We start from the raw sequence: 56,663 nt of genomic DNA, 5'->3' as shown, positions 1-56,663 counted from the left end.
GGCCTATTCTGGCGTTCTTCGCCGCTTACCTCATGCTCAAGGACCGGATTTTCACCATCGCGGGGACCGAATATGACGGTTTCATCGTGGTCACTGCGGGGTTCATCCCGGTGTTCCTTGTGGCGATGGGACTGCTGTGGCGGCTGACCGGGCACCTGTCGAAGATGCAGGTGGTTACCGCTGTTCTGATCGTGGTGTTCGGCGGGCTGAGCGTGTGGTTCAACGATCCGCGCTTTTTCAAGATGAAACCGACGATCATCTACCTCATGTTCGCAGGGGTGCTTGGCGCCGGGCTTTTGAGGGGACGTTCCTGGCTGCAATATGTCATGGATGGCGTGATGCCGCTTTCGGACAAGGGTTGGATGATCCTGACCCGGCGGCTGGCGCTGTTCTTCTTCGGGCTGGCGATCCTGAACGAGTTGGTCTGGCGGACGATGAGCGAGGAAAGCTGGGTCTATTTCAAGACGTTCGGCCTGACGGCGGCGATCTTCCTGTTCTTCATGGCGCAAGGGCGGCTGTTTCGCGATTACGGCCAGCAGGACGAGGAAGGCTGAGCGCGGCACCGTCGCATCGCCAACGGTTTCTCGGAAAGTGCAAATCGCTGCCCGGTTTTCGACAGATTCCATGCCTATCCCAAAGGGATGATAAGCAATCTTTCCACCCGCCTCTGGTTCGCCACGACATCAATTCCCGCGATCCGGGCCGAGAACATCCTGCCTGTCCTGACGATGCTGATCCTGTGGATCGGCCTTCGGCACATGGGGGTGCAGGAAGAGCGCGCCTTTGTCATGGCGGTGGTCGTGGCCGAGGCCTATGCGATCTGGCGCAATCTGCCGGATGCGGCCTTCAGTCTGCGCAAGGTGCGCAGCGGCAAGCCCGGCATGCTGATGTGGCCGGTGCTGGGTTTGGTGACGCTGGCGGCGGTTCAGCTTTGGCTGAACGATCCGCTGTTCACGCAGCGTGTGCTGAGCGGCATGTGCGTCTTTTTCCTGGTCATCATGATCCTGGGAATCCGGCGTGAAAAGGACATGCTGGAACGGGTGGTGCCGCAGCAGAGCGCCGATGGCAAGCCGGTCGAGCGTGTCAGCCTGTTGCGCGTCAACGCGTTGGCGGCAGCGATGGTGATCGCGGTGAACGAATTGCTGATCGCGGGCGAGACGCTGGCGGTCTGGATCACGGTGATGCCGGTCTTCGTGCTGTTCCTGCACGGGTTCTACTGGTTCATGGTGCTGATGGTGTTGCCGCCCCAGGAAAAAGTCGCCTGATCCGTCAGGTCGCGCTGCGCCGCCAGCCGGGCAGGGCGATCTCGGGGCAGGGCGGGCGCAGGATGCGCGACCAGCGCGGCTCGGGCTCGGCGGGCAGGGCTGCGCGCAATTGTGGCAGCGGCAGTGCTTCGGGTGCGCGCAGCAAGGCGCGGTAGAACGGGAACACGCCGGGGCGCAGGTAGGACGACCAGTGACAGATCCGCGCCTTGGGGGGCTCGATTTCGAAGCCCGCGCGCGCCAGCGCCGTCAGGGTGTCGGGATGATCCAGTTGCAGCGTCAGCGTTTTCGGCATTGCAGGCAGGCCGTGGCCAAGGCTGCGGTCGCCGTGCACCGGCGGCGCGACCAGCCGCTCCAGCAGAAAATCGAACAGGTCGTTCTCGCGGCTGGTAACGTTGATGATCTCGGCGCTGCGCCCTGCGCCGCGGCTGAGCGCCTCGGCGGCGCGGCTGCCGAATTCCGCGCCTGAGAGAAGGATCGCGCGGGCGACGCGCCCCTCGGGCAGGCGTTTGAGCGCCCCCAGAACGACACGCGCGCCCAGAGAATGCGCCAGCAGGTGCAGCGGCCTGTCGGGCGCGATCCGGGCAATCATCCCGATCAGACGCGCCAGCGTGGCGCCGGCGATCTCGGCCTGTCGGTAGGCCTGCCAGATGGTCCCCCGGCCCGGCCAGCCGAAGGCGATGGCCGTGCCTTCGTCGTGCTGCCCCGCGCCGAAGCCAAGGCCGCGCGGCCAGCTCATGGCTTTCCAGCTGCGGCAGGCGGGATCGAGCGAGAGGATGTGCTGGTGCGGGCAGTCGAGCCCGTGACCGGGCGCGAATTTGTAACCGTGGGTCATGATCACGACCGGACCGTGCCCGTGGCGCAGCGCCTGCGCCAGCGCGGGGCCGAGGGGGGTGGCCGGCCCGGCGTGAAGGACGGGGCCATCGGGGCCTGAATTGATATGCAGTAAGGGCATGATGCTCGAGTCGCCACTACATCTGGTAGCTTCGAGGTAGAGGACGACTACGACGGTTTCTTGAATGAAATGTAAAAGACACGAGACGGTGTTGACGCGCCACGCGGCCAGGGGTAAATCGGCGGCGTGGCGATTTGTTACCGGATTGCGGGCCACGTAAAACAACTCCGCTAAAGAGGTCAGGATGAAAGCCCCCTTTCGCTTGACCGCGACGGGGGTTTTTTCATTTGGGCCGGGCGCCCAGGAGGATGACGATGGACGAGGATTGGAAGACGCGCACGAAGCTGGTGCATGGCGGCACGCGCCGCAGTCAGTGGGGCGAGGTCAGCGAAGCCATCTTCATGACCCAGGGCTTTGTTTACGAGAGTGCCGAACAGGCAGAGGCGCGGTTTCTTGAGGCCGGCCCGGATGAGTTCATCTATGCGCGATACGGGAATCCGACGGTTGCCATGTTCGAGGAGCGCATCGCGGCGCTGGAGGGTGCCGAGGACGCCTTTGCCACCGCCAGCGGTATGGCGGCGGTCAGCGGGGCGCTGACCTCGATGCTCAGGGCGGGAGATCACGTGGTGGCGGCGCGGGCGCTGTTCGGTTCCTGTCTTTACGTGCTTGACGAGGTGCTGACCCGGTTCGGGGTCGAGGTGACATTCGTCGACGGGCCGGACCTGGAGCAGTGGCGCGCGGCGATCCGCGAGGACACGCGCGCGGTGTTTTTTGAATCGGTCGCCAACCCGACGCTGGAGCTGGTGGATCTCGGGGCGGTCGCGGCGCTGGCGCACGGGGTCGGCGCGACGGTGATCGTGGACAATGTTTTCGCGACACCGGTCTTTTCGCGCGCTATCGCGCAGGGCGCCGATGTGGTGGTCTATTCGGCAACCAAGCATATCGACGGGCAGGGGCGTGCGCTTGGCGGCGTGATCCTGGGCACGCGCGACTTCATCCGCGGCACGGTCGAGCCCTACATGAAGCATACCGGCGGCTCGATGTCGCCCTTCAACGCCTGGATCATGCTCAAGGGGCTTGAAACAATCTCGCTCAGGGTCGAGGCGCAGGCCGCGACGGCGCTCAAGTTGAGCGAGGCGCTTGAGGGCCAAAAGGGCCTCGTGCGCACGATCTATCCGGGCCACCCCAGCCATGCGCAGCACGAACTGATGCTGCGCCAGATGGGCAAGGGCGGCACGGTGGTGGCACTAGAGATCGAAGGCGGGCAGGCGGGGGCGTTCCGCTTTCTGAACGCTCTCAGGATCGTTCTGATCTCGAACAATCTGGGCGATGCCAAGTCGATTGCCACGCATCCGGCGACCACCACGCACCAGCGCCTGCCCGAGGACCAGAAGGCCGCTCTGGGGATCACACCGGGGCTGGTGCGCCTGTCGGTGGGGATAGAGGACAGCGAGGATCTGATCGCCGATATCGTACAGGCGCTGGAGGCCGCGCGGGAAAAGGAATGATCCATCCGGTCGTTTCCGGCGTATTTCCTTTCGAAATTGGAAATATTTCCGCCGCGTGATTAGATATCACGGGCACCGGGACATAAGGGGCCAGAAATGAACATCCATACGCGGGAAATGTCGGACATGCCGGATCGCGAGGAAGCCAAGGCGGCGCTGGAACGTCTGCGGGCCTGGGCCGGGCAGGCCACGCCCGAGGAGGTTGCGGATCTCGATCCCGCGATCGCGCGCCTGTTGCCCGGGCGTGACCGGCGCAATTATCCCGACTTGTCGCGCACCTATCCCGAGAATTTCGAGGTCGACACGGCTTATCGCAATTCGATGCCCGACCTGCAGAACGGCCCCAGCTCCCTGATCCGTGGCGCCAAGCAGCATTTGCAGCATGTAGGGATTTCGAATTTCCGGCTGCCGATCCGCTTTCACACCCGTGACAATGGCGATCTGACATTGCAGACCTCTGTGACCGGCACGGTGAGCCTTGAGGCGGGCAAGAAGGGTATCAACATGTCGCGCATCATGCGCAGCTTCTACCGCCATGCGGAAAAGACCTTCAGCTACGAGGTGATGGAAGCGGCGCTGGACGATTACATCTCGGATCTGGACACGATCGACGCGCGGTTGCAGATGCGGTTCTCCTATCCGGTCAAGCTGGCCTCGCTTCGGTCGGGGCTGGAAGGGTACCAGTATTACGATATCGCGATGGAACTGGCCGAATTCGACGGGGTGCGGCGCAAGTTCATGCATTTCGACTATGTCTATTCCTCGACCTGCCCCTGCTCGCTTGAGTTGAGCGAACATGCCCGCGAGACCCGCGGACAACTGGCGACGCCGCATTCGCAACGCTCGGTGGCGCGGATTTCGGTCGAGATCACCGGCGCGGAAATGCTGTGGTTCGAGGACCTGATCGAGATTGCCCGCAAAGCGGTGCCGACCGAAACGCAGGTGATGGTCAAGCGCGAGGACGAGCAGGCCTTTGCCGAGCTCAATGCCGCCAACCCGATCTTTGTCGAGGACGCGGCGCGGCTGTTTTGCGAGCAATTGCTGAAGGACGAGCGGATCGGCGATTTCCGCGTCGTCGCCAGCCATCAGGAAAGCCTGCACAGCCATGACGCGGTAAGCGTGCTGACCGAGGGCGACACCTTTGCAAGCGACAGCATCGACCCGCGCCTGTTCAGCACTTTGTTTCACGTCGGCTGAAGCCTTGGTTGCGCGCAGCAGGGTTTGTGCGACTGCCTCATTCTTATGCAGTATCCGCGATGATGCGCGTTTTGCGGTCATGGCGGGGCGGCGCGCGCGCCTGCGGGGATTCGTGACGCGGGGCGTGGGGTGGGGTGTTTTATCCTCATGTTACAGACGCGGCTTAGCGTCAGCACTATATTCAAGACCCCGAGGAGAGACTGATGACATTTGTTACAACGCCCCTCATGCTTTCGGCTGCGGGCATGCGCCTGTGTGGCTACTTCATCGAAACTAATCTGCGCGTCGCCCAGGAATTCGGGCGCGCGGCTTTTCAGAACAATCCGTTTGTAGTGGGGGTGCGTGTCAAACCCTCGGTTTCAGCGACGCCGCCCGCTGCGGCGGCCCCGCGTGTCAAGGCGCAACCCAATACGCCGGCAAGAGCGCGCTCCAAGGTCAGCCCGCCCGCACAACGCAAGGCGCCGCGTCCGGCACCGGCTGCCGGTGCGCCCGCCAAGGTGAAAGCCGAAGCCAAGGCCGAAACCAGACCGGCCCCAGCGCCCGCTGTCGACGCAGATCAATCCAAACGACCGCGGGCACCATCAAAGCCTCCGGCCATGCCGGCCTCCAAAAGCGCCGCGATGACGGATGCACCGGGGTCGGACCAGACCTGACGCGCGCAAGTGCCTTGCGCTGAGCGCATCACGGGCATGAGGAATCGTCGGTGGTAAAGTCAGTGTTGCTGACCTAGCTTTGGAGTGGGGAGGAAACCTGAAAGCAACGACAGCTCGTGAGGTTTCCAAAATGACGACACTGACCACCAATATTTCGCATGCACCCGAAAGGCTGCTCGAAAAGCTGAAAAGCATGTTCGCAGCCCTTGCAGTCGGGTTCGAAGCGCATGCGCATCACGCATCGCGCCGCGATCAGATCGAGGCGCTCGAGGCCAAGACCGACGAGGAACTGGCCGGTATAGGTGTGCGGCGCGAAGATATCGTGCATCACGTTTATCGCGATCTGTTCTACGTCTGATCGCCTGAGCGGACGCCGCCCGGCCGGTTCGCCCGGTCGGGCGCGGTATCCTGCTTGACAGCGGCACGGGGTGAGGCCAACTCTGCGCGTCATGTTTGATATGCGCCCCGTGGGATATGTTGTCGGCCTGCTGGTCATGGCGCTTGGCGTTGCGATGCTGTTGCCGATGCTGGTCGATATCGCCCAAGGCCTCGGCCATTGGGCAGTGTTCGCCGAAAGCGCGATCCTGACCATCCTGATCGGCAGTCTTGTGGCGCTGGCCTGCCGCAACGGCGTGCGCGCCGGGCTGACCATTCAGCAGACCTTTCTTCTGACCACCGGCGTCTGGTTCATCCTGCCGTTATTCGGGGCGCTGCCCTTCATTCTGGGCGCGACCGAAGCGCGGCTGGTGGACGGGGTGTTCGAGGCGATGTCGGGCCTGACCACCACCGGGTCGACGGTCCTGTCGGGGCTGGAAGAACTGCCCAAGGGGCTGCTGTTGTGGCGCGGTATCATGCAATGGTTGGGCGGGATCGGGATCATCGTCGTGGCCATGGTGTTCCTGCCCGAACTGCGGGTCGGCGGGATGCAGGTGTTCCGCTCGGAAGCCTTTGACACGATGGGAAAGATCCTGCCGCGCGCTACGCAGATCGCATCCAGCATATCGACCATCTATGTGGCGATCACCCTGCTTTGCGTCGCCGCCTACATGCTGACCGGGATGAACCCGTTCGACGCCACGGTTCATGCGCTGACCACCGTTTCGACAGGTGGGTTCGCGAATTACGACGCCTCTTTCGGGCAGTTTACCGGCCCTGCGGAATGGGTCGCGACCGTGTTCATGATCCTGGCGGCGCTGCCTTTCGTGCGCTATGTGCAGATGATCGCGGGCAACCGCTCGCTTTTCCGTGACAGCCAGGTGCAGGCCTTCCTGCTGACTATCGCGATCCTGGTGGTGGTGGCGGCCTCGGTCCTGATGTCGATCTTTCCGCATCACCCCGAACAGGCACTGCGCGAGGCGGCCTTCAACATCACCTCGATCATCAGCGGCACAGGCTATGCCAGCGTGGATTACATGGGCTGGGGATCGTTCCTTGTGTCGCTCTTCTTTTTCGTCGGGCTGATCGGGGGCTGTGCGGGATCGACCACCTGTTCGGTCAAGATATTCCGCTACCAGATCCTGTTCGCTTCGGTCAAAGCGCAGCTTGGCCGGATCCATTCGCCCCACGCGGTTCTTACCCCACGCTTCCAGGGCCGAAGGATCGAGGATGACGTTCGAAATTCGGTGATGACCTTTTTCGTCTTTTTCATCGTCTCGCTTGGCGTGTTCGCGGTGGCGCTCGGGCTGACGGGGCTGGATTTCGTCACATCGCTTTCTGGCGCCGCGACAGCGCTTGCCAATGTCGGCCCCGGCCTTGGCGACATCATTGGACCTGCGGGCAATTTCGCTCCGCTCAACGACGCCGCGAAATGGATCCTGATCTTTGCCATGCTTATCGGGCGGTTGGAGATCATGGCCGTCTTCGTGCTTTTCACACTCAGCTTTTGGAGAAACTGATGACTTCCCGTCCCCTTGGTGCACAGATCAGCCACATGCTCAAATCCCGTGGCGTCGATACGATCTTCGGCATTCCCGGCGTTCACAACCAGGAAATGTATCGTGGCATCGAAGAGGCGGGGATCAGCCATGTGCTGGCCCGCCACGAGCAGGGCGCGGGTTTCATGGCCGATGGCTATGCGCGTGCCAGCGGCAAGCCGGGGGTGGCCTATGTGATCACCGGGCCGGGGCTGTGCAATATCATGACGCCGATCGGGCAGGCCTATTCGGACAGCGTGCCGATGTTGGTGATTTCCTCCTGCCTTGACGAGACAGCGGCGCGGCGCGGGCAGTTGCACCAGATGAAGGATCAGGCGGGCGCGGCGCGCACCGTGGCCGACTGGTCCGAGACCGCCGGGTCGGCGCAGGCTGCCTACGACCTCATTGACCGGGCGATGGCCGAGTTCGCGCTGGCGCGCCCGCGCCCCAAGGCGCTGTCGGTGCCGATCCACCTGCTTGAGGGTAACGCCCCGCCCGCGCCGCCGCGCCAGTCGCAGGTCGTGGCAGGCAACGCGCTGCCCGACATGAGCGCGGCGATCGAGGCGCTGCGCGGGGCGCGCCGCCCGCTGATTGTGGCCGGGGGCGGCGCGCGCGGCGCGGCGGCGGGTCTCAACCGGCTGCGCGCGGCGCTTGGGGCAGCCTGTTTCACCTCCTATGCCGGGCGGGGTATCTTTGCGCCGGGCACGCCACTGTTTTACGGCAGTTTCCTCGCGCGGCCCGGATCGGCCGCCGAGATCGCCAAGGCGGATGTGGTTCTGGCGGTGGGCAGCGAATTGGCCGAGGTCGATCACTGGCGTGACCAGCTTGGCCATGAGGGCACGCTGATCCGAATTGATATCGACCCCGAGGTCCTTTCGGACATGCAGCGCGCCGATATCGCCATCGCGGCGCGGGCCGAGCCCGCGATCGCGGCGCTGTGCGATGCCATCGCGCCTGGCGGCGAAAGCGCCTGGAAGCAGGGCGAGATCGACGCGGCGCGCGGGCGCTGGCAAAGCGAGGTAGAGGCGCAGCTTCCCGGTATCGGAGCTATCTGCGCAACGCTGCGCGAGAGCATGCCCGAAGACACGATGATCTTTTCGGACATGACGCAGATCGCCTATGCCTCCAACGAGATATGGGAGCTGGACGCGCCGGGGCTCTGGCATCATCCCAACGGTTTCGGAACGCTTGGCTATGCTATGCCGGCGGCGATCGGCGGGGCGGTGGCGCGGCGTGGCCTTCCGACCATGGCCATCGCGGGCGATTACGGTTTTCAGTATACGCTGCCCGAACTTGGCGTCGCGGTGGAACTGGAACTGCCTTTGCCGATCCTGCTATGGGATAATGGCAAGCTCAAGGAGATCGAGGATCACATGATCCGCTCGCAGATCGCGCCCAAGGCAGTCGAAGCCCACAATCCTGATTTCTGCGCCCTGGCGCAGGCCTATGGAGCCAAGGCCGAGGCGCCTCAAACCCTTGATGCACTGGCGCGCGCGGTGACACAGGCGTTCAGCGCCAAGGGGCCGACGCTGATCCGTGTCAGATCGGATATTGTCTGAGGTTTATTCCCAGCAGCTGACCAGAACAGTCATGCCCGCGGCGCGGTCGGTCAGCGCCTCGGGCGGCATCTGGCCCGTATCGGATGTCTTGGCGGGCGTGATTCCGGCCTCTTCCAGCAGGCGCCTGAGTACCGCGTTGTCGGCGGCAAAGCTGACGCCCTGCGGCAGTTTGCGCTCATCGCGCCGGTTGGGCAGCAACATGCCCAGGACCGCGCCTCCGGCATCCACGACCGGGCCGCCTGCGTCGCCGTCAAGCGCGTTGAGCGCGAGGCGTTTCACGTTTTCCTCGCCGTCGAGTCCGTGCAGGTCGGCCAGCTGCCCGAAGGTCAGGGTCGGCGCACCCAGCACGCCGCCATAGGAATAGCCGGCCACGGCGATGTCCGACTGCAGGCGCGGCACCGCCTGTTGGAACGCGGCCACGGCGATCGGGGCCAATGTCTCGAGCGGGCGCAACACGGCGATGCCCAGCCCGTCGTCGCGGGTGGCGACTTCGGCCTCGTGATCGTCGTCGATGGTGATGCGCGTGCAGCCCTCGACCACGTCGGCGGTGGTGACGACCGTGCCGCCCTGATCCACATAAAAGCCCGAGCGGTTCAGCCGCGGTTTGCGGATCTCGAGGCCCGACACGAGGTCGAGATTCTGCGAGGCGGAGCCCGCGGCCGGGTCCAGCACGCCGTCAAGCCGCGTAAAGCTGTCCTGCATCCGGCCCAGCAGGCGGGTGCGGCGCTCTTCGTCGCCGGCGGGCCAGATCAGCGTAAAGCCCTTGATCTCGCCATCCTCCAGCCAGGCTTGCGCATGGGTGATCCGCAGCGCGCCTTCACCGATCAGCGTGAAGCTGTCGCCATCAAGCGAGCGCGGGCCGGTCTCGGGGACGACCCTGAGCGTCTGCATGATGTCGTAAAGCCCCGCCAGCGTATCTTGCGTGCCTTGCTGGCTGATCAGAAGAACGCGCGCATTCACATCGCCGGTGGCGACGTAATGGGCGAAGGGCGGTTCGTATTTCTCGAAGGCGACGAATTCGGTGGGCATCTCGATGGCGATGCCGGCATCCGCGTCGCGCACCAGTTCAAGGCCCAGCCCTTCGAGCACCGCGTTATACTGAGCCAGAAGCTCGCTGCGCTGACGGCTGGTCAGGATGCCGGTGGTGTCATGGCCGTTGGCCTCTTGCCAGCGGGCCATGGATGCGCGGGTGCCGCGTCCGAAGGCGGCGTCTATGGCGCCGTTGTAATGGCCGGCCCATTGCAGGGCCTCTTGCAGGCCGGCTCGTTCTTCGCGGGTCAGCCCGCGTTCGCTGGCACGGGCCTCGGCTGGGGTTTCATCGGGCGGCTCGATCGCGGCGGGGGAGTCCTGCGGCGCGGGGTCGATCGCTTCTGTGGTTTCGGTTGCCTGCGCTGCCGCGTCGTCTTGCGCCGTGTCGGTGAAAGGGGCGTTCAGATCCAGGGGCGGCTGGTTCAGCGCATTGGCTCCGATGGGCCAGAATTGCTGGCTGTAATCGGAACTGCGCGCGATATAGCTGTCGCGCGGGATCAGCCCCTGAAGGCGCAGGCTGCGCAGGATACTTTCGGCATCGTCGCGGACATAGGGGCCAAGCGCCACGGCATACCAGCCGCCGCCAAGCGAAAATCCGTTCACGTCTTCCAGCTGCGCGGCGTAGTCGCGGATCCGCATGCGGGCCTCGGCGAGGCTGGGCTGGGCCTCGATCTGAACCCAGACGGGCTCGCCCTGCTGCGCGCGTGCGTCCGGCGCCACAAGAAGACATGCGCAAACCAACGCGATAAAAATCCGTACCATGAAGACCCCTTGCCCCTTGCCCGCCGTGTTCTGAAAGCTGCTTCAAAACCTTTTAGCAAATCTGCACCGGCATGCACCCAAAAATATGGTGAGCGGCGCAATTGACCCTGCCCTGCGGGGGCCGTAGGTAAGAGCGGCGATTTTCAGGGTGGGACCGGAGACGATCATGGCGGACAAGACCAGCAAGCCGCGCAGTTTTCAGGAGGTCATCCTGCGTCTGCAAGCCTATTGGGCGGCGCAGGGCTGCGCGATGATGCAGCCCTATGACATGGAGGTCGGGGCGGGCACCTTTCATCCCGCGACGACGCTGCGCTCGCTTGGCTCGAAGCCCTGGGCGGCGGCCTATGTGCAGCCCTCGCGCCGCCCCACTGACGGGCGCTATGGCGAAAACCCCAACCGGTTGCAGCACTATTACCAATATCAGGTGCTGATCAAACCCAGCCCGCCCGATCTTCAGGCGCTTTACCTGGGCAGCCTAGAGGCGATCGGTATCGACATGGCGCTGCATGACATCCGCTTTGTCGAGGACGATTGGGAAAGCCCGACGCTTGGTGCCTGGGGGCTTGGCTGGGAAGTGTGGTGCGACGGGATGGAAGTGAGCCAGTTCACCTATTTCCAGCAGGTCGGCGGGCATGATTGCCATCCGGTATCGGGCGAATTGACCTACGGGCTTGAGCGTCTGGCGATGTATGTGCTGGGCGTCGATCATGTGATGGAGATGCCGTTCAACGATCCCGGCGCGCCGATCCCGCTCAGCTATGGCGACGTGTTCCGCCAGACCGAACAGGAATACAGCCGCTGGAATTTCGATGTCGCCAATACCGAGGTTCTGTTGCGCCATTTCCAGGAGGCGGAGGCCGAATGCGAAGCGATCCTCGCGCAGCCCGCCGATGACCCCAAGACCGGCCAGCGCATCATCATGGCGCATCCGGCCTATGACCAATGCATCAAGGCCAGCCATATCTTCAACCTGCTCGATGCGCGCGGTGTGATTTCGGTCACCGAGCGGCAGGCCTATATCGGCCGGGTGCGGGCGCTGGCAAAGAAATGCGCCGATGCCTTTGTCACAACCGAAGCAGGGGGGCATGCTGCCTGATGGGAAAGATTCTTTCAGTCGCGATCCTGCTGAGCGCATTGGTGGCGGGCGTGGCGCTTTATTACCTCCAGGTCTACGCCTTTTACGATGAGGTGCCGGGCAATGGCCGCGACGATGTGCGGATGACGTCGCTTGAATCGGGTGAGCCGGAGGTGATCCTATACGACGACTTCCGGGCGATCGATTCCGACAGCTCGCCGATCCGCTACCGCGCTTGTTTTTCCACCGGGTCAAGCCATGCGATGCTGAGCGAAACCTATGAAGCCTACGAGAGGGCCGAACCGCGGGTCGCGCCCGAATGGTTCGACTGTTTCGACGCCGAGGCAATCGGTGCGGCGCTGGAACAGGGCAGCGCGCTGGCCTTTCTTGGCCAGAAGGACATCGAATACGGGATCGACCGGGTGGTTGCCGTCACCGAGGACGGGCGCGGCTATGTCTGGCACCAGATCAACCCTTGCGGCGAGGTCGTGTTCGATGGCCAGCCCGTGCCAGAAGGCTGCCCCGAACCCCCGAATGGGAACTGATTGATATGCCTGATCTTCTGATCGAACTTTTCTCTGAAGAAATCCCCGCCCGCATGCAGGCGCGCGCCGCCGAGGCGCTGCGCAGCCGCATGACCGACGGGCTGGTCGAGGCCGGTCTGACCTATGCGGGCGCGCTGGCCTTTTCGACGCCGCGCCGGCTTACGCTGGCGGTGGAGGGGTTGCTTGGCGAAAGCCCGACCACGCGCGAAGAACGCAAGGGGCCGCGGGTGGATGCGCCCGACAAGGCGATCGAGGGGTTCTTGCGCGGCGCGGGGGTGTCGCGCGACGATCTGGACACCCGCGACGACAAGAAGGGGCAGGTCTATGTGGCCACGATCATAAAGGCCGGGCGGCCCGCGGATGTGATCGTCGCTGAGGTGCTCGAGGCGGTGATCCGCGATTTCCCCTGGCCCAAGTCGATGCGTTGGGGGGCGGGCAGCCTGCGATGGGTGCGCCCGCTGCATTCGATCCTCTGCATCCTGAGCGACGAAAGCGGCGAGGCGCGTGTGGTCGATCTGGAGATCGACGGGATCCGCGCGGGCGACAGCACCGAAGGTCATCGCTTCATGGGCAAGGGCCGGTTTTCCGTCACCTCCTTCGAGGATTACGAAGCGAAGCTCAGGCGCGCCCACGTCATCCTGGACGCAGGGGCGCGCGCCGATCACATCTGGCAGGACGCGACCAATCAGGCCTTTGCGGCGGGGATGGAAGTTGTTGAAGATCAAGGGCTTCTGGGCGAAGTCGCAGGGCTGGTGGAATGGCCCGTGGTATTGATGGGGCAGATCGACGATGATTTCCTGAGCCTGCCCGCAGAGGTTCTTCAGACCTCGATGAAGGAACATCAGAAGTTCTTTTCGGTGCGCAACCCCAAGACCGGGCGGATCGAACGTTTTGTCACGGTCGCGAATATCGAGACCGAAGACCACGGCGCGACCATTCTGGCGGGCAATCAGAAGGTTCTGTCGGCGCGGCTTTCGGATGCAAAGTTCTTTTGGGAGAATGACTTGCGCATTGCGCGCGCCGGAATGGACGCCTGGATCGAGCATCTGGGGCATGTGACCTTCGAGCGCCAGCTGGGGACGCAGGCGGCGCGGATCGCGCGGATTGGTGCGCTGGCGGGCGAGGTGGCGCCGGAGCTGGGTGCGGATGCCGGTCTGGCGGCGCAGGCGGCGCATGTGGCGAAGGCCGATCTGAGCTCGGAAATGGTCTATGAATTCCCTGAATTACAAGGGCTTATGGGGCGTTATTATGCCGAGGCCGCGGGTCTTCCACCCGAGGTCGCGGCCGCCTGCGAAGAACATTACGCGCCGCTTGGACCTTCGGATGATGTGCCCGGCGCGCCGGTGTCGGCGGCGGTGGCGCTGGCGGACAAGCTGGATACGTTGACCGGGTTCTGGGCGATCGACGAGAAACCGACCGGATCGAAGGACCCGTTTGCGCTGCGGCGCGCGGCACTGGGCATCATCCGCATCGTGCTGGATGGCGGATACCGGATCAAGCTGGACAGATATATTGATGCGCAGCTTCTGAGACACAAGATAAGCCTTCATCGTGCCCGTGCGAGCGAAGGCGAGATCGACACGATGGAAGAGATCCTGGACGAAATCGCGAAGCATGGCGTGTTCGGGGCGGCGTATCATGCGGTGATGAACCAGCTTCATGGCAAGGACGGGTCACCGGACACGAGCGAGGGCAGCCTGTTGCGCAGTGTGGGTGGGCTGATGCCGGATCTGAGCACGGACCTCCTGGCCTTTTTCCATGATCGCCTGAAAGTTTATTTGCGTGATCAAGGGCTTAGGCATGACGTGATCGACGCCTGCCTGACCCTGGACGGGGGCGATGACCTGACGCTGATCGTGGCGCGGGCGCGGGCGTTGGGGGATATTCTGGCGACCGAGGACGGGGAAAACCTGGTGCAGGGGTTCAAGCGGGCCAACAATATCCTGAGCCAGGCTGAGGAACGCGACGGCGTGGAATATTCCTTCGGACCGGATCCGAAATTCGCGGAAGTCACTGAAGAAAAAGACCTTTTCAAGGCCCTCGATGAAGCCGAAAAAGAGATCGCCAAGGCCAATGCGGCGGAGGATTTCGTCGGGGCGATGGCGGCGATGGCGGCGTTGCGGGCACCGATCGACGCATTCTTCGAGGCGGTGCAGGTCAATAGCGACAATGATGTCCTGCGCCGTAACAGGTTGAACCTGCTTGGAAAAATCCGTGACATCTGCCTTCAGGCCGCCGATCTGACGCGGCTCGAGGGCTGAGCGCGCCGCCAGCGCGGGCGACAGGCGGATATTTGGTACGAAACGTCCGTTTTGTACGCCGGTTCTGTACCGGATTCGCCGCGCGCGCGGTGGTTTATGTACAAAACCGCCTGTCGGGGCGATTCCGCTGCCGGACAGGGCGGCCGCCGGGGCGCGACGGGAATCTTTTCGGGCTCCCCCTTGCCATGCCACGGATCGCGCGTATTCTGCGCCAATTCAGCAAAGGTGCCGCAGTGCAGCAAAGCGATCCAGATATCACCCTGATCACGGACTCGGCGCCCATGGCGGCCAGCACCCATGGCGGGCGCGCGAAATGTCTTCAGCGGCTGGTGCGGCTGAACATGCCGGTGCCGCGCACGATCGCGTTGTCGTTCGACGCGGTGCATGGAATCGCCGCCGGCGAGATGCCCGACATGGACGCGCTGCTGGCGCCGTTCGATTCCGAGGCGCTGCTTTGCGTGCGCCCCTCGTCGGAGGACCCCGATTGGGGCGGGCCGGGGGCGGTGCTGAATATCGGGATGAATGACGGCAAGTTCGTGCAGTTGAGCGACCGGCTGGGCAAGCTGGCGGCATCGGAACTTTATCTGCGCTTCGTGCAATCCTATGCGATTCATGTGGCGCGGCTTGACCCGGATATCTTCGACGAGGTGTCGAGTGATCCGGTGATCGGGCTGGGCCAGGCGCTGCGCGCCTATGAGGAGGAGACCGAGGAGGATTTCCCCCAGAAGACGGCGGTGCAGCTGGCCGAGGTGCTGCGCTCGATGGCGCGCGCCTGGGAGGGCACGACGGCGCGGCTGTTGCGGCAGGCCAAGGGTGCGCCCGCCGATGCGGGGCTGGGCCTTGTGGTGCAGGAGATGGCGTTTGGTCTTGGGGAAGGGGAACGCGGCTCGGGGGTGATGCAACTGGTGGACAGCCAGACCGGTGCGCGCCAGATCACCGGACGCTACCTGAGCCAGAGCCAGGGGCGCGAGGCGCTGAGCGGGGGCGCGGGTGCGCTGTTTCTTGAGCGCGATCCGCGCGGGCCGTCTTTGGAGGAGCTGGCGCCGGAGGCCTTCGCAACGCTGAAATCCTGCACTGAACTCATGCGCGGCAAGCTGCGCGAGGAAATGCAGGTGGAGTTCACCATCGAGAATGGCGAGGTCTATGTGCTGGACGGGGTGCGCGTGGCGCGCAATGCGCGCGCGGCGGTGGCGATCGCGGTGGCGCTGGCCGAGGACGGGATCATTGCGCGCGAAGAGGCATTGATGCGCATCGAGCCGCGCGCATTGAATGAATTGCTGCACCGCCAGGTCGACCCGGAGGCGGCACGCGACGTGCTGACGCGGGGCGTGGCGGCCAGCCCCGGTGCCGCGAGCGGGCGGATCGTCTTTACCGCCGAGGCGGCGCAGGCAGCGGCGGCGAAGGGCGAGGCGGTGGTGCTGGTGCGCCGGGAAACCAGCCCCGAGGATATACGCGGCATGCATGCGGCGGTGGCGGTGCTGACCGAGCGCGGCGGCATGACCAGCCATGCGGCGGTGATCGGGCGCGGTATCGGCCTGCCTTGCGTGGTGGGGGCGTCGCAGATCGGTCTCGATCCGGTGCGCAAGCAACTCAATCTGCCCGGCGGGCGGGTTCTGAAGAAGGGTGACACGGTCACCATAGACGGCACGAATGGCGAGGTTCTGGCGGGGGAGGCGCCGCTTTTGGAGGCGGCGCGCGACGAATCCTTCCAGACGCTGATGACCTGGGCCGATCTGGCGCGCGATATCGCGGTGCGCGCCAATGCCGACACGCCCGCCGATGCCGAGGTTGCCCGGAATTTCCGCGCCCAGGGGATCGGGCTTTGCCGCACCGAGCACATGTTCTTCGAGACCGACCGCCTGACGGTGATGCGCGAGATGATCTTTGCCGATTCCAGCGAGGACCGCGCGGCGGTGCTGGAGCGGCTGTTGCCGATGCAGCGGGCCGATTTCATCGACCTGTTCCGCATCATGCAGGGGCAGCCCGTCTGTATCCGTCTGTTCGATCCGCCATTGCATGAGTTCCTCCCATCGGATCGCAGCGGCATGCGCGAGCTGGCCGAGGCGCTGGACCTGCCCTTGTCGGACGTGACGCGGCGGGTCGAGGCGCTGGGCGAATATAACCCGATGCTGGGGATGCGCGGTGTCAGGCTGGGCATTACGGTGCCCGAGATCTACGACATGCAGGCGCGCGCGATCTTCGAGGCGACGATCGAGGCGAGCCACGAGGGCGCGCCGGTGGTGCCCGAGATCATGATCCCGCTGGTCAGCGCCATGCGCGAGGTCGAGCTGGTCAAGGCCCGTATCGACGCGGCGGCGGCGGCCGTGCGCAGCGAGAGCGGTCAGGATTTCACCTATCGGCTGGGCGTGATGGTGGAAACGCCGCGCGCGGCGCTGAGGGCCGGGGATATCGCGCCGCATGTGTCGTTTCTGAGTTTCGGCACCAATGACCTGACGCAGATGACCTATGGTCTGAGCCGCGACGATGCGGGGCGTTTCATGTCGGCCTATGTGCAGCAGGGCGTTTACCCCGAGGACCCGTTTCACACGCTGGATGTGGACGGGGTGGGGGAACTGTTGCGTATCGGTGCCGAGAGGGGGCGCGCCGCCAAGCCCGAACTGGTGCTGTCGATCTGTGGCGAACATGGCGGCAACCCCGAATCAATCGCCTTCTGCCGGGCGGCGGGATTCGACTATGTTTCCTGTTCGCCCTTCCGTGTGCCGGTGGCGCGACTGGCTGCCGCACAACTGGCCGTGAAGGACAAGACCGGGTAGGGCGCAGGGCGCGCCTGCGCAACATATGCGACCGCGCAACGCGCGCTATCGGCGGGAATCCGGTCGTTTTCCGTCCTTTAATGTCGTGGACTGGACGTTCCCGGCGAATTTGACTATGTGCCCCGGATAGTTTTGCGGCCGACTGGGGGCCGCGCTGGGGGATTAAGAATGTTCAGACTGATTGTGATGTGCTGCATGGCGCTCGGCACGGCCGCTGCCGCGGACACGCCCGTGAAGCGCCTTTTCGAACAGGAACGGCTGGCACTGGGCCAGATTTCAGGCGAGCGGCGGGCGAGCTACCTCTCGCAGCCGGAAACGGATGTGGAATATTCGCGCGACTGGCTTGCGCAGGTCGATGCCGTCAAGGGTGGCGAGGAGTGGCAGTGCCTGGCCGAGGCGCTTTACTTCGAGGCGCGCGGCGAAAGCGTGCGCGGGCAGTTCGCCGTGGCCGAGGTGATCATGAACCGGGTCGACAGTGCCGAGTTCCCGGATTCGATCTGTGGCGTCGTGCATCAGGGCACCGGGCGCAAGTTCGCCTGCCAGTTCACCTATACCTGCGATGGCCATGAGGAGGTGATCGCCGAGAAGGGGGCCTATCGCGAGGTGGGCAAGGTTGCCGGGCTGATGGTGGATGGCGCGCCGCGCCGTCTGACCGATGGCGCCACACATTACCACACACGGGCGGTCAATCCGCGCTGGGCGCGGGCCTTTCCGCGCACCGCGACGATCGGTGTGCATCATTTCTACCGGATGCCGACGCGGCTGTCCTCGAACTGAGCGCGGGGGCCGGAAAAACCGGTTGACTCGGGCGCGCGCGCCTTTAAAAGGCAGGCTTCATGACGAATTTCACGGGCGCGCAGCGCGTCCGGTGCAGGAGAGAGCAAAATGGCGAAGCCGACGACCATCAAGATCCGTCTGAACTCGACCGCAGGCACGGGCCATTTCTACGTGACCAAGAAGAACGCGCGCACCATGACCGAGAAGATGGTGGTGCGCAAATACGACCCGGTAGCGCGCAAGCATGTCGAGTACAAGGAAGGCAAGATCAAGTAGGATCAAGCCGACCGCAGGTTATCGGAAAGCCGCGCCGTCAGGGCGCGGCTTTCTTGATTCCGGGGGTGTTTTCGGGGCAAGGCCGGGGGGCCGGCCCCCCGGACCCCCCGAGGTATTTGAAGCCAGATGAAGGGCGGGGCGGGCCATGAAAAAGGGCCGGTCGCTGTGACCGGCCCCTGATGATGGCATGGTATGAGCGCGGGTTTACTCGCGCTGACCGAGGAGATTCAGCAGCATGATGAACATGTTGATGAAGTCGAGATAGAGACGCAGCGCGCCCATGATCGCGGATTTTCCGAGCCATTCGCTGTCGCCATGCTGGGCATGGGCGAGATACTCGTTCTTGATATCCTGCGTGTCGTAGGCGGTGAGGCCTGCGAAGATCAGCACACCGATGATCGAGATCGCGAACATGATCGCCGGCGAGCCGAGGAAGATGTTGACGATCGAGGCCACGATCAGGCCGATCAGTCCCATGATGAGGAAGCTGCCCCAGCCGGAGATGTCCTTTTTCGTGGTGTAGCCCCAGAGCGACAGGCCCGCGAAGGCGATTGCCGTGATCAGGAAGACCTGAGCGATCGAGTAGTCGGTGAAGACCACGAAGATATAGCTGATGGACACGCCCATCACCGCCGCGAAGGCGTAGAAGAAGAGCTGCGCGGCCGCCGCCGACATCTTGTTGATCATCGCGCTGAAGGCGAAGACCATGATCAGCGGGGCGAACATCACGATCCAGCGGGTGATCCCGGTGAACAGCGTCTCGAAGAGCGCGGCGTTCGTGCCCACGGCCCAGGCCGCGGCGAATGTCAGCAACATGCCCACGGACATGGTGCCGTAAACCTTGTTCATGTGGGCGCGAAGCCCCGCGTCAATCTGGGCGGAACGGGCGCCAGCCCCCGTCCGGATTGTGTCAAACTCTGCCATTAATACCTCCGACATGTGAAGCTGAAAGCCCCGTCGCGGGGCTTTGCAGGTAATATCGGTGAGGGCAGGGCTTTTTTCAAGCTTTACCGGAGCGAAGATGACGGATTGACTCAGTTTTGATGCCAATGCCGCGGGACGTCCCAGAGCGGGCGGCGGGACTCGGCCCCGGCGCTGTGCGGGTCGAGGCCGATATCCCTGAGCGCGGCGGCGTCGAGGCGCGCCAGCTGACGGCGCTGGCGATGGAGCGCAAGAAGGTCGCGCAGCGAGGGTGCCTGGCTGCGGGTATGGGGTGCGGTGAGGCGGGACAGCGAGAGAAATGCCATGGGTTTGTCCTTTCATGTTCGTGATGGAATTGCGCGTTCATATTTTACATGTTGATAAATGCAGGAGGATTTGGCATTTTGAAAACGAATGTTTGTTGCCAGCTCCATCAAGAAAGGTGATGCTATGCGCAATCTGGACATGACGACCCTGCGCTCCTTCGTGGCGGTGGCCGATTGCGGTGGTGTCACCCGCGCGGCGGGCATGCTGCATCTGACGCAATCGGCGGTGTCGATGCAGATCAAGCGGCTTGAGGATCTGCTGGGCCTGACCTTGCTGGACCGCAGCAACCGCGCCATTGCGCTGACGGCGGCGGGCGAGCAATTGCTGGGCTATGCGCGCCGGATCCTGGAGATGAACGACGAGGTGGTGGGACGCCTGACCGAGGAAAGCTACGAGGGTGAGATTGTCATCGGGGTGCCGCATGACGTGGTCTATCCGGTGGTGCCAAGGGTGCTCAAGACCTTCAACGCGGCCTTCCCGCGGGTGAAGGTGCATCTCAAGTCGTCAAGCACGGTGGCGCTGCGGGCGGCATTGCAGAAGGGCGAGGCGGATCTGATCGTGACCACCGAGGAGGGCGTCGGCGCGGGGGGCGAGACCCTGACCGAGATGCCCTTGCGCTGGGTCGGCGCGCGCGACGGGCTGGCCTGGAAGAAGCGGCCCTTGCGGCTGGCCTTTTGCACCTATTGCATCTTTCGCCCGATCGTCCTGCGGCGGTTGGAAGAGGCCGGTATCGACTGGGAAATGGCGGTGGAATCGACCGAGGAGCGCACCATCGAGGCGCTGACCAGCGCCGATCTGGCGGTTGGCGCCTTGCTGGAGGACAGCATCCCGCCGCATCTGGAGGCGATCGCGCCGGGGGGCGCGCTGCCCGATCTGGGGGTGCAGAAGATCAATCTTTACATGCGGGGCGGGCGTGACGAGCTGCTTGAGCAGATGGCGGGGCTGCTGCGCCAGGGTTACGGCGCGCTGCGCCCGTCGCTGGCGGTGAATATCAACGCGGCGTGACCACCACCTTGCCGGTCGATTTGCGCTGGCGCAGAAGATCGAGCCCCTCGGCGGCGCGATCGAGCGGCAGCACATGGCTGACATGCGGCTTGATGCGCCCGGCTTCGTACCAGCGCAGCAATTGCGCCATGCTGCCGGTGACGACCGAGGGGCGGAATTTCAGGTAGCCGCCCCAGTAGAGTCCCATCACGCTCAGATTCTTGACCAGAAGGTGATTGGCCTTGATCAGGGGCACCGTGCCGCTGGCAAAGCCGATGGTGAGGATGCGCCCCTCGGGGTTGCAGGCGCGAAAGGCGGCGTCGAACTGATCGCCGCCGACCGGGTCATAGACAACATCGACCCCGCCTAGGTCCTTGCAGGCGGCGCGGATATCGTCGGTTCGGGCGTCGATCAGGTGATCGGCCCCGGCCTGGCGGGCGATCTCGAGCTTGTCGGCGCCGCGCGCGCAGGCGATCACCCGTGCGCCCATCAGCTTGCCGATCTCGACGGCGGTCAGGCCGACGCCCCCCGCCGCGCCCAGCACCAGCAGGGTTTCGCCCGGTTGCAGGCGGGCCTTGTGATCGAGCGCCACATGGCTGGTGCCATAGGCGATCTGGAAGGCGGCGGCGTCGATGTCGCTCATGGAGTCGGGCAGGAGAACGGCGCGGTCGGCGGGAAAGCAGCCCTGTTCAGCCAGACCGCCCTGACCGGCGAAAACCGCGACGCGGCTGCCGATGGCGGGGCGCGGAGTGTCGGTATCGCGGGGCGTGTCAAGGGGTGCGCCGAGCGCCTCGACGGTGCCCGCCACTTCCATGCCCAGGGTAAAGGGGGCAGGTGGGGTATCCTGGTAATCGCCGCTGATCATCAGCAGGTCGGCGAAATTCAGCCCACAGGCACCGATGCGCAAGCACAGCTCGCCGGGGGCGGGAACGGGCGCGGGAAGATCGCGTATAGCAGGGGCCGCACCGGGCGAATCAATGTGAAAAGCACGCATGTCTGCATGATGCAGCTTGATCCACCGCCCGCAAGCCCCTGTTTGCACAGGAGGAAACTGTGACGGCTTGTCAAGGTGCCAGCAGAGGTTGTATAGATAAGCTCTCGATCCGGGCAATCGCTACGATTGAGCGTGGAGGGTCAGGGTCACGTATTGGATTAGTGTTCTATCTTGTGTTTTCCCTTGACGATGCTACCTTTGAAACGCGCTGCATGGGATGCACGGCGTTCGTTAAAAATTATTTTTGGTTCCATACGAGGCCATCCGCATACGGGTTTCTCCGGGACCGATGATCAGGGAAGGAATATATGATGCCGCACCCCGTTGATGTGCATGTCGGCAAGCGTATACGTCATCGCCGTTGGCTGGTCGGAATGACCCAGCAACAGCTTGCCGAAAGCGTTGGAATCAAGTTCCAGCAGATTCAGAAATACGAAACCGGGGCGAACCGGGTCAGTGCTTCGCGGCTCTGGGACATCGCCGATGCGCTGGGAGTCGAGGTCAGCTTCTTCTTCGAGGGCCTTGAAAGCGAGAACAGTCCGCGCCAGGGCAGCGACAAGGTGCCCGCCGATCTTCTGGGGGACAAGGAAGCGCTGGATCTGGTGCGCTCCTATTACGCGATCCCCGAGAACCAGCGCCGCCGCCTGTTCGATCTGGCAAGGGTTCTGAGCGACGTGGCTTGAGCCTGACCGCCGGGCGGTCTACCCATGGCGCTGTATGCGGCATGGGAAGGCGGCCCGGAAGATGGATCATGACAATATCATAGCCACGGCCCACGCGATGGCGGATGCCGCGCGGGCCGCGGTCCTGCCGTATTTCCGCTCGGGATCGCTGATGGCCGAGAACAAGGCCGCGGCGGGTTTCGACCCGGTGACCGCAGCCGATCGCGCCGGGGAGCGCGCGATCCTCGACATCCTCGAGGCCGAGCGCCCGCAGGATGCATTCATCGGCGAGGAATTCGGCATGCGGGCGGGGCAAAGCGGTCTCACATGGGTGGTGGATCCGGTGGATGGCACGCGCGGGTTCCTGTCGGGCACGCCCACCTGGGGCGTGCTGATCGCGCTCAGCGATGCCAACGGCCCGCTTTACGGGCTGATCGACCAACCCTATATCGGCGAGCGTTTCGAGGGCGGATTCGGCCATGCGCGCATGGCAGGGCCGCAGGGCGCGCGCGCGCTCAAGGTGCGCGGCGAGCGGCCCTTGTCGGAGTCGATCCTGTTCACGACCTTTCCCGAGGTGGGATCGGATGGCGAGGGTGCGGCGTTCCGCCGGGTCGCGGATGCGGTGCGGCTGGTGCGCTACGGGATGGATTGCTATGCCTATGCGCTGTTGGCGGCGGGGCAGATCGACCTGGTGGTCGAGGCGGGTCTCAATTCATATGACATCCAGGCACCGATCGCGGTGATCGAGGCGGCGGGCGGGATCGTGACCGACTGGCGCGGCGGTCCGGCGCATGAGGGGGGCCGGGTGCTGGCCGCCGCGGGGCGCGCACAGCACGAGGCGGCGATGGCGTTGCTGGCGGATACGTGAGCGGTGTTTGGGTAGGGAAAGGGGACGCCATGCGATATCTGCTGATCGCGCTGACCTGCATGATGATGACCGGGGCGGCCCATGCGCAGATGGCTGATCTGAGCATGGCCGCGCAAGGCTGGATCAATGGCGCGCGGGCCGAGGCGGGGGCCGGTGCGGTGACGCCTTCGGCGCAGCTGAAAATGGCCGCGGAGGCGCATGCGCGGGACCTGGCGGCGAGCGGCGCCTTCAGCCATCAGGGATCGGATGGCGGCCAGGTCGGCACGCGGGTGCGCCGGGCCGGATACAACTACTGCTTTGTTGCCGAGAACCTGGCCAGGGGGCAGGGCAGTCTTGAGGCGGTGCTGAAGGGCTGGATGGGATCGAAGGGACACCGGCGCAACATGCTGTCGCGCGAGGCGCGGGAGTTCGCGCTGGTGCGCGGGCCGGGGAACCTGTGGGTGATGGTTCTGGGGCGCGCGGGCTGCTGAGGGGGTTGGGGGCGCTGCCCCCGTCGCCGCGAGCGGCGACTCCCCCGGAGTATTTCGTGAACAGTGAAAGCCGCGGGCGCTCAGGCCGCCAGGGCGGTGTTCAGGTGTTCGCCGGCGACGAGGACGGCGCGGATGGCGCGGTCGTCGCCCATCATGATGAATGTCCGATTGAAAAATCCTTTAAAATTAACAGTCCTGAGCGGTTTTTGCTTTATGTGGCACAGGTGGAGCACAGTTCATGTACCGACGGTGACATGGCTCGGGATTTCCGTATCACTCTGGCGCCGAAGGCCATGGTTCAGACCTGCATCGTGCATCTGGTGCGCCATTCACTAAATTTTTGTTCCTGGAAGGACCGCAAGATCGTGGCGGCCGACTTGCGCCGGATTTACAGCGCCCCGAGCGCCGAGATGGCCGAGGCCGAGTTGGATGCTTTCGAGGAGAAATGGGCCGGGAAATATGCCTCCATCGCCCCGGCCTGGCGCAGGGCATGGCAGGATGTGATCCCATTCTTTGGATTCGATCCGGCGATCCGCAAGATCATCTACAGGACGAATGCCATAGAAAGTCTGAACCGGGTGATCCGCAAATCGATCAAGACGCGCGGTTCCTTCCCGACCGATGAGGCTGCAACCAAGCTGATCTATCTCGCAATCCGCAAGTTCGAAAAGGATGGCAGAAATGTTCGGGAATGGTTTGCAGCCCGCAACCAGTTCGCCATAATGTTCGGCGAGCGCTTCGACGCTTGAGTATCTGAAACCGAATGGACCGGGCCAGATACACAGAGTTCATGACACTCCCACATCTCGTCGAGATGCCAGCGCCATCGCCTGGATTTCATTCCGGACACGCGGCGCTTCTTGATCTCCGCCGCGAAGAGGGGGCCGCACAGGTGCCACCAATACCGCACGGCTTCGTGGCTGATATCAATGCCTCGATCGTGAAGCAGGTTCTCGACGTTCCGCAGTGAAAGCGGAAACCGGACATGCAGTGAAAGCGGAAACCGGACATACAGCATAACAGCTAGGCGGATGATTTTCCGGCTGGTTTTGTAGTATTTGAATGGATCGCGTTTTACCATGAGGGCAGGGTAGGGCGCGGCACAGTCCGCCACAAGGCAAGTTGTTCTGACATGACCGGCAGCGGAAACCTATCTCAACTTAGGTTGCTCTGACACTGCCCACACTGGGGCTAAACACTTAGAAAAAGAGAAGCTGTTCGATTTCATGCGCCGCTTCGGTCAGCCTGACTTTCGCAAGGTTTATCTCCGTGTCTCCAAAGCGCGACAGGGGTGCGTGAACCGCTAGACCTGCGATGACGTCGCCCTGAGGATTGCAGATCGGCACCGCAACACCGGCCAACCCCAACATCGATTCCTCGAAGTTGACCGACACTCTGTCCTCTCTGATCTGTTCAAGCTTTTTACGTAACTCGTCACCCTTCAGCGTGCTCGGGGTCAACTGCTCCACGGTATCGAGATCAACCAGCATTTCACGTTTCGCCTCAGGAATGAAGGCGAGCAGCAGTTTACCAACTGCAGTGGCGTGAAGTGGCACACGAGAGCCCGAGCGTAGAAACAGCCTCAAAGGCTTATCGCATTCAATGCGTTCAATATAAAGAACACGGTTTCCGTCGATTACGCCCAAATTACAAGTCTCGCCCAAGTCGTCCACCAGACGCCGCATAACATCTCGCGCAGACCCGGATTGAATCGATTGACGCATAGTGTCCAGCGAGATCCGCACAAATCTTTCACCAACCAAGTAAGTCTTCCCGCCTGCCGTCCTCGTGACTATGCCAGCGTTCTCTAGCTGCGTTAACATTCGGTGAATTGACGATTTAGGTAGTCCAAGTCGAGCAGAAAAATCATTCAGCGCCAGCGGATCATCCGCCTCGATCAAATGCTCAATAATAGCGAATGCCTTTCTTATGGCACTGGAAGACTTACGGTCCGTCATATTCTCACTATCATCTGCAAAAGTCGCCCACATCGCTCCCAGACGGGAACAATAAAGTGGGAGTGGTACCATTGCAATTTTAATTTCCGGAGCCTCGACTTCCTCTTCTGATGACAGAATCTGGTTGGAGAGTTTCGACCTCGGTGTAGGTTCGGATGCATTGCTTCATCTTCTCGGACAAGGCGTTGAACGGCCAACGCTGCTGCCAAACGGCAAGCTCCAGAATTGTTTTGTACGCCGTTCCGGCATGGCGAAAACTGTGCGTCGCAGCCGGAAAGTTGTACTTACGGTATGAATTAAAAAACGGAATGTTTCATTCATTTTTATTGAAATGATGTTTGATCTTGGGCACCATTCGGTATCCGCACTGCATCGAATCGCGGTGCCCGCCTTTGGATATCCTTTAGGCGGGGGCATCGAACAACCGAACGTCGCGGGCGAAAATGAAAGGGAGGAAAAAACAATGATCTCACTTAAAACAAAACTGGTTGCTTTATCGGCAACCGCTTTGTTTGCCACCACGGCAGCAGCCGAGATGCCGAAAACATCAGACGGGTTTCCCGAGCGGCCGATAACAATGATCGTACCTTTCGGCGCGGGTGGCGGCTCTGACCAAGTGGCGCGTGCCATGGCCGCGGCTATCGAAAGTGTCAGTGACGCCTCAGTCATGGTTGTGAACAAGCCTGGTGGCGGCGGCCTTTCCGCCGTTCCCGATTTCATGTCGGCCCCTAGTGATGGATACACGGTCTTCATGCATCTTGACATGGCGGTTGCATCCCATGCTGCTGGTGATCTCAATTTGAATCCCGGCAAGGATTGGCAACCGCTGGGAATCGCGCAGCTGACATTCAGCCAGCTTTATGTGCGCTCAGATGAAACGCGTTTTTCAAACTGGCAAGAACTTGTCGATTACGCTCAGGAAAACCCCGGTGAAGTCACCTTGGCCAACGTAGGCGCCTCGACCACGATGGAAGGCGTAAACCTACAGCTGTTGGAAGAGAGTGCCGGTATCGATTTCAGGGTGGTAGGATTTGACAAGCCCAGCGAACGGTATGCTTCCCTCGTAGGCGGGCATGTTGATGTCCTGCTGGAACAACCTGGTGATATCCGCCCCTTCCTTGACGGCGGACAGATGAAACCTGTGTTGACGCTTCTGCAGGACCGACCGGCGGCATTCTCGGACGTTCCCAGCTTGGCCGATTTGGGCGCCGACTTCGTCCCTTTGATGCGCTATCGGGGCTTTTTCACTCACCGAGATGCGCCAGAAGAGCGTTTTTCATGGCTCGCCGAGGCGGTTCGCCAAGGGTTTGAAACCGAGGCATTCCAAGAATTCAATAAAAAGAAATTCATGGATGTGGTCGAAAGTTATCGGTCGCCATCTGACGCCGAAACGCTGATTGATGAATCGATCACGACCTACAAAACGGTTTTTCAGAAACTGAATTGAGCATCAGTGCGTGTCCGCGCCTGCGAACTTCCGTGGACACGTACGCTCAATACATGGTGCGCAATTGGGAAGACGAATGGGATATTTACAGAATAACAAACTGACCGTTGAAACGATGGTCTGGATAGTGTTGGCGACTGGCGGTTTCGTCCTGACGTTCGACATGACACAAGAAAGTTCGAATTACAGGTTCGGGGCCGCCGGTTGGCCACGCTTTGTTTGCGTGATGATTTTCCTTGCGGCGATCATACAGTTCTTGGTGCGCACTTGGCATGAGACACATATCACCCAAAATACGACGGACCTGAACGCGCACGAAAGCCATCATGCCGTGCATGACGCTGCCCATGAGGTAAATGAAGCGACCAATGCATCCCACACGCGAGGTCGCATGAAGACCCTTTCGATCTTCCTCGTGCCTCTGGTGTTTGTTTTTTCGCTCAACCATATTGGTTTTTTCGTCGCTACGCCGCTCTTGGTCTGGGCGTTGCTCTTCGCCTTGGGGGAGCGCCGCGCGCTGCCCCTGTTCTTGATCGGTGCCGGCATCAGCGTCGGGGTAATTCTCTTTTTCACCAGCCTATTCTACGTTCCGCTGCCGATCGGAAACATGCCCGGTTTCTACGAATTGAATTCGTGGTTGGTGCAGGCGTTGAGGCTGTAATTCATGGAGAATTTTATCGGTGGCGCGACCGCACTTTTCACGGACCCGACAGGTCTTTTGATTTTCATTGGTGGTTTGCTGGGAGGGATGCTCTTCGGCAGTATTCCAGGCATCAACATGCTGACATTGGGTGCGGTCATCCTGCCTTTCACGGCTGGAATGACGGCCGAGCATGCAATCATGCTTTATTCGGTGATCTACTGTTCCGGTGTTTTCGGTGGGGCGATTACGGCCATTCTCTTCAATATCCCCGGATCGCCGGAAAACGCACCGACCACATTCGACGGATATCCAATGACCCTGAAGGGCGAGGCAAGCCGCGCTATCGGTGCCGCAGTTATCTGCTCGGCCTTGGGGGGCGTTGTTTCCGCTGTGCTCATGATGTCGGCGACGCCTTTGATTGCCGGCATTGCCGTTTCAGCGTTTGGCCCTCCAGAGGTTTTCGCGTTAATTGCTTTCGGTCTTTGTGTCGCCGCCTCTGTCGGCGCCGAAACCCTGTGGAAGGGCACGCTTTCAGTCTTTCTGGGCATGCTGATCGCTACCGTCGGCACCGATCCGGAAAGCGCTGAGGCACGGTTCGCATTCGGATCTTATTACCTGCTGGCCGGGATCGGTTTTGTTCCCTTGATCCTTGGCTTCTTTGCGATCTCGGAAATTTTCGTGCAGGCGGGCCAGATCGTCAGCGGGACACGCGCCAAGATCAGCGCCGAAGTTAAGTTTCCCTCCATTTGGGAGTTCTGGCGCATGCGTTTCACGGTCATCCGGTCCGTGCTCATCGGTTTCTTTGCAGGTGTCTTGCCCGGCATCGGCGCCACCTTGGCCGCGTTCCTGAGCTACGGCGAGGCGATCCGCTGGTCAAAAGACAAGTCCAAGTTCGGCAAGGGCGAAATCAGCGGCGTCGTAGCCTCGGAGACCGCCAATAACTCCGCAACCGGCGCGGCGATGATCCCGCTGCTCGCATTGGGGCTACCCGGTGGGGCCCTCACAGCGATGATGATGGGGGTATTTGAGATCCATGGCATGGAAGTTGGACCGCTCGTATTCATCACCTCTTCGGATCTGATCTGGATCGTTTTTGCGGCCATGTTCTTTGCCAATGTCTGTATTCTCGCGCTTGGCTGGATTCAGACAAAGACTGTCGTGCATCTTTTAAGGATACCGTTCCGCCGCTTGGCGCCGGCCATCCTGCTAATTGCAATAGTAGGGGCCTATGCAGGCCGGAACTCCGTTCTGGATGTCTGGGTCATGTTGATTGCGGGGGGCGCCGGTTTCCTGCTGCGTCGCACGGGGTACTCTGTGGCCGGCATCGTTCTGGGTGTCATCTTGGGGGGGCTCGGAGAATCTGTCTTCGTAAAGACGATGCAGATCGTCAATTACGACCTCATCGCATTGATGCAGCGGCCCATCGTGGCGCTTCTGCTGATCGCGGCCTCTATCACATTGGCCCTGAATATCCTGCGAGAGGTGTCTCCGCCTAAACCAGATTTCGCCGAAAGACAGTCAAAATGATACTGAGATTAGACCAGACTGAAGTTTTTCTGACCCAGATTCCGTTGAAGGTTCCCTATGAACTTTCTTTTGGCCCGGTTCTGCACTTCGACACGATTCTGGTAAGGGTTGTTCTGGACAATGGGGCCGAGGGTTGGGGCGAAGCCACGGTACTGAAAGGCTACACCGACGAGACGCCCGAAAGCGCATGGGACACCGCACAAAGTTTGGCCCCACAAATGCATGGTCAGACGGTTGCCGCGGCCCATACCATCGCGCAGGGAGCCAGCAAAAGCAAACCATTCACCGCAACCGCGTTTCTCACTGCGCTGGAAATGGCCGGGGGCAGTCATTGGCTGAAAAGCGACGAACCGCTATCGATGCCGCTTCTCGCCACGCTAAAGGGGCGCACGAGCGAGACACTCGGGCCGGAGGTGGATGCTCTGCTCGCCAAAGGCTACCAAACCCTGAAGTTCAAGGTCGGGTTCGATTTGAACGGTGATCTTGCCGCGTTGGACGCGTTGCAGGATGTCGTCGCGGGCCGCGCGTGGATTCGCGTCGATGCCAACCAAGGCTACAGCCTCGATGAGGCCCGAACTTTTCTCAGGGAAATGCGGTGCCAGGATATCGAACTTATGGAGCAGCCTTGTCCGGCGAATGATTGGAGCGCCGCAGAAGCTCTCGCACCCGCGGCCAAGGTGCCTTTGATGCTGGATGAGTCCATATACGATGAGGCCGACATTGAACGCGCCGGACGCCTTGGATGCGCCGATTTCATAAAGCTCAAACTGATGAAATTCGGCTCGCTGGACCGTCTCGCAGAGGCGCTGCAGTTGATCGAAAGTCTCGGCATGACCGCAGTGCTTGGGAACGGTGTCGCAGCCGAGCCGGGATGCTGGATGGAGGCGTGCATCGGTGCGCGTCTGGTCCGGACCGCCGGAGAGATGAACGGTTTTCTCAAAACTTCGGAAAAGGTGTTTTCCTCTGCTCTGCGGGTCGAGGCCGGGTCCATCGTGGTGGACCCTCATCTCTCGCTCGCGCCCGATGTAGCCGCATTGCAACGGGTCACTTTCGACCGGATTCGGCTAGGCCCACCCATACCAGGCTGACAATTCAGGAAGGAACTGTAAAATGTCAGAAGTGAACAAAGGCGTGCTCGTCACAGGCGTTATCGGTTCCGATACGCATATCGTTGGCAACCGCATTCTAAGCCGCGCTCTGGAACAAGAAGGGTTCAGAGTGGTCTCGCTTGGCGCGTTGACTCCTGCGGCAGAATTTGTCGAGGCCGCGATAGAGACCAACGCAGACGCGATTCTCGTGTCTTCACTATACGGTCAAGGCGAATTGGATTGTGACGGTTTCCGCGACTTGTGTACCGAGGCGGGGCTGTCAGATATCCTGCTTTATATTGGGGGATATTTGGTCGTGGGTGACCAGCCTTGGGAGGAAGTCCGTATCCGGTTTCGCGATATGGGGTTTGATCGCGCTTTCCCGCCCGGAACGCGCCCTTCCGACGTGACCAACGTGCTGGAACAGGACATCGCGGCGCGCCGCGCAGATGCGAAACAGGGTGCGTGAGGCATGGCAGTGGTTCGAGCGGCGCTTTTGATCGACTTCGGGAGTACCTATACCAAGCTGCGGGCAGTCGACTTGGACCGAGCCTCGATCATCGGCTCGGGGCAAGGCCCTTCAACCGTGACCACCGATATCAACATAGGCCTAGACAAGGCACTTGCGGACCTTGAACGCCAAACAGGAAATTTACCTGATTTTGTCCATACCTTGGCCTCTTCCAGTGCTGCCGGTGGATTGGGAATGGTGACCATCGGACTGGTGCCCAAGCTTACCGCACAAGCAGCACGGCATGCCGCCTTGGGCGCGGGGGCAAAGCTTATCGGGAATTACTCCTACGAGTTGACCGATATGGATATTTCCCAAATCGAGGCACAGCGCCCCGACATGATCCTGTTGTGCGGCGGCACGGATGGCGGCAACAAGGCCATATATCTTGAGAACGCATCCCGCCTTGCGGCCTCGACGCTGGATTGTCCGATCGTTTTGGCCGGCAACCGAAGTGCCAGTGATGCTGCGCGCCAGAGCTTGCGCAGCTCGGGTAAGAACGCGGTCATTACCGAGAACGTGATGCCTGAATATCTCAAGCTCAACATCGAACCGGCGCGTGAGGTCATACGCGAAATTTTCATAAACCACATCGTGCGGGCGAAAGGGATCGACCTCGCCGCCAGCAGATTTGATGAAGTGTTGATGCCGACACCTGCGGCGGTGCTGGATGCCACACGGCTTCTGGCTGATGGCACGGATGGCACGCCGGGTATCGGACCATTGATGCTGTTGGACATCGGTGGCGCCACAACCGATGTACATAGCATCTGCGATGGCTTGCCGCCGCAATCCTCGGCACATTTCGTGGGGTTGGAAGAGCCCTATGCAAAGCGCACCGTCGAGGGCGATTTGGGCATGCGGCACACAGCATCCGACGTCGTGGCCGCTTTTGGTGGCACTGAAAAATTCGCAGCGCAAGCGGCAATGGATCCAGACGATGTTGATCGGCTCTTGGCCCGTTGCCGTGATGAGGTCGATTGGCTACCCGATAGCGCCGAGGCGCGCGCATTTGATGAAGCTCTGTCAAGGGCCGCGGTTGAGGTGGCGGTCGAGCGGCACGCCGGAACACACAGCGTAGTCCAGACCGTCCATGGGCCGGCGACGGTTCAGCGTGGCAAAGATCTGACGCAGATTGGCACCATCATTGGAACCGGCGGGGTGCTTGTACATGGCACCGGTAGCCGCGCCGCGTTGGAGGGCGCATTGTGGAGTGCCGTTCGCCCGCAATCGCTTTGTCCAAAGTCGGCTGAATTCTTTTTGGACGCAGACTATGCTCTCTACGCTGTAGGCCTTCTGGCAGCGAGAGAGCCTGAAGTCGCGCTCGCGCTAGGGCGCCAAAGTTTAAAATCTCTCTCAAAGGACCAGAGCAATGGGTAACGCAACCATCACAGACCAAGACAGCCAAATTAGACCTCTGTCCCAAGACAAAATTCCAAGAGATGAGTTTCTCAAGATGCGCGATGAGAATCTTGCACGTTGGTCCTGCGGCGGGGATGTCGACCTCGACGAGGCGGCCGCCTACCACAAAGCGATGGTTCCCGAAAAACACCATGCCCATGTCTCGCGACACGCGGTTGCCACGGGGGCTTGTTTGACCCAACCGCGCGGGGGATTCGCCACTCTTGACATGCACAAAGACCTTCTTCAGAAACTCGAGGTCGACGGCCTTGCCGATATCTTGCCCACGACCACGGACAGCTACACACGCAACGAACGCTTTGGTCAGGCCGCCGATGGCTTGACCGCCTCCGAGGCTAAGGGACGCTCGCTTCTGAATGGCTTTCCGCTGGTCAATCACGGCATTGACCGTATCCGTGAGATTGTGGATCAGGTAAACAGACCAATTATTGCACTGACCGGCACCGCGATGCCGCGAATGACCGGAGAGATCGCATATGCGGGCGGAATGACCGGGTATCTGGGATCTGGAATTGCCTATACGACGTCATACACTAAAGAGTTTTCAATAGCAGATGGCATCCGCAATTATCAGTATCTTGATCGGTTGGCTGCGCTATATCTGGAAAAAGGCGTGGAACTCCACCGGCGTCAACCAAGCTTTCTGACCGGTACCAACGTCACGCCATCCATCGGCATTATGGTTGCGGTCCTGGATGCCTTGCTGGCCGCGGAGCAGGGCGTGAAGCATTACGGGCTGGAATTGACGCAGGTCATGCACCCGATTCAGGACGCGGCCTCAATCGCCGCATGTAAAGATTTGGTGCAGGAATATCTGCATCGCGCGGGGCACAAAGATGTGTTCACGCCGGTAAGCTCGCTCCACTGGATGGGCGCTTGGCCCGCAAACCGCGCTCAGGCGTCTGCGATGGTGGTATACGGGGGCTTTATTGCAAAAGTGGGCGGCGCGCATAACGTAACCACCAAATCGACCTCCGAAGCACTGGGCATTCCAACACCCGAGTACAACGCCGAAGGGCTGGTGATGTCCCGAATGGGAATTTACCTTGCCCGCGATTTCACCTTCGAGGGTCATCCAGAATACCAGCTTGAAAAGGAGATGATCGAATTAGAGGTCCGCACCATTCTCGATAAAGTTCTTGAAATGGGGAACGGGGACGTTGCCAAGGGCGCGACTGCTGCGTTTGAAGCCGGGGTGATGGATGTCCCTTGGTCGCCGAACCGCGGTTGCCAGTCTCTCATTATGCCCGCACGCGACGACAAGGGCTACCTTCGGATTCTTGATCCAGGGAAAATGCCGTTTCCAAAAGATACGCTGCGTTATCACCGCGATCAATTGCAACAGCGCGCCGATAACAAGGGCATAACTTTCGGCCCGGATCTAGCCATCGACAGCGTCTATGAACTGTCTGAAGAAATGGCCAAGTTGATGCCATATCCCCTTGCAAGCTGATCTTTATTTGACATGACAGAGCTTGTGTCTCTTCCGGATTGGGATGCCGTCGGGTGGATCGTTTTCGGTTTCGCCTTTCTTGCCGCAGGCATTGTCAAAGGTGCAATCGGCTTTGCCATGCCGATCGTTGCGGTAGCAGGGTTGGGTCTTGTCTTGCCCCATTCGCAGGCATTAGCGCTTATACCGTTGCCCGTATTTCTGACGAATTTCATGATTTTCGTTCGTTTCAGCGACATTCGTAAAGACATTCATCCTCACATACCTGTTTTCTTGGGCGTTTTGGCTGGAACGGCTGTCGGAGGGGCGCTGGTCGGCATTCTGGAGGCAAACCTGCTTTCAGCAATTCTTGGGGTCGGGATCATTACCGCAGCAGCAATAGAACTGGCCGGAGTACGAATGGTCGTGTCGCCATCGCGTGCCCCCCTCTTTGGTGGATTGGCTGGCTTGGTGTCCGGCGCCGCAGGAGCTTTGACCACGATATTGGGGCCCCCTTTGGTCCTGTATCTGATGGCGATCAATACCCCCAAGGAACGGTACCTTGGAACCGTTGGAGTGTTGTGGCTGTTCGGTTCCTGCGTCCTGCTGATCACCTTCGTGCGTGTCGACATTCTGACGCCCGAGTTTTTCTTACCATCCCTGTTGGCCATGCTACCAGTGCAAGTCGGTCTAAGGCTGGGGCGCTGGATGGCATTGCGTCTGGGCGACGCCGCTTTCCGGCGGGTCATCATGGTCAGCTTGCTGTTGCTGGGGCTGACTTATGTTTTCAGATCTCTTGTCTGACCGAGATTGACGGTGCTGACGCACGCCGCCGTTCGCGCAAGCCAAGTATCTGACCGCCCCGGACGGCTTCGAAAATGCGGAGGCTCATCCGGATCAAGGCGGTCTCAAACCCTGCCGTGCGTCGCTTTCGTCAGAAAATTGTATTCGAAGCTACAAAAAATGATAAAAAATGGTATAGAAAGTTCCGTTTTATTAATTTATCGTAAGGGCAACGGTAACTAAGAGAAGTTTGCAATGCCCTTGATAGATACAGACGTGCACGAAGGTTTCGCCGGGATCAAAGATCTGGTGCCCTATATCAAAGCGCCTTACAAAGATTGGCTGGCACAAGGTGCGTGGCGTGGTTTTTCACAGCCTTTTGCCTATACATCTCCGGGCAATGGCAACCGTGCAGATGTTCAGAATGAAGACGGCTCGGCCTCTGTCTCGGACCCTGCGATGCTCAAACGTGACTTGCTGGATGAATACAACGTCACAAAAGCGGTGCTGACAGGCTATTTCTATCCGACCGGGCTGAAGATGCAGTATGACTTCGCCTCGGCGATGGCCTCGGCCTATAACGACATGGTTGCCGAAAAATGGCTGTCTTCCGATCCGCGCTTTGCCGGCTCGATTCAAGTCAATGCCCGTGCCCCCGAGGCCGCCGCGCGCGAGATTGACCGCATGGCGGCACATCCGCAAATGGTGCAGGTCATGTTACCCATCGTGGACGACATTGCGTATGGGCACCCATACTATAGGCCCATCTTCGCGGCGGCCGAACGCAACGATCTCGTGGTCGCCTTTCATCACACCGTTTTCGCGCAGGGGCCCTACGGTATGGGGCTGCACTACATCGAACGTCATTCCCTTATCCCCTTGGCAATCCAAGGGCAGGTGATAAGCCTTATCCTGAACGGCGTCTTCGACGAGTTCGAAAAATTGCGCTTCATCATTCTCGAGGGTGGCTTTTCTTGGCTGCCGCACACCCTTTGGCGGATGGACCGTGAATACCGGCAGGGCCGCGTTGAGGTGCCATGGATCAAGAAACTGCCCAGCCAACATGCCCATGAGCGCCTGAAACTGGCCACCCAGCCGACCGAGGACATGACAACCGATCAATTACTTAAGGTCATTGATCTGATCGGAACCGAGGATCTGTTGGTTTTTGCAACGGATTATCCGCACTTCGATTTTGACGATCCTGACGCCGCGATCCCGCGCAGCCTGCCGGACGGTCTTCGTCAGAAAATCCTGTGGAAAAACGCAGCCGACCTCTATGGCTTCGATATTCCCGATCAACACAACCGCGCAACCGCAGCAGAGTAATTGACATGGCGAAAGAACACGAAATCGCCGCTTCCGCCGACATCCGCACAGGCGAGATGACGCCGGTGCGCCTGGGTCGCTCCACGATCATTTTGACGCGTCTGTCCTGCGGCACTTTGCGCGCGGTCTCTGGCCGCTGCCCGCATATGGGCGCAAACCTCCAATTCGGGTGCATCACCGGCATGGCGCAGGGGCCGGAATACGGCAAGATCGAAATGACCCGCGAAAACGAGGTGCTGCGTTGCCCTTGGCACGGGTTCGAATTTGATCTGCGCACCGGCGATCCTGCTGTTCCTGCGCCCAAAGGGCAGGCAATGAAACTAAGACTCTATGAGGCCAAGGAACGCGATGGTCGGGTCTATGTGTCGTCATGAACAAGATTGTCGTCACAGACCGAACAGGCGAAAGCCAACGCTTCGATGCCTCTGACAAAATGCGCATCTTGCATGCCGGGTTGCTGGCCGGGGTTGGGCTTCCGCATGAATGCGGCACTGGAACCTGTGGCATGTGCAAGGCAAAGCTTGAAACAGGTGAGATTGCCGACCTCTGGCCGGAAGCCCCGGGTCGGCGGTCCTGTCGTCGGCCTGGCGAAGTGCTGCTTTGCCAGTCGGCAGCTGTAAATGATGTTTCCCTATCGCTTCGCTCGGCCTTTTCGCCGCCGCTGCGCCCGGCATGTGAACGCGTGAAGGGCCGCTTGACTTTGGAAGAGACTCTCACCGATGACGTGGCCCTTTTCCGCTGCACCCTTGAGCGCCCGCTTGTCTACGAGGCTGGGCAGTTCGCCCTTGTCGGGTTGCCCGACCTGTCAGGCCCGCGGGCATGGTCCATGATCGACTACACGCCGGGTGCGGCACATTTCGATTTTCTCTTGCGCCGGGCGCCGGGGGGCGGGGCCAGCGCAATAGTCTTCGATACAAGTGATGAACTGGATGTCGAACTCATCGCGCCTTTGGGGCAGGCAATATTCGACCCTGACGAAGGTCGGCCCTTCGTCGCTATCGCGGGCGGGTCAGGGATCGCCGGGATGTTGGCCATTCTGGCTCGTGCAGAAGCGGAGGGACCAGTCAACGCCGGCACATCTCATATCGTTTTTGGGCTACGCGACCCGGACAGCGCCTATCTGCTGGACAGATTGGATGCCGCGGTGTCTCAGATGAATGGGGCCTTGCGGGTGACTGTCGCTTTTTCCGACGCACCAGCCTCGGCCTTATTGCAGCAGGCCCATGCCAACCTGATTTTCACCGAAGGGCTCGCGCACGATGTCGCCGCTCCGATTGTCGAACAGGCGAAACACGGCGACGTAAAGCCAGTCTATTTTGTCGCCGGGCCACCGGCGATGGTTGATGCCACACTGCAACACCTGCTTACCGTACTCAATGTTGCCGCAGAGGATGTTCGATATGACAGATTTGGTTGAGCAGGATTGGGTGCCTGCCTGCGCCCGAAGCGAAATTTCAGATGGCGACAAGCTGGAGGTTGAGCTTCCGAACGGAGATTTTGTGCTCTTGCTGGGGGTGAATGGTAAGGTTATCGCCGTGTGCGCCGATTGCCCTCATCAGGACACGCCACTGGCCGAGGGCTCGCTCATCGGATCGGTGCTGACCTGCCCAGTGCATTTTTGGCAGTGGGACGTCGAATCTGGCGAAATGCTCGGGCCAGCCGAACTGCCCTTGCCAAGCTACGACGTGCGCGAGGATGCGGGGCAGGTGTTCATTCGGCCCCATTCGGTCGCGTTATAGCGGCATGCTAATCGCGGCCCTCGCGTCTCTGGTTGCCTCTCAGGCGCTCGTCGTCGCCACCACGCTTTCGATTCCGGTGCTGGCCACCGCTATCGCACCCGGCCTCGAGGTGCAGGCGGAAATTCTTGGCTTTCATACGGCTGCGGTCTTTGCCACGGCCTTTGTGTTTACGTCCAGTTCACCGAAACTGGTGTCCCGCTATGGGGCGATACGTGTCAGTCAGGGCACGCTTCTACTATCAGCCTTTGGATTGGTGGTAATCATTTTTGGCGGGATCGCCGGGCTGGTCCTGTCCGCGGCCTTTCTCGGGACGGCATATGCCCAAGGAAACACAGCCAGCGGCGCATTGCTTTCAAGGCTCGTGACGGACCAGAACCGCAACCTGGTTTTTTCGATCAAGCAGACTTCAGTGCCGCTTGGTGGAATGATCGCCGGGCTTGGATTGCCCTGGCTGTCGGGGATTGCTGGCTGGACCTTTGCTGCGGGCATATTGGCAGCGCTTGCCCTCGTTGTGGCGCTGGCCTGCGCCCCCATTCGGTCACGTCTCGATATCCTTTCGGGGCGGGGGGGCGCCACTCCACCTCGTGTCATCGCCCTCTTGAGTTCCGATCCTCAGGTTCGCTCCATGGCCTTGGTCGCGGGGTCTTACGCTTCGGTGCAGTTCGGATTGTCGGCGCTCATCGTTACTTATCTTTCCAAGTTTCAGGGCCTTACGCTGCAATCGGCGGGCATCGTGCTGAGCGCCTCGATGGCGCTCGCGGTCGCGACAAGGATCGGGCTGGGCGTGGTCGCGGATTGGGCCTCGGCGCGCGTGGTTCTGGCCATAACCGGGGCGGTAATGGCGCTTGCAGCCATGGTGCTTGTGGGTTCGCCATCAACGTCCGTGGCGGTGGCGGCGACAGTAATCATCATGACTGCAGTCTTCAGTTGGAATGGCCTTTTCCTGGCCGAGATGGCACGCATGGCCCGGCCCGAAGCGGTCAGCGCCGCAACTGCGGCCGGTATGTTGGCAGTTTTCGCGGGCGGGGCCTTGGCCCCTGCGGTTTTCGCGGCTCTCGCGTCGACCGCCCTGGGCTATGCCCCGGTCTTTGCCTTGGCGACAATTTCATCTGCCTATGGGTGTTACACGCTTGCGGCAGCAAGGTCAGTCAGGACATTCCCAAAGGCTTGAGAGATGGGCGCAAGACACAGGGCGCAAACCAGGACGACGGCCCCTCCCCAACCAGGAGCGGCATGCGTTCACGCAACCAAAGCTCGCCGCCGCAGTCTGGGTCGCCTACGGTAGACGCCGTTTAACATATCGAGAATACGACTGAATTGACAAATCCTGATCGAAGTGCGGGCCCCTTATGAGGGTGCAGTCAAAGTTTCCAAAATTCGAAAGCTGTTCAATTCAAACGCATTTCATGAAACAATCATAAAAAATGGTATACTTTATTCCATTTTATCTTGACTGACGAGTGTTTGGCTATTCACTCTGTAACCGTGAAAATTAAAACAGGGAGAAAAGCGAATGCTATATAAACACGAATGGATGAAAGGCTTTGCCGCATCATTGTTTTCGGGGCTTTGGCTGTTTACGGCGTCACCTGCCGTAGCCGAAGATACCTATCAAATGCGGATTCAGGCCGCAGTGCCGTCGGGTGCGATGTCATTTGAAATGCTCGAACGCTTTGGCGACCGTGTTGAGAGCATGTCGAATGGACGCTTGAGTGTTCGGGTGTTGGCCGCCGGGGCGGTTGTTCCCTCGTCGCGCATTCTCGAATCGGTTGATTCCGGTCTTCTGGAAGCGGGCTTTGCCTGGCCGCAGTTTTGGGCAGGGAAACACCCGGCAACAGCTTTGTTCAGCAACTCGCCGGTCTGGCCTCGGTCGGGTCTGGATGAATTATCCCATCTAGCGTGGATGTACGAAGGCGGCGGCGAGGAAATCTACGAAGAACTCTTGCAAGAGGTCATCGGCGTCGATGTCGTTTCATTCTTTGTAACTCCGTCCGGCTGGCAGCCGCTCGGGTGGTTCAATGAACCGATTGAGAACATGGAGCAGTTTCGCCAGATCAAATACCGTTCGCCTCCCGGCCTTGTCGGGCAGATTTTCCAAGAGGCTGGTGTGACGACCGTATTCCTGCCTGGGCCTGAGGTTCTTCCGGCGGCTGAGCGTGGTGTGATTGATGCCGCCGAATGGATCAACCCGGTTGAAGACTTGCCTTTCGGCTTCCATCAGGTGTTCGACAACTACTATCTGGCGTCGGTTCATCAGTTCATCGACATCGGTGAGATTATCGTTAATCAGCAATTCTGGGAAAGCCTGCCGGCAGACCTTCAAGAAATGGTAAGAACTGCAGCCCGCGCGACTATCATTGATACCTTTGTTGCCGACATCGCCCGCAATGCCGATGCTATCAGAACACTAAAAACCGAACACGGTATCAATGTGCGCCCGACCCCCCCGGATATTCATGCCGAATTGATGGCCGCTGCAGGTCGTGTGCTGGAGAAAAACTCGGGCGACAACCCTTTCTTCAAGCGCGTTGTCGAATCGCAAGAGGCATTCGCCGGCAAGACCAAAGAGTCCTGGGGCGAAATCCTCAAGATTTACGGCGATCTGTCCGAGGACTGATAGGCTGAACGCTCCCGCCCAATGGCGGATGACAAGAGTATCGAGGGCCCATGGTTTCCTTGGCCCTCGAACCGTTGTGATGACAATCACAATGAAAATCAGGGGCAGGCTGCTCCGGTGGCGGCGCATAACCCGCGTATATTCCTATCCGGCCTTCATCATAACTGACAGCTTTTGACCATCCACACCTCGTTAAGGAGCGAACATGAGCTCAGAATCGAATATCGACAGCAGCATACCACCTGATCCAGAGCAGATACCGCCCGGATGGCAGCCCGTGAGCCGTGTCATTCAGGCCATTGACGGCTTTACAGATTATATAGGGCGCTTCGTAAGCTACCTTCTGGGAGCCTTGGTATTGACCATGGTTTATGAGGTGGTCGCCCGGTACTTCTTTGGTAGCCCCACCTTCTGGGCAAACGATCTAAGCTATATGTTTTATGGTTCGATGTTCATGCTTGGCGCGGCTTACACGCTGCGCCACAACGGTCACATCAGGACTGATTTTCTGTACAACCATTTCTCGCCCAGACTTCAGGGGGTGATCGACACGATCGCATATGGCTTGTTGTTCCTGCCGGCGATTACGATTTTCCTCTGGTACGGTTGGGAAACTTTCCACACTTCCTGGCGCCTCAACGAACGTGCGATCACCAGCCCATGGGCCCCCGTGCTTTATCCGTTTCGCGCGGTTCTGCCGGTGTCCGCCTTTCTGCTGATTCTGCAGGGCATTTCCGAAACGCTTAAGAGTATTCACGCAGTGGTGTATGGGAGGTGGGCATGAGTCCCGAAGTCCTAGGTCTCTACCTGCTTGCAGGTTTGTTCGTCCTGATCCTGTTCGGGTTTCCGATTTCCTTCACTCTGATCTTTGCGGCCGTGGCTGCCGGGTATCTCGGGATCGGCATGGGCGTCTTCGAAATGATGGTCGTGCAGTTCGAAAGAACGATGGAACTTTCGACACTCGCCGCAGTCCCACTGTTCATTTTCATGGGTCTTATCCTTGAGCGTGCTGCGCTGATGGAGCGCCTGTTCGCCGCGTTCCGCATGCTCTTTGCGCCGGTTCGGGGCTCGCTTTATCTGGCGGTCATCCTCACGGCCGCGATTTTCGCCATGGCAACGGGCATCGTGGGCGCCTCGGTGACGGTGATTGGCCTGATGGCGGGCAATATGATGATCCGCAGCGGCTATGATATCCGGATGTCGGCCGGCGCGATTGCCGCCGGTGGTACACTCGGCGTTCTCATTCCGCCCAGCATCATGTTGGTCGTCCTTGGCCCGATCCTACGTGTTTCCATTCTGGAACTGTTCGCGGCTGCGGTAATCCCCGGTATCCTGCTGGCCAGCCTCTTCACCATCTATTGCCTCGTCAGGTGCTATTTCCAACCGCACCTCGGGCCGCCGTTGCCTCCCGAGGAACGGGCAGGCTCCGTAGGTGAGATCGCGAAAGAGTTCGCCCTTGGTGTTGTACCCTTGGCCGTGGTGATTTCCGCCACCTTGGGAAGTATCTTGGTCGGCCTTGCGACGCCGACAGAGGCCGCAGCAATGGGGGCGTTCGGTGCGCTGATCCTCACGATGGCGTACAGACGCATGAGTTGGGCCAACCTGCGGATCGCAATGCTCCATACGCTAAAAACTTCCAGCATGGTGCTGATCCTGATCGCTGCGGCCAACTTCTTCGGTGCGGTGTTTTCGATACTCGGAACACCCTTCCTGATCACCGATGGACTTCTGGGGCTCGGACTATCCACCCCGATGCTGTTGCTATTGCTGCTCGGCATGATGTTCCTGCTCGGCTGGTTCCTCGACTGGGCTCCGATCGTGCTAATCTTCATCCCAGTAATGTTTCCGGTCATTCAGGCAATGGACATCAACATGCTGTGGTTCGGAACGCTGGTTGCCGTCTGTCTGCAAACCGCATGGTTGTCTCCACCAGTTGCCTTGTCTGCCTACTTCCTCAAGAGCGTCATGCCGCAATGGGAATTGAGAGACATCTATATGGGCATGGTTCAGTTTCTGGTGTTGCAGTTGGCGGGTCTTCTGCTTGTTGCAAGCTTCCCGCAAATTGCTCTATGGCTGCCGAGCGTGCTCCCGGGACGTTGAAACATGACGCCGCGTCCGGTCACAGGATCGGGCGCGCGCTAACATCCAAAGGATCGGGCCAGCTTTGAAGGGGTATTCACAAAATCATGCAAAAAACGCAAACGCCGCTGGTGCCCAAAACGATCATGCAAGCCTCTCAGGCGCTGGGTGCACGGTCTATCACCTCTGTTGACCTTACCCACGCCTGTCTGGCCGCCATGAACCAAAGCGCCGCAGACCTGAATGCTATGACCCACATTCTCGCCGAACACGCCATTCAGACAGCAAAGCGGTTTGATGACGAGCTTGATAAAGGGCACTGCCGGAGTCCCTTGCACGGCATGCCGATCGTTGTCAAAGACAATATCGACGTTGCGTGGGCGCCCACGACGATCGGGTCAGCGGCCTGTCTGGACCGCATCGCTGCTAATAATGCGCAGATCATCCAGCGTCTCGAAAGCGCCGGTGCCATCATTCTGGCCAAGACGAATATGAATGAATTTGCCGCAGGCATGTGCGGACGGAACGTCCATTTTGGAGACGTGCACAACCCTTGGGGCACGAACCGGTCTGCGGGCGGCTCGTCCAGTGGCACCGGCGCCGCCGTTGCCGCGGGCCTTTGCATGGGGGGCATCGGCACCGATACTGGCGGCTCCGTCCGCATCCCGGCGGCTTGGTGTGGACTAGTGGGGCTGCGTCCCACGCAGGGCCTGTTGCCGAACGCGGGCCTGTTTCCGCGCGCGCCCAGTCTCGACACCGCCGGACCAATGGCGCGTTCGGTTTGGGATACCGCTATTCTACTAGATGCGCTGACAGGGTACTCTGCAGAGGGCATGGAGGGGCAAAGTTATGCTGCTACCCTCAACTCCGGGCTTGCGGGCTTCAAGTTGGGACATGATAGGATATTTTGGGACCGCGAAATTGCCCCCGAGGTGTCTCAAGCCATGGATTCGTCGCTGCCTCAGTTCGAGAATCTCGGCGCATCTGTGGCCCCGGTAGAGGTTCCGGCCCTGCGGTCGGAACTGGACCATTCCGAAATTGGCCGGAATGTGCTACTTTATGAATTCGGCTTGGAGATGGAACGCTTCGAACAATCGAACACGGACCTCAAAGCGCGGATTGGGCCAATTGTACAGCGCGAGCTCAAGGAATACACTAGGGTAGGCCGCGATGATTACGAGCGCTTGGCGGCGGCGCGCGACCCCTTCACCACGTCCTTGCGGCAGGTCTTCACGCAAGTTGATGCGCTGATAATGCCGGCCATGCCGACGACGGCGCTGTCGCTTGACTGCGATGACGCTGCCTTCATGCAGGGCAGGCGATTCATGCTCCCCTTCAGCTTTGCAGGTTTACCAAGCCTTGTGTTTCCCATCGGAATCGGGGGCGATGGCCTACCAATCGCGGTGCAGATCGTTGGTGATTTCTATCAGGAAGCCAAACTGTTACAAATCGCCGCCGCTTACGAGGCCGCGACACCCCTGCCGCAGGCTCCCAAGGTGTATCACTGCTCTGACGGATGAAAACCGGCTTCAAAGAACTTGTACAGGTGCCATGCGCCCCGCCTTCCACGCGCTTGCTCTCCAGCTATGAGGCGTCCAGAAGGCCGCCCATCGTAAGGGCGCTGGCCAAACTGTCCGCGATCTCTAGCAGGATCGAGTCCGTGCCGGCTACCCCGTAAAGTTGCACGCCGACGGGTAACCCCTCGACCTTGCCACAGGGAACCGCCAGCGCTGGAAAACCCAGCAACGTGCAAAGCGCCTGTTGCGCATTCGATCCTGTTCCCTCCGCAATCAAAGGGGCCACGCTATCCGCCGCAGGGGACATGACAACCGTCCCTCGAAACAGGGTTTGAGCGGTTTGGCGCAGCGCGGCGGCCGCCTTGAGCGCCGAACGATGGGCTGCGTTACTAATTTGCGACCCTTCCAGAAGAATATCCTGCAGCCGCTGGCTCAACAGCTCGCGGTAACGATGGTAATCCTCACCGTAATGCGTCCAAAGATCTTTATATAGGATCGTCTCGATAATCTCCTGACAGGCGTCAAATTCAGGCGGCAAATCTAGTTTTTGCACCTCATGCCCAAGCTTGGCAAAACCCGCCGTCGCACGGTCCATCGCCGCGCGCGTTTCCGGTTGAACCCGGTTCCGCGCAGGGCCTTCAACCCGCAGGACCTTTAGGCCGGCCAAGCGGTTCCTCGATGCATCCCGCTGGCCGGGCGTGTCGGGCCCAAATGCAGCGCCGGGTTGATAAATCATCCGGCAGGTCAGAGCCAGATCGGCGAGATTTGTCGCCATCGGTCCGATGTGATCGAGATGCTCCGACATCATCATCGTGCCCGTGGTGCTGACCGCATCTTTGGTTGGCTTCAACCCAAAGATACCGCAATAGGTTGCCGGGCGAATGATCGATCCGATGGTTTGTGACCCGATGGCAATCGGCACCAGACCCGCCGCGACCGCCGCGGCCGATCCGCTGGACGATCCCCCCGGTGAGCGGCAGGCTCCCGCTGGATTGCGGGTCGGCCCGGCTGCTCCAATTGCGTATTCGGTGGATACCGTTGTTCCAATTATCACCGCTCCGGCATCGCGCAATTTACGGACGACAACCGCGTCGCTTTGCGGAATGCGGTCCCGGTAGACCTCGCTGCCCCAACCACAACGCAGTCCCGCGACATCGATCACTTCCTTGATGGCCACGGGAACTCCGTGCAAGGGTCCTTGACTGTCCTGTCGGTCGCGCAGTCGGGCCTCGGCCAAGGCCGCGTCGGCATCGACATCGAGAAAGGCGTGAATGTCGTGGTCATGCGCTTCGATCCGGTCCAGACAATCACGCACCACGCTTTCAGCGGTGCGTTGCTTGTGTCGGATCAGCGTCACGATCTCTGTCGCGGCAGGCGGATTCTGCTTCATCCGCTTAGAACTTCACTGGATGACTTGGTCATCACAGGTGTCTCCTCGTGGTTCCGTAAGCCTACAAATCCGCGTTAATCTCCAACAGTATCTTGCCCGTGCTCTTGCGCTCTTCAAGGCATTGATGGGCCAAAGCCACATCGCCAAGCTGGAAGGTACGGGTGATATCAATTGCCAAATGATGGGCGGAAAGCATATCGAACAAATCGTTTGCGCGGCTGCCGATTTCTGGAAGATCCCTCATGTAATCAGCAAGGTTTGGTCTGGTCAGAAAAAGCGATCCCGCGTCGGCCAGTATTTGGGGGTTTATGGAAGTCACAGGCCCCGAACTCGCGCCAAAAAGAATACACGTGCCTCTGGTTTTCAATGATTGCAGCGATTGATCGAAGGTCGACTGACCAACGGACTCATATACCACATCCACTCCAAGCCCCTTTGTGTGTTCCTTGATAACCGATGGAAAATCATTTTGTTCGTAGATAATGACGTGGTCAGCCCCACGCGCCTTGGCTACCTCCGCTTTCTCGGGTGACCCGACGGTTGCAAAAACAACAGCTCCCTTTCGTTTGGCGATTTGAATAAGCAATTGCCCCACTCCGCCCGCGCCGGCATGAACTAGGCACGTGCTGGCAGCGCCAAGGGGAAACGCACTATGGGTGAGGTAATGTGCAGTGCAGCCCTGCAACATCATCGCTGCCGCTTGATCCAAAGAGATCGCGTCCGGTACGCGCACCAGTTTCCATTCAGGAACGATCGACGTCTCGGCATAGCTTCCAGGGCTCAAACAAAATGCCACCCTGTCTCCGATTGTCAGGCTCGAAACCTCGGGCCCAGTTTCTTCGACAACCCCGCTACCCTCCATTCCGAGGGTCAAAGGCAAGGCTGTCGCATAGGCGCGATTAGTCGCATACATGCCGCGCCGCATGTAAACGTCAATGAAATTCACCCCTGAATACGCCATGCTCACGCGGACTTCACCCGGTCCAGGTCGCGGCGCGTTTATATCGTGCAGCTCCAAATTGTCTCGATCTCCATAGTCATTGATTTGAACTGCGCGCATGATTTCCTCTTGGGGTTGGTCGGTTCATTTGCCGATTGAGGTCCTGATACCAGTCTCACGATCTCCTCACGAGGTCAATAAAGTGATACAAAATGTTCAATATTTTGCGTTGCTCGATCTTAATCTCCTGATTTGGCGTGACCCTCTGCACAGGATTGCAGCAGATTTTAGGGGCGTCCCTGAACTGATGCGGTGGATGGTGGTGTTATTTGTGGACGGCTCCTGATTTGCAGGAGTTTTCTTGAGCGATGTTAATCAAAGCAGGTTGCGGTCATTTGTCCGGCCTCTACGCGCGGTGCATCTGACCGCGGGCCTTGATGAAGTCCGCATGCCAGGTCCCGATCAGGCAGGCGAGCGTTGGAGCCCAGGCACCACCTCGGGGTGTCCTGACAGCGGTTCTGTTCGATCATCATCATTCACATCTGCCCTTGCAGTATCCGGCGCCGCCCTGCGGTGACGCCGGTATTCAGATTGGACCGCCGGTGCGGCGCTGTAGCTTTCTCCTCTTTTGAGTAGCGCCCATGCGGTTCGGGCGGTCTTGTTGGCTATTGCGACGGTGGCGAGCCGTGTAGGCTTTCGCTGCGCTAGATAGTTAGGCGTCCTTGCACATAGTCAGGGGGACGTGATATCATAGTTTAGATAACGGCGGGTTTTAAACCCAATGCCGAAACTGCATTCGGCGGTTCAGGACTTCAGCGGTTCGCCTGAACCCCTCCTTCCTCAGAGGAGATCGATGCCGAGGTGTAAGACGACGCCGATAGGTCCCCGCAGGGCCAGGGCGGAGTGATCCAAGCGCGGCGAGCGCAGTCAAGGATTGCGAAAGGGCCGGACACGGCGCGGTGAAGCGTCTAGACCGGAATGGCCAAAGGCCACCCCAATCGCAACCTAGACCGATGCGGAGAGCCTCAGGCTCTTCAGCTTCGGTGCCGACTGGAGGCTGCCGTGATGCAACCTGAAAACCCCAAGACCCCCACCGGGGGCGACGACTTTGAGGCGGCTACCCGCCTCGTCGACACCCGAGGCCTGCTCGTGCCATGCACGAGCGATGAAGCCGCTGAACTGCTCAATATGAGCCCCGGCACGCTGAAGAACCAGCGGTCCAAGGGCAACGGCCCTCCGGGCTGGGTAATTGTGCCTGGTGTCGGTGGCCGCTACCGGAGCAAACTTGACGTGCTCCGCTGGTGGTGGAAGCAGCACGACCTGGCATCGAATGAGCACTCTCAGCGCGGGAGGGCGTCATGAGCATTGGCGGCACCAAGAACCCGTTTGCCCAGGTCGCAAGAGGCTTCAAGCGCCTCGCCGAGATGCGTGCCGACGAAAAAGCCTTACGTGTTCGTCAGCGCAGTATGGGCATCCTGAACCCCATGAGGGGTCAGAATCTTCGGCGGACCGTGAACAACCGGAAGGTCTTCGAGAAGAGCCTGCTGGCTTCGATCCTGAGCGCTTTCGAGGGCGGCCAGTCCGACGGGACGAACGTCGGTTTCACCTACCACGAGCTGGCGGCTGATCTTGCTCTTGATCCCGCCGATCAGAGAAGCGAGCGGCAACGCTCCCTTGGCCGTCGTCGGGATACCGTCGAGCAGCTGCTGATGGCGGCAGTCGAGGACGAGCTGAAGGCGCGGAGAATGATCCCATGAGCAGCAACACAATGGACAATGCGATCCAGGCCGCGCTGTTTGCCGACCTAGACGCTCGGAAACTTCTGCGGCTGGATCAGATCAAGCACGCTGATCCTCACCTCTACGATCTGTTCATCGCGGCTGGTGAAGATGCTGACGAAGTCTTGGCAGACAGCGAGGTCGACTTCTTCAACGGCGACATTATGGACAGCGCCGTCGAGCACTTCTCCCGCAAGCAAGGACAGGGCGAGGCGAGTGATCGCGATGCCTCCTGGCTCTACGCGCTTGCCTGCGCCGAACGGATAGTTCGGCAGCAATCTCGTGAGCTGGAAGACCATATCATTGACCCGACCAAGGCGTTCCCTACGCGAAGACGAACACATCGAAGACGCTATTATGCGCTGCCGCTGGACGATCGATACCTCCACCTGGCGCAGGCTGCGCGGAGACGGTGGTGGGAGGTTTGGATAGGTTCCCCTGAGGCGGCGCTGCTGGTCCTTATGGATCAGCGAGAGAGGGATGCGATCTAATGAGCACCACATACAAGAACCGCCAGTCGCCGATCCGCGTAGACATGCAGAAGCGCGGCTACGCCTGGGTTCCGAACAACGGCAAGCGCACTAGGGGAGACGATTGGCCCGATCAGGCGCTGAAGCGGTTAAACAACAAGTCCTTCGGCAGCGTCGAGTGGTGGGACGAGGCCATCGTCGAGGACAAGGAGACGGGCACCCCCCGCCACCTAGAGAATCCGTCGACCGGCCTGCTGATCCAGGGTGACCTCGTTGCTCTGGACGTTGACATCGACAACCACGACGCAGTTGAAAAACTATTTGATCTGGCCTGCTTGATCTTCGGAGACGCTTGGCAAAACGACGTTCTGATACGCTACCGTAAAGGCAGCGAAAAGGAATGCTGGCTCTTTCGCGTCGCGCCGCCGGAGAAAGGTGACATCGTGTTCACCAGCGATGGAAAGGTCGTCGGCCCCAAGTACTGGCCTCCAGGCACTCCCGAGGAGTTTGCGGAGGGTGATCGTCCAAGGAAGGACGGAGGTTGGGTCAGTGATGTGCCGACGGCGCAAATCCACACCATCGAGATCTTCCGGGGCGGAAAATGTCAGATCGGGACGCATGGTTGGCACACTGTCCCTGACCCCGACAGGGGTGTCGACGGTATCGAGTATGAATGGCTAGACGGCAAGTCGCCCGCTAACGTCTACCGCGAGGACGTTCCCGAGGTCACGCACGCCCAGCTCCACGAGTTCTACGCGAGCTACGGCGGCGTCCTCGAGCAGACAGGCTGGGTCAGGGATCTCCGCTCCCAGAACAACGCATCTGGACGCGCAACGTATGTTTACGATCTAGACCCCGAGGCCACGCTCTACACTGGTACGAGGGGCGCGCCGGAGGCGATTGATCAGGATGCGCTCGAAACCGGCGATAGCGTGCGAATGCGGGAGATCATAGGCGAGGGGGATAACCCTGAGCGAGGACATTGCTACCGCAAGAAGAACGGCGCTCTGGGCGTCTTTGATTACGAGTTGTCCCTCTGGCACTATCCGCGGAGCGAGGACCCTGAGTTGAACCGCGTGCGAGCCGAAAAGCTGGGTGCGATGCTCCAGGACCTGCACCCATGCCGGGAAAGTGGAGGAAAACTAGACGAGGGCGATGACAAGAAAGCCACCGAAACTGAGGACGACGTCTTCAGCCGGATCGTGGCACGGGTCGCCGAGATACTGGACCGCGAAGGCGTCACGCCGTCGGTCGAGGGCGAGGAACTGGAGGAGATAATTGAGGCCTACGCCGACGCGACCTGGAACTGGGCGGCGGCGGAGGACGACCAGGTTGAGGCGCGTTCGATGCTGTTGTCGCTGCGCTACCTTTATGTCCACTTCGCGGGCGGGGCGCGGGCAGGCAGCGAATGGATCAGCCTGATCCCCGGCACCTGGAAGTCGCTGGGGGCGAACCAGTTCAAAAAGCGGTATCGCAACAAGGTGGTGGTCGATACTGGCAAGAAGGACCAGGACGGCAATCCAAAGACCGCCAAGGTGAAGGTCACCGACATCTTCGCGGAAAGCGACCTGCCGGTCGAGATCGAAGGCGTACAGTTCCTTCCCGGCACGCCCTTCACAGTGGGTGAAAACGCGTACGGTCGTCTGGTGCAGAACACCTACACGACGCCTGAGACGGGAACAGTGCGGCCTGAACTGGTGCAGCTCTGGAAGGACTTCTGCGAATGGATCTTCGACCGCGAAGACGAGCTTGCCATTTGGCACGAGTGCTTCGCTTTCAAATTCCAGCACATCTCGGCGCGGGGGGTGACGCATATCCTAGTTGCGAACGGCGTCGAAGGCGTGGGCCGCAACACGATGGTCGAGGACATGCTCTTCGACGCCTTGGGTCGCGTCAACTGCGGTCTGATCGACGAGGACATCCTGCAAAGCCAGTTCAACGACTGGCGGCTGGACACGCTCCTGCACTTCGCGCCGGAGATGAAGACCTTGCCCAGGGCGTCTCGCGATAAGTTGAAGAGCGTCTGCGACGTGAAGCCGACGATCATCAAGGCCAACGTGAAGTATGGCGTGCCACGCGAAGAGGAAGCGGGGGGAACGATGGTCATCGCGACTAACGAAGGCGACGTGCTGCCGCTCGACATGAGGACCGACAATCGGCGCTTCAACATCTACGACAACGGCAGGAAAGGACCGCTGCGAAAAAACCCCGATCTAGAAACGCGGGTGAACGCGGTACGGAACGGCGTCGACAAGGTAGGGGTGATCCCCGACATGGCGGCTAGCATTCGCCACTACTACGAGGTGGTTTGGGCCGAGGAGAACGACAGGCAGCCGCGCTACGAAGTCTTCATGCAGGGGACAGACACCGTTGCGAAGGTCAAGATGGGCGACGCGACCAAAAAACCGACCGACCGCTACATCGAGGAGGTTCTGGAGCAGATCGAGGAGACCGGCGCAACCTACGTCGAGGTCGGTGCGGTTGTGGCTGACGCCCAACGACTGGCCCGAGGAGATGACGCCCACGACGCGGTCAGAATGATGGCCGAAGAGTTGAAAAAGACGACCTCAGGCGGGAACGGGTTCACCGGCTGGGTGCGTGTCATCAGCGCCGAGGGTGGCGATCGGCTGAAGGTTGAAGGGAACCGTAAAAAGGCCGTTCTGGCTAAAGGTCAGGACGCCGCGGACGCCTTCGTCTTGATGTCGCATACCGAGCGTTCCGAGGTGCTCGCTTGCAGCGGTAAAGCAGAGCGGCTTGCCCGCACGGCGGAGGCCCTGAAAGGTGTGAAAGACGCGGCATGAAGGGTGTCATGGGGTCTTCGGAAAGGTGTCAGGGGTGTCAGGGGTCTGAGGCGATTTTCGGTCGTGGTCGGGGCGGGGTACCTGCGTACTGCTGTTTCGAAGCGAGCAAGATTGTCCAGATCGGGCGGATTTTGAGTGGTGGCGGGGGGAGGGTGCTGACACCCCTGACACCGAGGTACCCGGAAAAAGACTTACTTTTCAAGGCGGTGGGCTGGATAGGTGACGTGGTGTCAGGGTGTCATGGGTGTCTCAAAAGAAGAAGATTAGATATAATTTGTCATATATGCATACCTATGTTTGAAGTGTGTTGGTATAGTTTTTGGAGGGGGGTGACACCCGACACCCCTCACACCCCCGCCTTGGGGGACGTTGCGTGAAGCGCATCCAGGTACCCTCCAACTACCAACCCGCGACCAGGCTGGAACGCCGTACGAGCACCCCCGACATGCTCGTGCACAACCGACGTCTGGGTTGGCTCCTCGCACTCGCGGACAGGCACGCCCTCCTACCGAGGGCCGAAGCCAAACGCCAGGCGCGGATCGAATTGGCCATGCTTCTGCTGCCTGACTTCTTCCCGACCGCCGATCTGGCGTCATCGTACGTCGCCGATCTCGGGGACCTGGACGTCGCCCTGGGCCTGTTGCCCAACGACGGCTGTCACGTCACCGCGAAGCTGCCCAGCGGCTCCGACATTGATCTGGTGACGACCAATCCCGAAATTTTATCCGTTTTGGGCCTTACTGTGCCACAGACTGTGCCTCACTTAAAAAATGAGAAGTAACCTGTTGTGATCGTTAGTGGCTTCATATTACCGAAAATCATAAAACAGGACGATATGCTTCATCGTACTCCCCTGTACCAAGTATAGTCGACGCACAAACCTTGACCCTGTTGGAGACAAGAATGAGCTCGATCAAACGACCTGACCCGCGTTTCTCTCACCCCGGAGAAGCACACCCCGGCGCGAAGTACACAACCGCCGCCGTCGCTAAGGCGAAGAGGATGCTGATCGAGGCTGAGACCGAGGTAACCATCGCCAGACGTGCGCTGAACAAGATTGTCGAGGCCACGGGGATCGCCAGGCCTTCACTGCTGAGGATCGCCTACGGTTCTGCCTGGACGCACGCACAACGTGAACCCATCGAAGGAGAGAGCCAATGATCCAGAAACTTCTCGATACCACGCTGCTCCAGACCCTGCTGGACGTGAATGGCGAAGGCCGTATCGTCTGGCGGCTCACGAAGCGCCCGGCTGAAGTCCCGGCCCTTTTCGCCGATCACAGTGCCGTCTGCATCGGCCCGTTGGTCGTTCACGTTGACGATGTGAGACATGTACTGCTTGCTGGAGGAGATTGGCCCGAGGTGGCGCACGAGCGCGAGGAAATCCACCTGCGCCGTGGTCACTTCGATCAGAGCTGGGTTCGTTACCACCGCGAGCTGGCGCGACAGGCGCTTGTAGCGGCGCAGGAGGCCGAGGTCGCCCGATGAGTAAGAAGCCCAGCGCCAAGGCTCAGAATGCCGCTGACCGCGCAGCCATCCGTGCGGCGGGGCCGGTGGCGTTCCTGATCGACGCCATGCAGGGCAAGCCTGCACCGCGCCGCGACGCAGTAGGAAGAATAATCGCCTGGGAAGACCCATTGGACTACGACAAGCGCGTCGCTGTCGCACAGGGATTGGCCAAGAAAATTCTGCCCGACCTTTCCGCTCAGCAGATCGACCTGACAAGCGGCGGTGAGGGCGGCATCAAGATCATTCTGAGCGATGGAGTTTTTCCCCCAGCCTCGGTCGACGACGCGACGGTGATTGAGCACCAAGAAGAACAGATTGAGGATCGTGCCGGTGTTGGCGCTTTTCAAATTGCGCACCAGGAGGGCGTCACCTTTCCGCCCGATGAAGACCCCGTGCACGATCCCATAACCAATCGCGAACACGAGAACGACCAGCCGCTGGCCGACGAACCTCACGTCCGCACGAAGCGGCGCAGAAAGGCCGACGCATGACTGACACCATCACGCTTAACTATACGCCCCGTGCCTGCTTCCAGGAGGCGCATCGAGTGATCTCGCTCAGGTCGACCAGGGAGATGCACATTGGTGCCTCTCGCCGACTGGGTAAGACCGTCTTCGCCAGCGCCGTCGCGGTCATGCGGGCGATCACGCGTACTTCTGATGTCGCCTTCGTGGCGCCGTCCCTCACGCAGGCACTGAACGTCGGCTGGAACAATGTGCTCGACCGCATCCGCCATCTGCCTGGGGTCGAGATCAAGAAGGGCGAGGCGCTGATCCGTCTGCCTGCCGCAGATGGGGGCACCTCCACGATCCGCTTCTTCGCCGGTGTCGACGACGGCTCAGCGTCAGGTGTTCGTGGATACGGCTTCGACCTGGTGATTGTTGACGAGGTCGCGTCCATAGGCGCGGACGTCTACGTCAACTCGATCTTGCCGACACTCACCGGGCGAACCGATCCGCAGCTCATCACCATAGGCACCTTTCGGGGCGTCGACCTGATGTACCAACTACATGAGGACGCTGACCCTTCGCAGGGCGCCCACAGCATCATCCTCCCGGCATCGACCAGTGGCGTGCATGACCCCGCTGAACTGGCCGCCATCGCCAAGAAGATGGGCGGCTGGGGCAGCTCCGGCTTCCAGCGCGAGTACGAGGCCAACCGCTACGTCACAGATGACCAAGCATTTATTGATCAGGCTTACGTCCGCGAGGCGCAGGCACGCACCCTGTCGGAGCGCACGCGCCGGGAGTATCGTGATGCCTACCCGATCATCGTATCCTGCGACCCCGCACCGACTAGTGACCGGACCATCATCGTCGTACGATGCGGCCCCGCCGTTCTGGATTATGCCAAGTTGCAGGGACCGACTGTTAACGAAGTCGCCTATAGGCTGCTTGCCATGTGCCGGGAACACGATGCTGACGCGCTCTTTATCGACCGTGGCGCAGGCGGGCAGGGACCTGCGATCATCGACATCTGCACCAACCTGGGCCTTTTGGTCCACGGCGTCGACTTCGGTGGACGAGCCAGCGATCCCGAGGCCTTCGCGAACGTCAGGGCGGAGATCATTAACCGCGTGAAGGATTGGGTGGAGCGGCCCGATGCCGTTCTTCCACCCGGCGAGGACATCCTCCGCGAAATGTCCGTCGTACGATACGAGGTGAACGCCTCGAACCGGCTCCAGATCGAAGGCAAGAAGTCGATCCGCAAACGCCTGAAGATGTCGACCGATTTCCTGGACGCCCTTGCCGCCGGGTTCGCCGCAAGCGTCACCCCGCGCAGCTTCTATGACCGCAACAACAGCGTGATGGTCGAGCCGCGCGCACCGGACGGGAGCCGCTACAGCAGCGACTTCGACGGCCTGCGGCAGCGCCGCCGGAACTTTCTGGTCATGGACGAAATCTATGAGCCTTACGATGACTGAGTTCACGATGACGGCCCTGGATGCCCTGCACAACCTCGATCTCCAAGGCTTATTGACCGAGCGCCTGACCGAGGCGCTCGGCCCCGACGGCAGCATCGTTTACCGACACAGTCGTGATCTCCGGCGCAAGTCGGTCGTTGATCAGGATGACGTTGAGATGGAGGCCGTCTGTCACATTTGCTACGATGATGGCCGATGAGCACCGCCCCTGCACCTGCGACGCCACCTACTCCCGCGCCCGCGACCCAACCGGTGCGCGACATCACCCCTGGCGATGCCATGATCCTGGGCACCATGCCCACAACCAAAACCCGAGACGAATGACCGCCAAGCTACTGAACCTGTTTGTAGGTCATGCAGCGGCCGGATACATAACCACGCTTGGCCGCCATGACCCAAAGCATCAGGATATTAATCTCACGATACTCCTCCCCGTTGTGGCGGGTCGGCAGGGCAATGCCGGACGCGCTGCCGGTCCTGCGCCATGCGGGCGTGCCTGCCTCTAAAGGCCCGTTGAGCCCCGGTACTGACGCAATCACCAACAAAAAAACCACAACCAGAAAGTGAATTGTTTTTATGCTACCCCGTAATTTGGATAGTAAACGCGAGAGATTATGCATAAATTGTCCGCTATAATCTCGAGCAGTCAGGGGCAAAACTTTTGAATCAGAACCACGATAAACTTGTCGGCCTAATTTGGAATATCGCCAACAAACTCCGCGGCCCTTACCGCCCCCCACAGTATCGTCGTGTCATGCTGCCCATGACCGTGTTACGCCGCATGGATCTTGTTCTTGCGCCGAACAAAGACAAAGTGCTCGCCCAGTATGAAAAGCTGCAAGCGCAGGGCCACAGCGAAGACGCGATCCACAAAATCCTCGGCAAGACCGCAACCGATGACCGAGAGCAACCGCTCTACAACGTCAGCAAGTATGACTTTGAAAAACTTCTTGGTGATCCGAACAACATCGCGCGCAATCTGGTCACGTACATCGAAGGCTTCTCCCCCAAGGCCAAAGACATCTTCTCAAAATTCGGCTTTGATGCCGAGATCGAGAAGCTCGACAACGCCAACCGTCTGTTCATGGTGATCCAAGAGTTCGCCAAGCCCGAAGTTGACCTGCACCCCGACCGCGTCAGCAACCTGCAGATGGGCTACGTCTTTGAAGAGCTAGTACGCAAGTTCAACGAACAAGCCAACGAAGAGGCCGGAGACCACTTTACCCCGCGCGAGGTCATCCGCCTAATGGCACACCTCATGTATACCGAGGATGAAGACGTCTACACGCCCGGCATCGCACGCACGATCTATGACCCAACCTGCGGGACCGGCGGCATGCTCTCGGTATCCGAGGAATACATCCGCGAGCAGAACCCCCAGGCCAACCTGATCCTCTACGGCCAAGAATACAACGCTGAGTCCTATGCGATCTGCTGTTCCGACCTGCTCATCAAGGATGAACCGATCGACAACATCCACTTCGGTGACACGTTGGGCGACGGAAAATCTGAGGACGGTCACCCGGACAAGAAATTCCACTACATGCTGGCCAACCCGCCCTTTGGCGTCGAATGGAAATCCCAGCAATCTATCGTACAGAAAGAGGCCGACGCGCTTGGCTTCTCGGGTCGCTTTGGCGCGGGTACGCCGCGTATCAATGACGGCGCGCTTCTGTTCCTCCAGACCATGATCAGCAAGATGCGACCCAGCCCCGAGATCGGCGGCGACGGCTCCAAGATTGCTATCGTCTTCAATGGCTCGCCCCTCTTCACAGGTGACGCTGGCTCAGGCGAAAGCAATATCCGCCGGTGGATCATTGAAAACGACTGGCTCGACGCGATCATCGCGCTGCCGGACCAGATGTTCTACAACACTGGGATTTTCACCTACATCTGGATTGTCTCGAACCGCAAACGCCCAGAACGGCGTGGCAAAGTGCAACTGATCGATGTGTACGTCGTCAGATAATTTGGGACGCTTGAGCGGTTTTCGGATTGGAGGCTCTGGCCCATCCTTGATTGAGATTATGCGGTTTCAGTTTCGTGGCGCA

At 60.3% G+C, this 56,663-nt stretch carries 54 protein-coding genes, 2 pseudogenes and 1 riboswitch (1 of these 57 running past the window's edge); of the genes and pseudogenes, 46 read left to right on the top strand and 10 right to left on the bottom strand.

Features of this window, described 5'->3' with window-relative positions; genetic code table 11:
• On the top strand, positions 1-554 hold the 3' portion of the coding sequence (locus N5A93_RS14005) for an inner membrane-spanning protein YciB (RefSeq protein ID WP_268955725.1). The gene continues 49 nt to the left of window position 1, outside the view; 554 of the gene's 603 nt are visible here — the last part of the coding sequence; its start codon lies off the left edge, out of view; it ends in the stop codon at positions 552-554.
• Positions 555-641: 87 nt separating this feature from the next.
• Positions 642-1,265 carry a hypothetical protein gene (locus N5A93_RS14000; RefSeq protein ID WP_268955724.1) on the top strand — a complete coding sequence of 208 codons (624 nt, stop codon included), beginning with the start codon at positions 642-644 and terminating at the stop codon, positions 1,263-1,265.
• Positions 1,266-1,269: 4 nt separating this feature from the next.
• On the opposite strand, the gene N5A93_RS13995 is transcribed toward N5A93_RS14000, so the two are convergent.
• Complete coding sequence (locus N5A93_RS13995; protein WP_268955723.1) at positions 1,270-2,217, bottom strand: alpha/beta hydrolase; 948 nt, start codon at positions 2,215-2,217, stop codon at positions 1,270-1,272.
• 116 nt (positions 2,218-2,333) lie between these two features.
• Positions 2,334-2,412: riboswitch (SAM riboswitch) on the top strand.
• A 59-nt stretch (positions 2,413-2,471) separates the two neighbouring features.
• On the opposite strand from N5A93_RS13995, the gene metZ reads away from it, so the two are divergent.
• From metZ to N5A93_RS13970, 5 genes are all read left to right on the top strand, one after another.
• Positions 2,472-3,665, top strand: coding sequence for an O-succinylhomoserine sulfhydrylase (gene metZ / locus N5A93_RS13990; RefSeq protein ID WP_268955722.1), 1,194 nt, complete (start codon positions 2,472-2,474; stop codon positions 3,663-3,665).
• 96 nt (positions 3,666-3,761) lie between these two features.
• Entirely contained in the window at positions 3,762-4,862 is a 1,101-nt protein-coding gene (gene folE2 / locus N5A93_RS13985; protein WP_268955721.1) for a GTP cyclohydrolase FolE2, read from the top strand.
• 783 nt (positions 4,863-5,645) lie between these two features.
• A complete protein-coding gene (locus tag N5A93_RS13980) occupies positions 5,646-5,873 on the top strand; it encodes a hypothetical protein (protein ID WP_268955720.1) in 228 nt (75 codons plus the stop codon).
• Positions 5,874-5,964: 91 nt separating this feature from the next.
• On the top strand, positions 5,965-7,410 hold the full coding sequence (locus tag N5A93_RS13975; protein ID WP_268955719.1) for a TrkH family potassium uptake protein: 1,446 nt from the start codon (positions 5,965-5,967) through the stop codon (positions 7,408-7,410).
• Positions 7,410-8,987: a 5-guanidino-2-oxopentanoate decarboxylase gene (locus tag N5A93_RS13970; RefSeq protein ID WP_268955718.1), complete on the top strand. Its 1,578-nt coding sequence runs from the start codon at positions 7,410-7,412 to the stop codon at positions 8,985-8,987. The genes N5A93_RS13975 and N5A93_RS13970 overlap by 1 nt, the downstream gene beginning before the upstream one ends.
• Before the next feature lie 3 nt (positions 8,988-8,990).
• Here N5A93_RS13970 and N5A93_RS13965 read toward each other — a convergent pair whose 3' ends face one another.
• On the bottom strand, positions 8,991-10,778 hold the full coding sequence (locus tag N5A93_RS13965) for a trypsin-like peptidase domain-containing protein (RefSeq protein WP_268955717.1): 1,788 nt from the start codon (positions 10,776-10,778) through the stop codon (positions 8,991-8,993).
• A 166-nt stretch (positions 10,779-10,944) separates the two neighbouring features.
• Here N5A93_RS13965 and N5A93_RS13960 point away from each other — a divergent pair, with 166 nt between their 5' ends.
• From N5A93_RS13960 to rpmG, 6 genes are all read left to right on the top strand, one after another.
• On the top strand, positions 10,945-11,874 hold the full coding sequence (locus N5A93_RS13960) for a glycine--tRNA ligase subunit alpha (RefSeq protein ID WP_268955716.1): 930 nt from the start codon (positions 10,945-10,947) through the stop codon (positions 11,872-11,874).
• A complete protein-coding gene (locus N5A93_RS13955) occupies positions 11,874-12,398 on the top strand; it encodes a DUF6446 family protein (protein WP_268955715.1) in 525 nt (174 codons plus the stop codon). The genes N5A93_RS13960 and N5A93_RS13955 overlap by 1 nt, the downstream gene beginning before the upstream one ends.
• Before the next feature lie 5 nt (positions 12,399-12,403).
• Positions 12,404-14,659 (top strand): glycine--tRNA ligase subunit beta, encoded by a 2,256-nt coding sequence (glyS, locus tag N5A93_RS13950; RefSeq protein WP_268955714.1) that lies wholly within the window; start codon positions 12,404-12,406, stop codon positions 14,657-14,659.
• 281 nt (positions 14,660-14,940) lie between these two features.
• On the top strand, positions 14,941-17,433 hold the full coding sequence (locus tag N5A93_RS13945; protein ID WP_268955713.1) for a putative PEP-binding protein: 2,493 nt from the start codon (positions 14,941-14,943) through the stop codon (positions 17,431-17,433).
• Positions 17,434-17,601: 168 nt separating this feature from the next.
• On the top strand, positions 17,602-18,210 hold the full coding sequence (locus N5A93_RS13940) for a cell wall hydrolase (protein ID WP_268955712.1): 609 nt from the start codon (positions 17,602-17,604) through the stop codon (positions 18,208-18,210).
• 108 nt (positions 18,211-18,318) lie between these two features.
• On the top strand, positions 18,319-18,486 hold the full coding sequence (gene rpmG / locus N5A93_RS13935) for a 50S ribosomal protein L33 (RefSeq protein WP_039682682.1): 168 nt from the start codon (positions 18,319-18,321) through the stop codon (positions 18,484-18,486).
• 204 nt (positions 18,487-18,690) lie between these two features.
• Here the strand turns inward: rpmG and N5A93_RS13930 are convergent, their stop codons facing one another.
• Positions 18,691-19,410, bottom strand: coding sequence for a Bax inhibitor-1/YccA family protein (locus N5A93_RS13930; RefSeq protein ID WP_268955711.1), 720 nt, complete (start codon positions 19,408-19,410; stop codon positions 18,691-18,693).
• A 110-nt stretch (positions 19,411-19,520) separates the two neighbouring features.
• Complete coding sequence (locus N5A93_RS13925; protein ID WP_268955710.1) at positions 19,521-19,733, bottom strand: YjiS-like domain-containing protein; 213 nt, start codon at positions 19,731-19,733, stop codon at positions 19,521-19,523.
• Between the two features lie 124 nt (positions 19,734-19,857).
• Here N5A93_RS13925 and N5A93_RS13920 point away from each other — a divergent pair, with 124 nt between their 5' ends.
• On the top strand, positions 19,858-20,739 hold the full coding sequence (locus tag N5A93_RS13920; RefSeq protein WP_268955774.1) for a LysR family transcriptional regulator: 882 nt from the start codon (positions 19,858-19,860) through the stop codon (positions 20,737-20,739).
• Here the strand turns inward: N5A93_RS13920 and N5A93_RS13915 are convergent.
• Positions 20,726-21,712, bottom strand: coding sequence for an NADPH:quinone oxidoreductase family protein (locus N5A93_RS13915; RefSeq protein ID WP_268955709.1), 987 nt, complete (start codon positions 21,710-21,712; stop codon positions 20,726-20,728). The genes N5A93_RS13920 and N5A93_RS13915 overlap by 14 nt on opposite strands.
• 311 nt (positions 21,713-22,023) lie before the next feature.
• On the opposite strand from N5A93_RS13915, the gene N5A93_RS13910 reads away from it, so the two are divergent.
• The 4 genes and pseudogenes from N5A93_RS13910 to N5A93_RS13895 all read left to right on the top strand — a co-directional run.
• The gene (locus tag N5A93_RS13910; RefSeq protein WP_268955708.1) at positions 22,024-22,395 is read left to right on the top strand and encodes a helix-turn-helix domain-containing protein; all 372 of its coding nucleotides are present in this window, start codon (positions 22,024-22,026) and stop codon (positions 22,393-22,395) included.
• Between the two features lie 61 nt (positions 22,396-22,456).
• Positions 22,457-23,242: an inositol monophosphatase family protein gene (locus tag N5A93_RS13905; RefSeq protein ID WP_268955707.1), complete on the top strand. Its 786-nt coding sequence runs from the start codon at positions 22,457-22,459 to the stop codon at positions 23,240-23,242.
• 29 nt (positions 23,243-23,271) lie between these two features.
• Positions 23,272-23,712 carry a CAP domain-containing protein gene (locus tag N5A93_RS13900; RefSeq protein ID WP_268955706.1) on the top strand — a complete coding sequence of 147 codons (441 nt, stop codon included), beginning with the start codon at positions 23,272-23,274 and terminating at the stop codon, positions 23,710-23,712.
• Positions 23,713-23,996: 284 nt separating this feature from the next.
• Positions 23,997-24,461 (top strand): annotated as a pseudogene (locus tag N5A93_RS13895) (transposase); the annotation flags it as partial.
• Positions 24,462-24,511: 50 nt separating this feature from the next.
• On the opposite strand, the pseudogene N5A93_RS13890 reads toward N5A93_RS13895, so the two are convergent.
• Both N5A93_RS13890 and N5A93_RS13885 read right to left on the bottom strand, forming a co-directional pair.
• Positions 24,512-24,793 (bottom strand): annotated as a pseudogene (locus N5A93_RS13890) (IS6 family transposase); the annotation flags it as partial.
• A gap of 118 nt (positions 24,794-24,911) precedes the next feature.
• Positions 24,912-25,670 carry an IclR family transcriptional regulator gene (locus N5A93_RS13885; RefSeq protein ID WP_268955705.1) on the bottom strand — a complete coding sequence of 253 codons (759 nt, stop codon included), beginning with the start codon at positions 25,668-25,670 and terminating at the stop codon, positions 24,912-24,914.
• Positions 25,671-26,001: 331 nt separating this feature from the next.
• Here N5A93_RS13885 and N5A93_RS13880 point away from each other — a divergent pair, with 331 nt between their 5' ends.
• From N5A93_RS13880 to N5A93_RS13800, 17 genes are all read left to right on the top strand, one after another.
• Complete coding sequence (locus N5A93_RS13880) at positions 26,002-27,117, top strand: tripartite tricarboxylate transporter substrate binding protein (protein WP_268955704.1); 1,116 nt, start codon at positions 26,002-26,004, stop codon at positions 27,115-27,117.
• 76 nt (positions 27,118-27,193) lie between these two features.
• Positions 27,194-27,778 carry a tripartite tricarboxylate transporter TctB family protein gene (locus tag N5A93_RS13875; RefSeq protein WP_268955703.1) on the top strand — a complete coding sequence of 195 codons (585 nt, stop codon included), beginning with the start codon at positions 27,194-27,196 and terminating at the stop codon, positions 27,776-27,778.
• A gap of 3 nt (positions 27,779-27,781) precedes the next feature.
• Positions 27,782-29,287 (top strand): tripartite tricarboxylate transporter permease, encoded by a 1,506-nt coding sequence (locus N5A93_RS13870; protein WP_268955702.1) that lies wholly within the window; start codon positions 27,782-27,784, stop codon positions 29,285-29,287.
• Complete coding sequence (locus N5A93_RS13865; protein WP_268955701.1) at positions 29,284-30,375, top strand: mandelate racemase/muconate lactonizing enzyme family protein; 1,092 nt, start codon at positions 29,284-29,286, stop codon at positions 30,373-30,375. Before N5A93_RS13870 ends, N5A93_RS13865 begins: the two co-directional genes overlap by 4 nt.
• A gap of 22 nt (positions 30,376-30,397) precedes the next feature.
• On the top strand, positions 30,398-30,844 hold the full coding sequence (glmS, locus tag N5A93_RS13860; protein WP_268955700.1) for a methylaspartate mutase subunit S: 447 nt from the start codon (positions 30,398-30,400) through the stop codon (positions 30,842-30,844).
• 3 nt (positions 30,845-30,847) lie between these two features.
• Positions 30,848-32,266 carry a methylaspartate mutase accessory protein GlmL gene (glmL, locus tag N5A93_RS13855; protein WP_268955699.1) on the top strand — a complete coding sequence of 473 codons (1,419 nt, stop codon included), beginning with the start codon at positions 30,848-30,850 and terminating at the stop codon, positions 32,264-32,266.
• Positions 32,259-33,761: a methylaspartate mutase subunit E gene (locus tag N5A93_RS13850; protein WP_268955698.1), complete on the top strand. Its 1,503-nt coding sequence runs from the start codon at positions 32,259-32,261 to the stop codon at positions 33,759-33,761. The genes glmL and N5A93_RS13850 overlap by 8 nt, the downstream gene beginning before the upstream one ends.
• Before the next feature lie 12 nt (positions 33,762-33,773).
• Complete coding sequence (locus tag N5A93_RS13845; RefSeq protein WP_268955697.1) at positions 33,774-34,541, top strand: sulfite exporter TauE/SafE family protein; 768 nt, start codon at positions 33,774-33,776, stop codon at positions 34,539-34,541.
• Positions 34,542-34,781: 240 nt separating this feature from the next.
• Complete coding sequence (locus N5A93_RS13840) at positions 34,782-35,849, top strand: amidohydrolase family protein (protein ID WP_268955696.1); 1,068 nt, start codon at positions 34,782-34,784, stop codon at positions 35,847-35,849.
• Positions 35,850-35,854: 5 nt separating this feature from the next.
• Complete coding sequence (locus N5A93_RS13835; protein WP_268955695.1) at positions 35,855-36,223, top strand: Rieske (2Fe-2S) protein; 369 nt, start codon at positions 35,855-35,857, stop codon at positions 36,221-36,223.
• On the top strand, positions 36,220-37,266 hold the full coding sequence (locus N5A93_RS13830; RefSeq protein ID WP_268955694.1) for a 2Fe-2S iron-sulfur cluster binding domain-containing protein: 1,047 nt from the start codon (positions 36,220-36,222) through the stop codon (positions 37,264-37,266). The genes N5A93_RS13835 and N5A93_RS13830 overlap by 4 nt, the downstream gene beginning before the upstream one ends.
• Positions 37,241-37,588 carry a Rieske 2Fe-2S domain-containing protein gene (locus N5A93_RS13825; RefSeq protein WP_268955693.1) on the top strand — a complete coding sequence of 116 codons (348 nt, stop codon included), beginning with the start codon at positions 37,241-37,243 and terminating at the stop codon, positions 37,586-37,588. The genes N5A93_RS13830 and N5A93_RS13825 overlap by 26 nt, the downstream gene beginning before the upstream one ends.
• Before the next feature lie 4 nt (positions 37,589-37,592).
• Entirely contained in the window at positions 37,593-38,759 is a 1,167-nt protein-coding gene (locus N5A93_RS13820) for an MFS transporter (protein WP_268955692.1), read from the top strand.
• A gap of 342 nt (positions 38,760-39,101) precedes the next feature.
• The gene (locus tag N5A93_RS13815; RefSeq protein ID WP_268955691.1) at positions 39,102-40,205 is read left to right on the top strand and encodes a TRAP transporter substrate-binding protein; all 1,104 of its coding nucleotides are present in this window, start codon (positions 39,102-39,104) and stop codon (positions 40,203-40,205) included.
• A gap of 205 nt (positions 40,206-40,410) precedes the next feature.
• Positions 40,411-40,989: a TRAP transporter small permease subunit gene (locus N5A93_RS13810; protein ID WP_268955690.1), complete on the top strand. Its 579-nt coding sequence runs from the start codon at positions 40,411-40,413 to the stop codon at positions 40,987-40,989.
• On the top strand, positions 40,986-42,305 hold the full coding sequence (locus tag N5A93_RS13805; protein WP_268955689.1) for a TRAP transporter large permease: 1,320 nt from the start codon (positions 40,986-40,988) through the stop codon (positions 42,303-42,305). The genes N5A93_RS13810 and N5A93_RS13805 overlap by 4 nt, the downstream gene beginning before the upstream one ends.
• Before the next feature lie 86 nt (positions 42,306-42,391).
• Complete coding sequence (locus N5A93_RS13800; RefSeq protein ID WP_268955688.1) at positions 42,392-43,804, top strand: amidase; 1,413 nt, start codon at positions 42,392-42,394, stop codon at positions 43,802-43,804.
• A gap of 64 nt (positions 43,805-43,868) precedes the next feature.
• Here N5A93_RS13800 and N5A93_RS13795 read toward each other — a convergent pair whose 3' ends face one another.
• The gene (locus N5A93_RS13795) at positions 43,869-45,191 is read right to left on the bottom strand and encodes an amidase (RefSeq protein ID WP_268955687.1); all 1,323 of its coding nucleotides are present in this window, start codon (positions 45,189-45,191) and stop codon (positions 43,869-43,871) included.
• A gap of 61 nt (positions 45,192-45,252) precedes the next feature.
• Positions 45,253-46,251 carry a quinone oxidoreductase family protein gene (locus tag N5A93_RS13790; protein ID WP_268955686.1) on the bottom strand — a complete coding sequence of 333 codons (999 nt, stop codon included), beginning with the start codon at positions 46,249-46,251 and terminating at the stop codon, positions 45,253-45,255.
• A 945-nt stretch (positions 46,252-47,196) separates the two neighbouring features.
• On the opposite strand from N5A93_RS13790, the gene N5A93_RS13780 reads away from it, so the two are divergent.
• The 10 genes from N5A93_RS13780 to N5A93_RS13735 all read left to right on the top strand — a co-directional run bounded on the left by N5A93_RS13780 (position 47,197) and on the right by N5A93_RS13735 (position 54,811).
• The gene (locus tag N5A93_RS13780; protein WP_268955685.1) at positions 47,197-47,493 is read left to right on the top strand and encodes a helix-turn-helix domain-containing protein; all 297 of its coding nucleotides are present in this window, start codon (positions 47,197-47,199) and stop codon (positions 47,491-47,493) included.
• On the top strand, positions 47,490-47,888 hold the full coding sequence (locus N5A93_RS13775; RefSeq protein ID WP_268955684.1) for a hypothetical protein: 399 nt from the start codon (positions 47,490-47,492) through the stop codon (positions 47,886-47,888). The genes N5A93_RS13780 and N5A93_RS13775 overlap by 4 nt, the downstream gene beginning before the upstream one ends.
• Positions 47,885-48,400, top strand: a complete 516-nt coding sequence (locus N5A93_RS13770) for a hypothetical protein (RefSeq protein WP_268955683.1) — start codon at positions 47,885-47,887, stop codon at positions 48,398-48,400. Before N5A93_RS13775 ends, N5A93_RS13770 begins: the two co-directional genes overlap by 4 nt.
• Positions 48,400-51,180, top strand: a complete 2,781-nt coding sequence (locus N5A93_RS13765; RefSeq protein WP_268955682.1) for a primase-helicase family protein — start codon at positions 48,400-48,402, stop codon at positions 51,178-51,180. Before N5A93_RS13770 ends, N5A93_RS13765 begins: the two co-directional genes overlap by 1 nt.
• A 373-nt stretch (positions 51,181-51,553) precedes the next feature.
• Entirely contained in the window at positions 51,554-51,961 is a 408-nt protein-coding gene (locus tag N5A93_RS13760; protein WP_268955681.1) for a hypothetical protein, read from the top strand.
• A gap of 122 nt (positions 51,962-52,083) precedes the next feature.
• The gene (locus N5A93_RS13755) at positions 52,084-52,341 is read left to right on the top strand and encodes a hypothetical protein (RefSeq protein WP_268955680.1); all 258 of its coding nucleotides are present in this window, start codon (positions 52,084-52,086) and stop codon (positions 52,339-52,341) included.
• On the top strand, positions 52,338-52,667 hold the full coding sequence (locus N5A93_RS13750) for a hypothetical protein (protein ID WP_268955679.1): 330 nt from the start codon (positions 52,338-52,340) through the stop codon (positions 52,665-52,667). Before N5A93_RS13755 ends, N5A93_RS13750 begins: the two co-directional genes overlap by 4 nt.
• On the top strand, positions 52,664-53,179 hold the full coding sequence (locus tag N5A93_RS13745) for a hypothetical protein (RefSeq protein WP_268955678.1): 516 nt from the start codon (positions 52,664-52,666) through the stop codon (positions 53,177-53,179). The genes N5A93_RS13750 and N5A93_RS13745 overlap by 4 nt, the downstream gene beginning before the upstream one ends.
• Positions 53,176-54,612, top strand: coding sequence for a terminase large subunit domain-containing protein (locus tag N5A93_RS13740; protein WP_268955677.1), 1,437 nt, complete (start codon positions 53,176-53,178; stop codon positions 54,610-54,612). Before N5A93_RS13745 ends, N5A93_RS13740 begins: the two co-directional genes overlap by 4 nt.
• Positions 54,605-54,811, top strand: a complete 207-nt coding sequence (locus N5A93_RS13735; RefSeq protein WP_268955676.1) for a hypothetical protein — start codon at positions 54,605-54,607, stop codon at positions 54,809-54,811. The genes N5A93_RS13740 and N5A93_RS13735 overlap by 8 nt, the downstream gene beginning before the upstream one ends.
• A 133-nt stretch (positions 54,812-54,944) precedes the next feature.
• Here N5A93_RS13735 and N5A93_RS13730 read toward each other — a convergent pair whose 3' ends face one another.
• Positions 54,945-55,232, bottom strand: coding sequence for an ArdC-like ssDNA-binding domain-containing protein (locus N5A93_RS13730; protein ID WP_268955675.1), 288 nt, complete (start codon positions 55,230-55,232; stop codon positions 54,945-54,947).
• 41 nt (positions 55,233-55,273) lie between these two features.
• On the opposite strand from N5A93_RS13730, the gene N5A93_RS13725 reads away from it, so the two are divergent.
• Positions 55,274-56,581, top strand: a complete 1,308-nt coding sequence (locus tag N5A93_RS13725) for a type I restriction-modification system subunit M (protein ID WP_268955674.1) — start codon at positions 55,274-55,276, stop codon at positions 56,579-56,581.
• Positions 56,582-56,663 lie beyond the last annotated feature (82 nt).

It is taken from the genome of Roseovarius salincola, assembly GCF_026891095.1.
GTDB lineage: Bacteria > Pseudomonadota > Alphaproteobacteria > Rhodobacterales > Rhodobacteraceae > Roseovarius > Roseovarius salincola.
Note: the sequence above shows the minus strand (reverse complement) of the source record. Positions and strands in the feature narration are given on the sequence as shown.

Coding starts and splice junctions, on each gene's coding strand:
- N5A93_RS13825 (WP_268955693.1), top strand. CDS start 37,241: ATGTTCGATATGACAGATTTGGTTGAGCAGGATTGGGTGCCTGCCTGC.
- N5A93_RS13970 (WP_268955718.1), top strand. CDS start 7,410: ATGACTTCCCGTCCCCTTGGTGCACAGATCAGCCACATGCTCAAATCC.
- N5A93_RS13835 (WP_268955695.1), top strand. CDS start 35,855: ATGGCGAAAGAACACGAAATCGCCGCTTCCGCCGACATCCGCACAGGC.
- N5A93_RS13875 (WP_268955703.1), top strand. CDS start 27,194: ATGGGATATTTACAGAATAACAAACTGACCGTTGAAACGATGGTCTGG.
- N5A93_RS13790 (WP_268955686.1), bottom strand. CDS start 46,251: ATGCGCGCAGTTCAAATCAATGACTATGGAGATCGAGACAATTTGGAG.
- N5A93_RS13820 (WP_268955692.1), top strand. CDS start 37,593: ATGCTAATCGCGGCCCTCGCGTCTCTGGTTGCCTCTCAGGCGCTCGTC.
- N5A93_RS13755 (WP_268955680.1), top strand. CDS start 52,084: ATGAGCTCGATCAAACGACCTGACCCGCGTTTCTCTCACCCCGGAGAA.
- N5A93_RS13735 (WP_268955676.1), top strand. CDS start 54,605: ATGACTGAGTTCACGATGACGGCCCTGGATGCCCTGCACAACCTCGAT.
- N5A93_RS13740 (WP_268955677.1), top strand. CDS start 53,176: ATGACTGACACCATCACGCTTAACTATACGCCCCGTGCCTGCTTCCAG.
- N5A93_RS13805 (WP_268955689.1), top strand. CDS start 40,986: ATGAGTCCCGAAGTCCTAGGTCTCTACCTGCTTGCAGGTTTGTTCGTC.
- N5A93_RS13980 (WP_268955720.1), top strand. CDS start 5,646: ATGACGACACTGACCACCAATATTTCGCATGCACCCGAAAGGCTGCTC.
- N5A93_RS13975 (WP_268955719.1), top strand. CDS start 5,965: ATGTTTGATATGCGCCCCGTGGGATATGTTGTCGGCCTGCTGGTCATG.
- N5A93_RS13730 (WP_268955675.1), bottom strand. CDS start 55,232: ATGCATAATCTCTCGCGTTTACTATCCAAATTACGGGGTAGCATAAAA.
- N5A93_RS13815 (WP_268955691.1), top strand. CDS start 39,102: ATGCTATATAAACACGAATGGATGAAAGGCTTTGCCGCATCATTGTTT.
- N5A93_RS13885 (WP_268955705.1), bottom strand. CDS start 25,670: ATGACGGACCGTAAGTCTTCCAGTGCCATAAGAAAGGCATTCGCTATT.
- N5A93_RS13965 (WP_268955717.1), bottom strand. CDS start 10,778: ATGGTACGGATTTTTATCGCGTTGGTTTGCGCATGTCTTCTTGTGGCG.
- N5A93_RS13945 (WP_268955713.1), top strand. CDS start 14,941: ATGGCGGCCAGCACCCATGGCGGGCGCGCGAAATGTCTTCAGCGGCTG.
- folE2 (WP_268955721.1), top strand. CDS start 3,762: ATGAACATCCATACGCGGGAAATGTCGGACATGCCGGATCGCGAGGAA.
- glyS (WP_268955714.1), top strand. CDS start 12,404: ATGCCTGATCTTCTGATCGAACTTTTCTCTGAAGAAATCCCCGCCCGC.
- N5A93_RS13845 (WP_268955697.1), top strand. CDS start 33,774: ATGACAGAGCTTGTGTCTCTTCCGGATTGGGATGCCGTCGGGTGGATC.
- N5A93_RS13925 (WP_268955710.1), bottom strand. CDS start 19,733: ATGGCATTTCTCTCGCTGTCCCGCCTCACCGCACCCCATACCCGCAGC.
- rpmG (WP_039682682.1), top strand. CDS start 18,319: ATGGCGAAGCCGACGACCATCAAGATCCGTCTGAACTCGACCGCAGGC.
- N5A93_RS13810 (WP_268955690.1), top strand. CDS start 40,411: ATGAGCTCAGAATCGAATATCGACAGCAGCATACCACCTGATCCAGAG.
- N5A93_RS13900 (WP_268955706.1), top strand. CDS start 23,272: ATGCGATATCTGCTGATCGCGCTGACCTGCATGATGATGACCGGGGCG.
- N5A93_RS13775 (WP_268955684.1), top strand. CDS start 47,490: ATGAGCATTGGCGGCACCAAGAACCCGTTTGCCCAGGTCGCAAGAGGC.
- N5A93_RS13920 (WP_268955774.1), top strand. CDS start 19,858: ATGCGCAATCTGGACATGACGACCCTGCGCTCCTTCGTGGCGGTGGCC.
- N5A93_RS14000 (WP_268955724.1), top strand. CDS start 642: ATGATAAGCAATCTTTCCACCCGCCTCTGGTTCGCCACGACATCAATT.
- glmL (WP_268955699.1), top strand. CDS start 30,848: ATGGCAGTGGTTCGAGCGGCGCTTTTGATCGACTTCGGGAGTACCTAT.
- N5A93_RS13780 (WP_268955685.1), top strand. CDS start 47,197: ATGCAACCTGAAAACCCCAAGACCCCCACCGGGGGCGACGACTTTGAG.
- N5A93_RS13960 (WP_268955716.1), top strand. CDS start 10,945: ATGGCGGACAAGACCAGCAAGCCGCGCAGTTTTCAGGAGGTCATCCTG.
- N5A93_RS13880 (WP_268955704.1), top strand. CDS start 26,002: ATGATGTTTGATCTTGGGCACCATTCGGTATCCGCACTGCATCGAATC.
- N5A93_RS13795 (WP_268955687.1), bottom strand. CDS start 45,191: ATGAAGCAGAATCCGCCTGCCGCGACAGAGATCGTGACGCTGATCCGA.
- N5A93_RS13995 (WP_268955723.1), bottom strand. CDS start 2,217: ATGCCCTTACTGCATATCAATTCAGGCCCCGATGGCCCCGTCCTTCAC.
- N5A93_RS13955 (WP_268955715.1), top strand. CDS start 11,874: ATGGGAAAGATTCTTTCAGTCGCGATCCTGCTGAGCGCATTGGTGGCG.
- N5A93_RS13930 (WP_268955711.1), bottom strand. CDS start 19,410: ATGGCAGAGTTTGACACAATCCGGACGGGGGCTGGCGCCCGTTCCGCC.
- N5A93_RS13800 (WP_268955688.1), top strand. CDS start 42,392: ATGCAAAAAACGCAAACGCCGCTGGTGCCCAAAACGATCATGCAAGCC.
- N5A93_RS13910 (WP_268955708.1), top strand. CDS start 22,024: ATGCCGCACCCCGTTGATGTGCATGTCGGCAAGCGTATACGTCATCGC.
- N5A93_RS13850 (WP_268955698.1), top strand. CDS start 32,259: ATGGGTAACGCAACCATCACAGACCAAGACAGCCAAATTAGACCTCTG.
- N5A93_RS13870 (WP_268955702.1), top strand. CDS start 27,782: ATGGAGAATTTTATCGGTGGCGCGACCGCACTTTTCACGGACCCGACA.
- N5A93_RS13915 (WP_268955709.1), bottom strand. CDS start 21,712: ATGCGTGCTTTTCACATTGATTCGCCCGGTGCGGCCCCTGCTATACGC.
- N5A93_RS13770 (WP_268955683.1), top strand. CDS start 47,885: ATGAGCAGCAACACAATGGACAATGCGATCCAGGCCGCGCTGTTTGCC.
- N5A93_RS13745 (WP_268955678.1), top strand. CDS start 52,664: ATGAGTAAGAAGCCCAGCGCCAAGGCTCAGAATGCCGCTGACCGCGCA.
- metZ (WP_268955722.1), top strand. CDS start 2,472: ATGGACGAGGATTGGAAGACGCGCACGAAGCTGGTGCATGGCGGCACG.
- N5A93_RS13940 (WP_268955712.1), top strand. CDS start 17,602: ATGTTCAGACTGATTGTGATGTGCTGCATGGCGCTCGGCACGGCCGCT.
- N5A93_RS13865 (WP_268955701.1), top strand. CDS start 29,284: ATGATACTGAGATTAGACCAGACTGAAGTTTTTCTGACCCAGATTCCG.
- glmS (WP_268955700.1), top strand. CDS start 30,398: ATGTCAGAAGTGAACAAAGGCGTGCTCGTCACAGGCGTTATCGGTTCC.
- N5A93_RS13830 (WP_268955694.1), top strand. CDS start 36,220: ATGAACAAGATTGTCGTCACAGACCGAACAGGCGAAAGCCAACGCTTC.
- N5A93_RS13905 (WP_268955707.1), top strand. CDS start 22,457: ATGGATCATGACAATATCATAGCCACGGCCCACGCGATGGCGGATGCC.
- N5A93_RS13750 (WP_268955679.1), top strand. CDS start 52,338: ATGATCCAGAAACTTCTCGATACCACGCTGCTCCAGACCCTGCTGGAC.
- N5A93_RS13765 (WP_268955682.1), top strand. CDS start 48,400: ATGAGCACCACATACAAGAACCGCCAGTCGCCGATCCGCGTAGACATG.